The sequence below is a fragment of the Galbibacter marinus genome (assembly GCF_000300875.1).
Classification (GTDB): Bacteria; Bacteroidota; Bacteroidia; order Flavobacteriales; family Flavobacteriaceae; genus Galbibacter; species Galbibacter marinus.
The window spans coordinates 1-57,671 of record NZ_AMSG01000018.1 but is presented as its reverse complement, the minus strand read 5'-3'; the positions used below and the strand labels follow the sequence as shown (position 1 = coordinate 57,671).

Below are 57,671 nucleotides of genomic sequence, written 5' to 3'. Positions count from 1 at the left end.
ACAAACTAACCCCTGAACGCATGGACAAACCTTCTTGAGTTAGCCCTTTTTCTAGACGTAAATCTCTCATATTTTGAGCTATTTTTAGCCGTGCTTTTGTTGGTGTAATAAGTGATGTCATAATGATGATTATATGTAAATATAACGAATAATTACCATTATAGTGTTAATTATAATTAAAAATGTAATTGGATTTTCCAAGAATTAAGAATGAGTTTGTTTTGAGTAAAAAACATGATTTCAATCCATATGAGTGACCTACAATACAATCTAGAAAGCATCATGACTATCAACCATAAAAATACCGAGATCCCTATCCTTTTAATTACAAAAAGATGATCCCTTATTAGATGTAGGATTTCAGGTATTTTATAAAGTTACGTTAGTCATTGTAGAACGCCTGAAGTTGTTTTAATCAAAATACTAAGCTAAAAGTAGAGCCTGTTTCTAATGTGCTTTGAACTTGAATTTTCCCCTTGTGTAATAACATTATCTGCTTGCAAAGACTTAAACCAATTCCACTTCCATTTTTTTTAGTGCTGAAAAAGGGCACGAATATCGAGTCTACAATTTCTTCAGGAATCCCATTTCCATTGTCTTTGACTTTAATGATAGTATTACCGTTTAGGGTTTGAATTGCATAGATTTTAACCATTGGTTTTGATACATTTATACAGGCATCCACTGCATTTATGATCAGGTTAATTAAGACTTGTTCGATTAAATACGAATCCATTTCCAACGAAAGATCTGATGGCTCTATCTCAAATTCTATAGAAACTCCTTTTGCTTCTAAAGAAGGTGACATCAATCTGTTTAAATTTTGAAAAACAGTTTCAACTTTTGTTAGGTTAGAATTTAATTCAGTGATTTTGTTTAAACTACGGTAGGTTTTGGCGAATTTCATGAGTCCATCACTCCTCTTTCTAATACTTTCAATACCCTCATAAAGATCCTCAGTATTTAAAGGTTCTAATTCCGGGAAACCTAGAGAGCTTTGAATATTATCCTTTAAGGTTTCCGCCAATGAACTAATAGGAGCAATAGAATTCATGATTTCGTGGGTCATAACACTCAATAATTTTTTCCATGCTTCAGATTCATTTTTATTAAGGGTATCATCAATGTTTTGTAAAACTACTAATCGAAATGTATTGGGAGCAACTTGGAAGATCGAGCTGGAAACTAACATTTTGTTTTTTTGATTTCTTACCTTCAATGTGATGGTCTGCTCCTTAATTTGGCTCGCAATGAATAGATTGTCATACAAATCCTTTCTTCGGCTCTTTATAAAACTAATGTTTTTAATTGAAGGAATATCGAGCATCTCTTTTAAAGACTCATTTAACCATAGAACTTTTCCTGTTTCTATTTCAAAGGCAATAATACCAACCTGGACAATTTCAAGAATTTTTTGTAGGTATAGATACTGGGTTTCTTTTTCGCTATTAATATCTTTAACGGTTTTGTTTACTTCATTAAATCCTTGATGTAAACGGCGCATGTCGTCAGGGCCATTATTTTCAGAGTACCACCTAGAAAAATCGCGATATTTCACAGCATCAAAAAAATCATCTAATGTATGAAAACGTTTTGTGATGAATTTAAATAAACTATAGGAAGTGATACAACTGAGAACAACACCTATTACAATCAAATATGTGCTTGCCATTGCTATGCCATAGGCTAAGACCAATTGAAAAGTAAAAAGGATGAGAATCCTTAAGATAAATGTAATTTTAAAGCTTTTATAAACCATACTTATGGAGTCTTCTATACAATGCCGCCCTTGTAATCCCTAAATCCTTTGCTGATTGTGAGATATTACCATTGTTCTTCTCTATGACCTTTAAAATGGTATTTTTCTCTACGGACTCTAAAGTAACACCCGTTGTGGAATTGTCATTATGATATCTCTCAATAGGGGAAAACATGAGGTTTTCTGCACTTAATATTTGATTTTCAGCCATGATGACTGCTCTCTCCAAGGTATACTGTAATTCCCTTACATTGCCAGGGAATTTATAGTTTGTTAGTTTTTCAAAAAAACTTTTATCCAAATGGAAATCATCTTTGAAATACTTGTCGGTATATAGTTTTGTAAAATGACGAGCTAAAACCTTCACATCACTACCTCGTTCTCTGAGTGGAGGAATAGTGAGTTCGACGGTATTGATCCGGTAGATTAAATCTTTTCGGAATCTCGCTTGATCAGCCAGAACTTCTAATTCTAAATTAGTAGCACATATGAGTCTTATATCTATGTTTATAGGCTCATTTGAACCAAGGGGTGTAATTTGCCTATTTTGAAGTACGGTTAATAGCCTGGCTTGTTGTTGGAGTGAAATATTCCCGATTTCATCTAAAAAAAGTGTTCCTCCTGATGCAGTCTCAAATCTACCTTTTCGATCCTCCCTGGCATCTGTAAATGCTCCCTTTTTATAACCAAATAATTCACTTTCGAATAAGGATGTTGTCAACGCACCAACATCGACCTTTACAAATGGTTTGTCTTTACGCAATGAATTTTCGTGAATGGCTTTAGCGATGAGATCTTTGCCTGTTCCGTTTTCACCCAGTAATAAAACATTGGCATCAGTAGGTGCAATTTTTTCTAGCTTTAAAAAAACGTTTTTCATTACCCCGCTTTCACCAATAATTTTCCCTTGGTCAGTTTTAAATGATTTTGAGGAGTATTTCTTGCCTTGTTTATCGCTAAGTTCTTTTAAGGTTTGGATAATACGTTCATTTTCCCATGGTTTCATTAAAAAATCTGACGCTCCTTCTTTTAATGATCTAACGGCAAGGTCAATATCGCCATAAGCGGTAATTAAAATCACACAAGTATCAGGGCTGATTTGTTTTATTTTTGTTAGCCAGAAAATACCCTCGTTACCAGTATTTACCAGACTGTTAAAGTTCATATCGAGAATAACGATGTCAAAATTGTGCTTTTCAAAAAGCGACATGATGTTATTTGGGTTTTTCTCCGTTACAACCTCTTTAACTTTTGATTTTAATAACAAACGTAGTGCTATAAGAACGTCGTTATCGTCATCTAAGACTAATATTTTAGATTTATTTAATTGCATCACTACAATATTACAATATTATGTGGCTTGCTAAAAGTGGTACAGGAGTTTATTTCACAAGTGTAAAATCCGTATTGTTTTCGTACATACGTTGTACTGTTATCGAACACCTTCATTCTTTTTTAAATTGTTAATGCGCTGGAAATGACCTGTTTAATCTTTTGGCACACTTATGTCTTATTTGTTTGTGCATAATTGAATTAATGATATGGATATTCCATTAGAGAAGAAAAGATTTACCACATCAAGGATTTTTATTTTAACGACCATAGTCCTTTTTATTGCATTTGTAGTTTTCGTTATTGTTTCATCTTCTGGTCCTTCAAAGTTGAATGTTGAGAACGAACGACTTACAATAAGTGAGGCTGTCCAAGGAGTTTTTCAAGAAGATATTCCCGTAAATGGGATAGTTCTGCCTATTACAACAATTTATTTGGATGCAGTAGAAGGTGGACGAGTGGAAGAAAAGTTTGTTGAAGATGGAGCTATTATGAAAAAAGGTGAACCAATCCTTCGGCTTTCTAATACTGATTTGGAGCTAAGCCTAGTGAATCAAGAAACCGCTGTTTACAACCTGCTTACCCAGATGCAGATTCAGCAGAATTCAGCGAGACAAAATACAATTAACAGGTTAAATCAACTAACGGATGTTAAAAATAAACTTATCGAAGCAAAGCGCGTTTACAATTTGAATCAAAAACTTTATGATAAAGATGCGATCGGAAGACAGGACCTAATAGCTTCTGAAAATGAATACAATTATCAAAAACAACGGTTAGAATTAGCTCAACAGGTAGTAGCTCAAGATTCAATTGCTACAAATCAAGAATTTTCTCAAGCACAAGACTCATACCAACGAACTCGCACTGCACTTGAGTTGATGCGGAAAAAAGTAGGTGATTTGATAGTGAGAGCACCCGTAGATGGTCAATTAACCTCACTTGACGCTGAAATTGGTCAGTCTAAAACCAAAGGGGAGCGGCTTGGACAAATTGATGTTCTGAGTGGTTATAAGGTTCGAGTTGAGGTTGATGAACATTATATCGCTAGGATTTATGCAGGACAAATTGGGACCTTTAATTTTAGTGGAAAAACCTATACATTGGAAATTAAAAAAGTTTATACTCAGGTGATAAACGGTCGTTTTCTGGTGGATATGCATTTTCAAGCTGAGGTGCCTGCTGGAATTAGAAGAGGACAGACACTTCAAATTCGTGTAGCACTTAGTCAAGAAAAACAGGCTCTGTTAATCCCGAAAGGTGGGTTTTTCCAGCAAACAGGGGGGAATTGGATATTTAAACTAAATAAGGATCAAACAACTGCTTATAGACAATCCATCCAGTTAGGAAACCAGAATACTGAGTTTTATGAAGTTATAGATGGGTTAAATCCAGGAGATAAGGTTATTACTTCAGGATATGATAATTATGGAGAAATCCAAGAACTTATATTAAATTAACTGTATCAATTAGAATGTACACAATAATAGAATTATGATAAAAATTACCGATTTAGAAAAATACTATCGTACCGAAGAAGTGCAAACAATTGCCTTAAACAAACTTTCTTTTGAAGTAAAAGAAGGAGAGTTTGTAGCCGTAATGGGGCCTTCTGGTTGTGGTAAATCAACCTTGTTAAATATTCTGGGACTCTTGGATGACCCGGATAATGGTAGTTTTATATTTAATGGAATTGAAGTTTCAGGTTTTAATGAACGTAAGCGAGCGAACTTGAGGAAACATAATATTGGGTTTGTATTTCAAAGCTTTAATCTCATAGACGAATTAACTGTTTTTGAAAATGTTGAACTTCCTTTAATCTATACTGGTGTAAAACCTTCAGAAAGGAAAAAACGAGTTCATGAAGTTTTGGAAAAAATGCAAATTATGCATCGACGCAAGCATTTTCCTCAACAACTCTCAGGAGGACAACAGCAGCGTGTTGCAGTAGCTAGGGCTGTAGTGAACAATCCTAAGTTAATTCTAGCGGATGAGCCTACTGGTAATTTAGATAGTAGTAATGGTAATGAAGTGATGGATCTTTTAACAGCCTTGAACGAACAAGGAACCACAATCGTAATGGTTACTCACAGTGAACACGATGCTAAATTTAGTCATAGAATTATCAGAATGTTGGACGGTGAGAAAGTAACAGAAAATGTACTGGTATAGAGTTAAAGGTCTAAATTAAAAGGATAAATGATGATTGTAAATTATATAAAAGTAGCCTTCCGCCATTTGTTGAAAAACAAACTTCCTACTAGTTTAAATATTATAGGTCTTACCGTTGGTTTGGCTAGTATTATGACCTTAGGGTTTGGGGTGTATTCTTATTACGATGCTGACTCGTTCATAGAGAAAAAAGAAGAACTGTACACACTTAAAACAGTTTTGGCTAACGGGGATGAAATTGACCAAACTACTTACCCGCTTTTAGGTGAAATAATACATACTTCCCCTGATGTAGCTGCAGCAACACATATACAAGGATGGAATTGGCCTTGGCTGAAGGTTGAGAATAAGGAATTACAGAAAAACACCAAATATGTAGATACAAGTTTTTTTAAGGTTTTTACACTCCCCTTGAAATACGGAAATCCCAAAACGGCACTCCAAGGAAAATATGAAATTGTTATTTCTGACGAAGTTTCGAAGCAGTTGTTTGGAGATTTAAATCCAATTGGCCAAAATATAACATTAGATGATAGTCTTAATGTGACTATTCAAGGAGTTTTTAAATCATTAAATCCTTATTCTTCATTAAAATTTGAAGTGTTATTACCAACAGCCTTATTAGAGTCAACATCTGATTTTAAACAGGGAGCGAATTGGTATAATTCTTTTTCGTACAACTATATCAGGTTAAAGAAAGATACCGATATCAATAAGTTAGAAGGAGATATCTGGGAAATTGTAATGAGGAATTATGAGAGCACAAAAGGGCTGGAGAGAATAGCTCTAGCTTCTTTCCTAAACTATCGTGAGGATTACAATCCTACGGTTGATACGATCATTAAAGGATCTATTGCTACAATTGTATTTGTCCTTATTATTGTAATCATCAACCTTCTCAATCTAAACACTTCTGTCATATACAACCGCAAAAAGGAATTGGCGGTACGTAAGATTGTCGGAAGTGGAAAACGAAGTTTAATAGCACAGTTTTGCATCGAAAACGCAATGCTTGTGTTTACTTCTTTGATAATTGCTGGGATTCTGTTTATACAAGTCCTTTTACCTGCTATGAATACCATTTATGGATCAAGGTTTGGGAGTATCCATTTTGATTTAACTTCTGATTACCCCATCGTAATACTTTATGTTCTTTCGGGCATATTAATAACCGTTATTGTAGGAATAATACCGATACTGAATATTATCAGTATGCCAATTATTCTATCCCTTAAAGGGAAAAGTCAGAACACAAACAAAAGCTTTTTTGTGCGGAATACATTTATTACAATTCAGTTTGCACTGGCTATAGTTTTTATTTGTGTGGCACTGGTTTTAAAAAATCAAATTCAATATATGAATAATGTTCCGCTGGGGTATAATCCGGAGGGTGTGAGTATTGTTAAACTGAATTTAGATTATAAAGATAAAGAAGCGGCAAATTCAAGAATAGCCGTAGCATTGGAAGAATTAAAAAACAATCCATATGTTCAAAGTTTTTCAACTACCGAGGTAATTCCAACGTCCTATAGATACAATTATAATAATTTCTATGACCCTGTGTCAAAAGTAGAATTGGGCATACGAAAAGGCCATGCAGGGCAGGGTTATGCAGAAACATTCGGGATTTCACTCATTGAAGGACGAGATTTTGATGAGCTTCGAGACGCCTCTGAGAGCAAGTCGGTTATCATCAACAGAAAAGCAATGGAATCGTTTGGTTGGAGTAGTATTGCCAATAAGAAGGTAGTAGAAAAAGGAGGGAAAGAAGAAACCTATAATGTGATAGGACTATTAGAGGATTTTCATTACCAAGATATGCAAAATGATATTGAGCCTATTTTACATTATTATGGAGGTAAGAGAGGGTTAGGATATAACAATAGTTACTTAAGCATAAAAATTACTCCAGGTAAGGAAGATTTGGTTATAAATAATTTAAAAGGGGCATTTGATGATATAGCATCGCGACATGAGTTTAATTATGAACCGATGAACGCACGTGTGAGTTCACAGTACAAACTTTTAAATGGCATACTTAATACCGTAAACTATGTTGCTTTTATAACCATTATTATTACCTGTATGGGGATGTTTGGTCTTATTTCTTTGAATGCAAGGAAACGGGTTAAAGAAATAGGAATCCGAAAGGTTTTAGGTGCTGGGACAGGAACGATTACGTATTTACTTTCAAAACAATTCATAAAGCTAGTGTTATTGTCATGCGTCATTGCATTTCCAATTGCATGGTATGTGATGGATTCATGGTTACAAAATTTTGCTTACCGGATTGACATTAAATGGTGGATGTTTGCCGCCTCTGGGTTAATTGCACTTTCTATCACAGCTATAACTGTAGGATTTCGATCCATAAAGGCAGCGAGTGCTAATCCTATTAAAAGTTTAAGAAATGATTAAAGTATCAAAAAGTACATCAGTATGGTTAGAAATTATCTTAAAATAGCGTGGAGGAGTCTTTTGAAGGATAAAATATTCTCCGGAATTAACATCGTGAGCCTTTCGGTGGCTTTTGCAATTGCTTTGTTATTAAGTCTCTATGCGCTTTTCGAGCTTTCTTTTGACCGTTTTCACAAAAATGCGGCTAGCACTTATCAAATTTATGCCACAGTTCAGACTTCTGATGGTCCGAAATCCCATGATTCAAAACCAATTCCTTTTGCGAGTTCACTTCAGGAAGAAGTACCTGGGGTGGAAAAGATAAGTAGGTATAATGGATCAAAGGTACTTGTGATAAAAGGAGATAAGGAGCTGTCAATGGGGGCAGCCTATGTGGATCCCGATTTCTTTTCCATTTTCAGTTTTCCATTCAACCAAGGAGATAAAGCGCAGCTACTCACGGATAAATCAACTCTTGTTATTACCAAAAAAGCCGCATCTATTTTATTTGGAAATGAAAAAGCATTGGGTCAGACTGTATACCTAATGATTCAAGGTGAAAAAAGGCCGTTTACAATTTCTTCAATTCTTGAAAATATCCCTGAACAAAGTAGTATACAATTTGACCTTGCCATAAACTTCAAGCACCAATCTGATGCCATATATGCAAATAATGTGGGCAATTGGAGTAATTCAAATCATTCGGTTTATTTACAACTTTCAAATGGTATTGATCCATCCCAATTTGAAAAATCCACTAGGGCATTTACAGCATTGCATTTTAAAGGGTTTATAGAGGATTATAAAAAGAGTGGAGTCCAAGCAGACCAAAACGGTCAATATATACAACAAAAGTTATTATCCCTAAAGGATCTTCACTTTACTACTGAAGTAAACGGAAATGCGAAAGTAAGTCGTGTGTATCCATACCTAGTTTTGGGAATTGCTCTTCTAATACTTTTTATTGCAAGTGCGAATTTTATAAATATGAGTATAGCTAAATGCACGAAGAGATTACAGGAAATTGGTATGAGAAAAACATTGGGAGCAAGTAATACACATTTGTTTTTCCAATTTTGGGGTGAGAGTATATTGGTCTATAGTTGTGCTTTGATTTTGGGAGTATTACTGGCTAGCATGTTACTAGAACCATTTCAGACTACTTTTAGAACATCTGCCTCCTTTAGTAATACACTGAGCCCATTTGTGATAATTATTTATTTGATGCTATTGCTTATCATCACTTTTATTGCAGGGGGTTATCCATCCTTAGTCATGACTAAGCATAATACAATACAAAGTTTAAAAGGTAAACTAAAGCCAACAGATAAAAACTATATAAGTGATGGCCTGATGATACTTCAATTTGCAATAACAGTTTTGCTTATCAGTGGAACACTTGTGCTAAGGGATCAACTGGAATACATGCGTAGCAAAGATATTGGCTTTAATAAAGAACAAGTCATTGCATTTCCACTAAACGGGAAACGGGAAGATAGTCAGGCCATCCAATTATTGCGAAATGAACTGAGCGATACCCCTGGAATTATTAGTATTTCGGCGTCCAACAATATTTTAGGGTTAGGGAAAGATGGTTCATCTCATGAAAGCGAAATTGGTTTTGTTTATAAAGGACGGCGTGTAGATACTAATATCCTAAGTGTGGATTATGATTATATTCAGACATTAGATATAGAACTTTTAGAAGGCCGTTCTTTTAGCCGACAATTTAAAAGTGATAGTTTAGGGTTGATTATCAACCAAGCAATGGCACTTCAACTCGAGGAAAAGGATCCTCTACAGACTCAAATATTTCTCAGTGAAACTATTCGATATTCAGTAATAGGTGTGGTTAAAAACTTTAATTATCAGGGATTCAATTCAACTATAAAACCACTAACGATTTTTCTTCAGCCTAAAGGTGATATGAGTAATGTATATATTAAAGTTGCTTCAACACATCTTTTAAGTTCAATGGATGAGGTAAAAAAAGCTTGGAACAAAATAGAACCTAATGTTGAATTTCTAGGCTCCTATCTAGATGAGAATATTGACCGAACTCTAATTAATGAACGCCTTATGGCATCAATGATTGGAAGTGGATCCATACTGGCCATTATTTTAAGCTGTGTTGGATTGTTTGCCATGTCATTGCTAATGGTTGAACAAAGAAAAAAGGAAATTGGTATTAGAAAGGTAGTCGGGGCAAGTGTCTCTACTATAACATTTCTACTAGTCAAACAATTTATAGTATTGGTAATGTTAGCCTTTTTAATTAGCGCTCCTATAGCTTGGTGGGTCTGTTCCAATTGGTTACAAACCTATGTTTTTCGAATCGAATTAAGCATATGGACATTTCTCTTTGCAGGGGTGCTTGTATTGCTTATTTCCATTGCAACTATTGGGGGAAGAACCATCAGGTCGGCACTCCAAAATCCTATTAAAAGCCTACAAACCGAATAAAACAAATGGCAATGATCAGAAATTATCTTAAAATAGCTTGGAGAAATTTACGACGCAATAAGGTTTATTCCCTTATTAATATACTGGGATTAAGTTTAGGGCTTAGCTGTGCAATGCTCATCCTTTTATATGTTAAGGACGAGGTTAGCTTTGATATGTTTCATGAAAATGTGAATAACATCTATAGGGTAACACAGGAGAAAACGATTAATGGAAAGCTACATAAAAACGGAAATTCTGGATACCTTCAGGGCCCTAGATTTAAGCAAAATGTAGCAGGTATTGAATCTTTTGTACGAATCCAAGGAGGAGCAGAAGATATAAAGAAAGATGGTGCTATTTATTCGCAAAAAGTATTAAGAGTTGACTCGACCTTTTTCTCCATTTTCAGTTTTCCTCTTTTGGAGGGCAATCCAAAAACCTGTTTAAAAAATCCTAATTCAATAATAGTTTCGGAAGATTTTGCAGAGAAGCAATTTGGACGCTTGAATGTTTATGGGGAAACGGTTATGATCCGTCAAGACAGTATATTTACCCCTTTTAAAGTGACTGCAATAGCAAAAAATAGTCCTCAGAATTCTTCTATTCAATTTGATGTGCTACTACCCTTTAAGGTCTCTGTAGAAGATGCTAACAATGATCTTAACTGGTATAGCTATTTTTTAAACACCTTTGTGGTATTAAATCCATATTCGGATAAAACCGATATAGAAGAACAAATGCAAGCATTTTATGAAAAGGATGCTTCGGGAGCGTTTAAATCAATGATAGAGCGGTATGGAGGAGGTCAAGATGCCACCATGGGTTCCTATTTGTTGCAGCCCTATTCCACGTTACACCTTGATACAGAACGTCCAGCGCAAAATGGATTGAGTAATGCAGGGAATCCAATGTATTCTTATATACTTTCAGGAATTGCACTTTTTGTGCTCATAATAGCTTGTATTAATTTTATAAACCTAACAATAGCCAGATCAATTAAACGCGCTAAAGAAATTGGAATCCGTAAGGTAGTTGGAGGTGATCGAAAACAACTTATTATACAGTTTTTAGGGGAATCTTTTTTACTTTGCTTTATGGCTTTTGCAATGGCTATTATTGTTGTTCTACTAGTATTACCTGTGTTTAACGAACTCTCAAATAAGGCGCTCTCATTTTCGTATTTACTCGATTTTAGATTGATCCTGGCATATCTAGGTTTATTTCTATTTACCGCTTTATCAGCTGGCTTTTATCCTGCTTTAGTACTTTCAAAATACAATCCAGTTGAGATTTTGTATAGTCGTTTTAACATTGGAGGGAAAAACTACCTTCAAAGATTCTTGGTCGTTTTACAGTTTTCACTTGCTTCATTCTTAATTATAGCAACATTCACTATATATAGGCAATTCAACTATTTGACAAACGCTGACTTAGGCTATGATGATAGTAATATAATTAGTATATCAAAAGGTTATATCAGTAAAGACAAAGCAAAACTTTTCAAAAATGAGCTGCTTACAGATGTTAATATTGTTTCAGTAGCACCTAACAATGTGGGCCATTTATGGACCATGGCTAAACTTGCAAATGAGGAGGAAATTAACTTTAGTTACGCAGTGATCGATGAATCTTACTTTCCAGAGCTAAAAATTCCAATTGTCAAAGGAAGAAATTTTTCTCCAGATCACCCTATGGATGCTTCAAAGAATATCATGGTAAACCAGGCATTTGTGGAAAAAGCCAATTGGGAAAATCCTATAGGACAAACTGTTAATTTCTTTTATAACCAGAATGAAATTTACCAGGTAATTGGTGTGATTAAAGATTATCATTTCTTGTCATTGAATCAGAAAATTGAACCACAGTTATTTACTATGATAAGCAACATTTCTTTTGACAATTTTGACATAAAAATCAAACCCAATTCTGCTACTCAGAGTTTAAAACACATAGAAGAATCTTTTAAGAAAATATTTCCACTTAGTCCTTATTCCTACGTATTTAAGGACGATGTGAATAAGGAAGCCTATCAAGCAGAAGCTAAATGGAGAAAAATACTACTATTTGGCGCCCTGCTTACCATTTTTATTTCTTGTATTGGGTTGTTTGGATTAACAGTCTTGTCATCCGAAAAACGGACTAAAGAGATTGGGATACGTAAGGTGTTAGGGGCTTCAGTGAGTGATGTCATGAACATACTTTCATTGGATTTTTTAAAATTAGTGGCAATTGCGCTTGCAATTGCTATTCCTATTGCTTGGATGGCGTCAAATACCTGGTTGGAAAATTATCCGTATCGCATTGATATAGGCTGGAAAATGTTTGTTATAACGGCAACATTAGTGGTAATTATCGCATTGATAACTGTAGCTTTCCAAGCTATCAAAACAGCATTAGCAAATCCAATTAATAGCCTAAGAAACGAATAATTAAAATCAAACAAATCATGTTGTTAGAACTTAAAAATATATTTAAATGGGTGAATTCAGGCGGGAATAGATTTTACATGCTCAAGGATGTAAACCTAAAGGTAGAAAAGGGCGCTTTTATATCCGTTATGGGACCTTCTGGCTCTGGGAAGTCTACCTTGCTTAATGTTTTAGGTATGATAGATACTTTTGATGAAGGGGAATATTATTTTAACGGGGAACCTATACACCAATTAAAGGGAAAAATGAGATCGCACTTATTTAAGGAAAACATCGGTTTTGTTTTTCAAGCCTATCACCTCATTGATGAACTCACTGTATATGAGAATATTGAAACTCCACTGCTCTACAAAAAATTTAAATCCTCAGAGCGGAAAGCACTTGTTTCGGATATGTTGGATCGTTTTAATATTGTAGGTAAAAAAGATTTGTTTCCAGCTCAACTAAGTGGTGGACAACAGCAATTAGTTGGAGTTGCTCGTGCTCTAATAGGTAACCCAAAATTACTTCTAGCGGATGAGCCTACTGGAAATCTGAATTCTAAGCAGGGAGAAGAAATTATGGAAATTTTTAAACAACTAAACCAAGAAGGCGTCACTATTGTTCAGGTAACACATTCTGAAAAAAATGCTGACTACGGCACTCAAATTATTGAGCTTTTAGACGGGAGAATAATTAATAGAAAATAGCAGCCTAAAATTAGATTAAACCTTTTGATTACTTGTGCTATAATAGCAGCAGAAGAGTACTCTTTTTTACTTTTTTAAACAATCAAATTCAATTATGATTAAGATAATAACTGTACTTATATATCTTTTAGCTAGCGTATTATGTTTTGCTCAGCAGAACACAGAATTAACTCTAACATTAGAGCAATGCCTTGAAATGGCTTTGGATAATAATCTTGATTTAAAGAGATCAAGGTTGTCAAAAGACGCTTCATCTGTAAGTTTTAAACAATCTAAATCCCAAATGCTCCCTACACTAAATGGTAATTATAATTTAGGTGTTAGTAACGGACGTAGCATCGATCCGTATACTAACGATTACGTAGATCAAAAGTTGACATTCTCTAACGCTGGACTGAATCTTAATCTCACCATTTTCAACGGTTTTAAACTTTTAAATACTATTCGTAGTCAAAAATATGAATTGAATGCTGCTAAAATGGAAGTGGAAGAGCAAAAGCAAAATTTAATTTTAGAGGTGACGTTAAATTACCTTCAAATACTCAGTAGTAAAGATTTATTACAATTGGCTAATTCACGATTAGAAACAACAAAAAATCAATTAAAGAGATTAAAGTCACTTTATGAAGAAGAGGTAGGAAATCCAGCCGATTATATGGACATGAAAGGACAGTTAGCCTCAGATATGACCAATGTTATAAATGCAAATAATAACCTTGAGGAAGCTAAACTGAATTTATTTCTTTTATTAAATATGGAACCCCATATTGAAGCAGAATTTGTAAACATGCATATTAAGGATGATATCAGGCACTATCAGTACACCTCTGAAGAGGTTTACAAAGAAGCCTTAGCGAATCTAGCTACATTCAAAGCGAAGGCGTCTAGGTTGAATGCTGCAAAAATGGAGGTGAAAGTAGCACAATCTGGCTATGTTCCCGAGGTATCTTTATTTGGTCAATTAAATACCAACTATTCAAGTGCTGCACAGTTATTTTCTGAAAAGGGTACTTCTCTTGTTGAAACTGGAGGGTTTATAACTATTGATGATGTTAATTATCCAGTAATGGAAAATGAAACTTTATTTTATGGAGAGGAAATTGATTATATGGATCAACTCAAAAATAACGTTTACACCTCCTTTGGTATTGCTGTGACGATCCCTTTGCTCAATGGGTTTGAGTCCAAAAATAATGTAGCCTTGGGGAAAATAAAGCTCGAAGAGACAAAATTGGATTTACTAAATACGAAGCGCGAGTTTAAGAATGCAATTGAACATGCATATTTACAGATGGAATCAGCTTTGAAGCGATATTATATTTATCAAGAGCAATCAGAGGCGTTTGATGAGTCTTTTAGAATTAATGAAATTAGGTTTAACAATGGAGTTTCAAATATTGTGGAATACCTGACCAGTAAAAATAACATGGACAATGCAATGATTAATCTAGCAAATTCTAAATATGAATATTTATTAAGGGTGCGAGTTTTAGAATATTACAGAGGGGTCTGATCCCCGTTATCATATAGGTGATAGAAGTAAATCAGATTATATTCACTTTACTTGATAAATTAAATTTCTTTTAGTTACCTTTTATGTTAAAATTAAGCTGCTTCTAAATCCTGCTAAATGAGCATTAAGATATTATTATGGATTTAAAAAAAACATATACTGAATTCAAGGCCATTGACACAGTTCTCTCACTAGAAGAAGAGAGAGCACTTATGTACCGATATGTATATGCACCAATAAATTAGAAGGTAATAAGCTAACACTTTCTCAAACAACCCAGCTGTTATCTTCCAATACAATTACTGGGAACAACAACATCAGAACCTCAGATATTCTCGAACAAAAAGGTATGTATAAAGCATTGACCCGCATACTTAAAGCAGTAAGATGTGATGAGCATTTAAGCATTTCTCTGATCCTTGAATTAAATTGGTTAGTGATTGGCTCATTATGGAAAGATGACGATTCTTATTTTGATGCAAAAAACAAAGGTCAAGAGGAAGGGGAGATTAAAAGGAGCCAAAACCTTATTAGAATAAGTCAAGGAAATAAAGAATTACTTCGTCAAGAGCCATTGAGCAATCCAGACAATGTGAGTCAAAATATGAGTAATCTCATTGAATCTATCCGTCGCACTGAAAAAGATGTATTTGAGAGATCAGCTTTTTTGGCACAGGAACTATGGCTGCACCAACCTTTTGTGGAGGGTAACAAAAGAACAGGTCGACTATTGACTAATTTTTTAACAATGAAAGAGGGTTATCTTTTGTTTGTGTATGAAGATAAGAACAAGAATTATAATTCCCTCCTTATCGAACAGTATCTTGAAAGCCAACCCTACTTAATTTTGAATTATATAAAGAAGAAGCTAAATGAAACTATGCTTAATCAAATAAGGATCAATAAATTGAATGATAAAGGTAAAGGATTCAGGATGATCTTGTAATTTGAATACATCTAACAGTGACTCTGGGCTTGATTGCAATATTTATTTTGAAAGTTTCCGATTCTTCATAATTATGTTTTAATATTTTCTTTGCTCCAATGGGAGAGCCAGAGCCTCCTCTAATGTTAATAGGAAAGCCTCTAAATCTTAATGTTTAATGTACTATTAGTGTTTAAAGCTGTATCATATTTTTCATTATTCGTAATATGGATTTCGCCGCAAATACGATCAACTTGTTGTATTGTTACTTAGATTCCTCCTTAGATTGTCTCAATCTCAAAGTAGGATAAAATTTTTCTCCTTTCCAATGTTCTGAATCGATAATCATTATTATATTTGTGAACCATTTTGTGTACACAAATAAAATAATTGAATTATGAAAGTCATAGAAATTACAAGTCGTGAGTTTAGAGAAAAACAAAGAGCTTATTTCGAACTTGCGGACAAGGGAGAAAAGGTTATAATTAAACGAGGAAAGAAACAAGCTTATATTCTTACACCTATCCATTCTAATGATTTACAGATTTCTCCAGAGATGGAAAAGAAAATACAAATGGCGGTTCAGGAAGCTAAAGTTGAATATGGCACCAAAAAATCAAAACTAAAGAAGAATTGAGGGAATTACCTGATTCTCTGTGAACAGTAACGTATTGTTAATCATAGGTAACAAATTAAATTTTACCAGTCCAAGTGAACCTAAGGAAAATCTTTGTTCGTTTTATTTCGTCAAGTTGATTTTAAAAGATCTGTAATCTGATATTCACATTTTTAACGCAATTATTCAAACAATCAATCAATGAAAGTTATCTGATATGGCATTACCAATAAATATTGAAGAATTAGTTCATGGTAAAACCATTGAATGGGAACGACTAGAATTTAAAAAAGGTTGGAATCCTGAAGTGGTTATCCGTTCTATGTGTGCTTTTGCCAACGATTTGCACAATTGGGGTGGTGGTTACATTGTTATTGGTGTCGAAGAAAATGAAGGACAGCCGATATTTCCTGCTAAAGGATTGAATCAAAATAAATTAGATCCAATTCAAAAGGAAATTATACGGTTAGGGCATAAATTTTCCCCTAATTATTTCCCTATTACTCAACCATTTCTTTTAGATGGTCGGTATATTTTAGTGATTTGGTGTCCAGCAGGAGATCATAGGCCTTATTACGTACCTGAAAGCTTAGGGAAAGGGGCAAGTCGTTTTTCTTATGTTAGGATTGCTTCCAGTAGTGTCAAAGCCCAGGGAGAAAATTTGAGAAGACTCCAAGAGTTAGCAGCTCGTATCCCTTTTGATGACCGATTAAACAACCAAGCTTCTATTAATGATCTTGATCTAGGGTTGATTCAAGCGCATTTGCAGGAAGTGAAAAGCAGTTTGTTTTCAGAAAGCACTAAAATGAGTTTCCCTGATCTTTGCCGCACCATGCTAATAGCTAAAGGGCCTAATGAAGATATTAGACCAGTAAATGTGGGACTTTTAATGTTCTGTAAAAAACCGGAGCACTTTTTTACCAGAACTAGGATTGAGCTTGTGTTACATAAAGATTTAACAGGAAAACAGTTTGAAGAAATTAATTTTGAAGGACCTATTCAACTTCAATTGCGGGATGCTCTTGCCTATATAAAAGTGAATGTCATAAAAGAGAGTGTGATTAAGCGTAAAGAAAAAGCAGAATCCGATCGTTTCTACAACTACCCTTTTGAAGCTATAGAGGAAACTTTATCGAATGCGGTATATCACAAAAGTTATGAATTGGGATCACCGATAGAGGTTCAAGTGTTTCCAAATGAAATAACCGTATTAAGTCATCCAGGGCCAATTCCTCCAGTGAATGCTAAAATTCTTTCAACACAAAAACAAATCATTGCCAGGGAATACAGAAACAGAAGAATTGGCGATTTTTTAAAAGAACTACACCTTACAGAAGGGCGTGGAACAGGTGTTCCTACTATATACAATGCCATGGCTAATAACGGTTCTCCTAATCCAATTTTTGAAACAGATGAAAGAACTTATGTGTTGGTTAGGCTACCCATACACCCTGAAGTACATATGGAAGATTGGGAAAGCGAACAAGTCACCCCCCAAGTCACCCCCCAAGTCACCCCCCAAGTAAAAAGTCTGTTAAAGGTTATTACAGGAGAGCATAATAGACTGGAATTACAAGAATTACTCAGCTTATCGGATAGGAAAAATTTCCGGGAAAATTATTTACAACCTGCCCTTGAGACGGAATTAATTGAAATGACTATCCCTGATAAACCCAAAAGCAGTAAGCAAAAGTATAGGTTGACAAAAAGGGGAGGGGAAATTAAATAAACTCCAATATTCGCTCACTCTCTAACCTAAAATCCCAGTCTAGCTCTGCTCAATTAAATGAAATACAAGAACCAAAACCTTAAACAGTTTGTGTCTATAACATATTATTGCTAAAGAAGCTACTATATTTTAAGAGTTAGCAATAGAGTCATAGGCGCCCTAGTTAAAAAATTTAAAACTACCCAGCATTAGGTTAAAGTGATTTTTTTGGAAAGAGAGGAATTCTGTAAGGCTATTGGAAAGCTATAAAATAAGATTTTTGAAATCAATCAAAAATCTACCACCTTTTTGTTATCTGAAAATCAAAAACCCCTGTAAAAACAATGTTCTACAGGGGTTTTCTGTACTCGAGGCGGGACTTGAACCCGCACGGACATTACTGCCCACTGGATTTTAAGTCCAGCGTGTCTACCAATTCCACCACTCGAGCAAAATATATTATATTGGTATGCCTGAGCGAAAAACGGGATTCGAACCCGCGACCTCAACCTTGGCAAGGTTGCGCTCTACCAACTGAGCTATTTTCGCGATTTTTATGAACGTTGTCAATATAAGTTTGTAGGCTTATATTTTCTTCAATGCGGATGCAAATTTAATACAATTCTTCAAAAAGCAAAGCATTTATTTGAAAAAGAATGGATTTCATTTTTTTCAGAGTTTAACTAACTCTTTCCCAGCATTCTTTTAATCTCATTTAATTTCATCAGCGCCTCAACAGGGGTTAGGGTGTCGATATCTGTTCCTAATATTTCTTCTTTAATCTCTTCCAATAAAGGATCATCGAGATTAAAGAAACTCAATTGCATGTCTTGTTGGGTCGTTTTAAGTTTATCTGTCAACTCATCACTACTATGAGATTTCTCCAACTGTTTTAAGATCTTATTCGCCTGGTGAATCACCTGTTGCGGCATACCAGCCATCTTAGCTACATGAATACCAAAACTATGGTGGCTACCTCCTGGCTCTAATTTTCTTAAAAACAATACATTGTCTTTGAGTTCTTTTACAGATACATTGTAATTTTTTATTCTGTCAAATGTAGAACTCATCTCATTAAGTTCGTGATAGTGGGTTGCAAATAATGTCTTAGCCCTATGCGGATGCTCATGGATGTACTGCGCAATGGCCCACGCAATAGAAATACCATCATAGGTGCTAGTTCCTCTTCCAATTTCATCTAATAGAATTAAACTTCGTTGCGAACTATTATTTAATATAGAGGCAGTTTCGTTCATCTCCACCATAAATGTGGATTCCCCAAGAGAAATGTTATCACTTGCTCCAACACGTGTAAAGATTTTGTCAATAATACCGATGCGCGCTTTTTCAGCAGGAACAAAACTTCCCATTTGCGCCAACAAAACGATAAGCGCTGTTTGCCTTAATATCGCAGATTTACCACTCATGTTAGGTCCAGTAATCATAATAATCTGCTGATCCTTTCTATCTAAAAAAGTACTATTTGCAATATAAGACTCCCCAGGATTCAATTGTTTTTCAATAACTGGGTGCCTCCCGTTTACAATATCTATATCAAAACTTTCATCCAATTCAGGATGATTATAATTGTTTTCCTGTGCAAGTTGAGCAAAGCCACATAAGCAATCCAATTGAGCTATGATAGAGGCGTTTTTTTGCACCTGTTGTATGTAAGAATGCATCCAAAGAACTAATTGGTTAAATAATTGAAGTTCCAAGCTTGCAATTTTTTCTTCTGCACCTAAAATCTTAGCCTCATACTCTTTTAATTCCTCGGTGATGTAGCGCTCGGCATTTACTAAAGTTTGTTTTCGTATCCAATGTTCTGGGACCTTATCCTTGTGAGAATTCCTTACCTCAATATAATATCCAAACACATTATTACTGCCGATTTTAAGTGAGCTAATCCCTGTGTTTTGAGTCTCCCTCTTAAGCATATTATCAAGGTAGTCCTTGCCAGAATAGGCTAACCCACGTAATTCATCGAGCTCCTCAGAGAACCCTTTTGCAATAGTACTTCCCTTTGAAATGTTGGTAGGGGCCTCTGGATGTATTGTTTGCTTAATACGATCACGAAGTGCTTTACATACATTTATTTGAGCTCCAAGTGCAATTAGATTCTCGTTTTCACTTTGATCAATAGCATTTTTTATTGGCTCTATAGCATCTAAAGAATTTTTTAAATAAACCACTTCTCTCGGGCTTATTTTTCCAGTGGCAATTTTAGATATCAAGCGCTCTAAATCACTGATTTGTTTAATTTGCTCCCGAAACCAGTTCCTTAGATTTTGATCATTTTTAAAGAAACTTACAATTTGATGCCTTTGTTTAATATCATGGATATTTTTAAGAGGGAGTGCTAGCCATCTTTTGAGCAGTCTACCACCCATTGGCGAAATTGTTTTATCAATTACATCCAATAAACTAACCGCATTAGCGTGTCCAGTGTTGTAAAGTTCTAGGTTTCTGATTGTAAAACGATCCATCCACACATACTGCTCCTGGGCAATAGGTGAAATAGAAGTGATATGGTCTAATTTTTTATTTTGTGTCTCAGAGAGATAATATAGGATCGCGCCCGAAGCGATAATCCCATATTTTAGCTGATCAACCCCAAAGCCTTTGAGTGATTTAGTTTGAAAGTGCTCATTTAAGGTCTCGTTGGCATAATCTTCTTGGAACACCCAGTCCTCTACAAAAAATGCATGTAATTCTTTTGTGAAGTCCGCTCTGAATTGTGTTTTGAATTTCTTAGAAACCAACACCTCACTTGGAGAAAAGTTTTGAAGTAATTTAGAGATATAATCCTTAGAACCTTCAGTTGCGAGGTATTCTCCCGTAGAGATATCTAAAAAAGAAATTCCTAATTGCTTTTTATCATAGTGAATAGCACAAAGGAAATTATTGGATTTAGCAGCAAGAATATCATCATTAAGTGCCACCCCAGGGGTGACGAGTTCAGTAACCCCTCTTTTTACAATTTTTTTAGTGAGCTTTGGATCTTCTAATTGATCACAAATAGCCACCCGTTTACCAGCCTTTACCAATTTAGGTAAATACGTATTTAACGAATGGTGGGGGAAACCTGCTAGCTCGGTTCTGTCACCTCCATTATTCCGATGCGTTTGAACAATTCCTAATATTTTGGCGGACACAACGGCATCTTCGCCGAAGGTTTCATAAAAATCACCAACTCTAAACAATAGTAAGGCGTCAGGATACTTTGCCTTAATGCTATTGTATTGATTCATTAAAGGAGTTACTTTTTTAGTTTTAGAAGCTGCCAAAATATGTTTTTTATGTTCTTTGACGAAAGTATTATTTTTTATGCTGAAATTCCATTTCTAAGGGAAGTTTTAAGTACAATCTTTAAAAATATCACTTTCAAATAATCCCATATAATTTAAGGTGATCATTTTAATTCCCTTTTTAGAAGACCATTTGCCTTTCCGGGTGATATTTGGTTATTTTTGCCCTAAAATTGAGATTAATGCGAAAGTTAAAAAACAGCGAGTTAAATAGACTAGAAGTAGAAGCTTTTAAAAAAGCTCCAAAAACCCCTATTACAATAGTACTAGATAATATCAGGAGTTTAAATAATATCGGTTCTGTCTTCCGTACAGCAGACGCATTTTTAATTGAAAAAATTTACCTGTGTGGGATTACCGCAACACCACCTCATAAAGACATACATAAAACTGCACTCGGTGCAACGCAGAGTGTGGATTGGGAATATGTGGAGAATACAGCTCAAGTCATAGATGCTTTAAAAGAAAAAGGAGTAATTACCGTATCTATAGAACAAGCAGAAAATGCGACCATGTTAGATCAATTTGAAGTGGAGCCTACTAACAGGTACGCCGTTGTATTTGGGAATGAAGTCAAAGGAGTACAGCAAGAAATTGTAAGTAAGACTGATCACGTTGTTGAAATACCTCAATTTGGAACAAAACATTCTTTAAATATCTCTGTAAGTGCTGGAGTTGTTATCTGGGATCTGTTTGCAAAATTATCGCGCTAAAAAAAGGGACCCGTTAAACGAATCCCAAGAAATATATTAAGTAAAGTTAGCTAGTTTCCTACTATAAAATTGCCCCACGAATTAAGTGAAGAATAAGCAATAAACCAAAATATTTCTTAAAAAATTCTAAAAATGTCCAAGAGGTCTTAACCGTTTTGGTGGATTTTATCGATGATAAACTGATAGTCTCTCTGGTGTTCCACAAAATCTAACTCCGTGACATCTATGATGATAGGGTTTATTTCTGGATGAGATTTTATAAACTGTAAGTAGGCAGAGTTTATACTTTTTAAATAACTAGGATCTATTTGTTGTTCATACTCACGACCACGCTTTTTAATATTTTCTAAAAGGCGCTCATGACTTTGAAATAAATACACGTAGATATCTGGCTTAACTACTTCTTTATACATGATGTTAAAGAGCTTACGGTATAAGTCAAACTCTTCCTTTTGCAAGGTGACATTAGCAAAAATCAAGGATTTAAAGATGTCGTAGTCACTAATCATGAAATTGTTGAACAAGTTCGGCTTAGAGGTATCGCTTGTAAATTGCTGGTAACGATCCGCTAAAAAAGACATCTCCAAAGTAAAAGCATAACGATTTTGATCCTCATAGAATTTGGGAAGGAAAGGGTTATCCGCAAAACGTTCTAAAATAAGCTGTCCGTTAAAATCCTCGGCAATTTTTGTAGCCAAGGTAGTTTTGCCGGCACCAATGTTACCTTCAATGGCAATAAATCTAAATTTTGAGAAATTGTTTTTTTGGAATTGGAGTTGAAGGTCCGTTTTTTCAATCCCACTTTGATCTTCGCACTGCTCCAATAATTCACTTACAGTTTTATTTAAAACAGGATGTATTTTACCTGGTATAATCTGAGCTAAGGGTTCCAATACAAATCGCCTAAGCTGCATTGAAGGGTGAGGAACTATTAATTGTTCATCTTCAATGATGTAATCGTGATAGAATAGGATGTCTAAATCTATGGTTCGTGCTGCATAATGTTCAGCATTGGGATCACGTGTTCTACCCAGAGTGGCTTCAATACTCAGCATACAATCCAGTAATTCTTTGGGAGTGAAGGGCGTATCTATACCTAAACAGATATTATAGAAATCATCACTTTTAAAACCCCAAGCAGGAGTTTGGTAAACAGAAGAGCAGCAGACAATATTTCCTGCTTTTTCATTTAGAAGTTCGATGGCTGTTTGCAAATTTGCTTGGCGATCTCCTAAATTACTTCCTACTGACAGATATGCGCGTTTGATTAAATGTTCCACCATGCAAAGAAACAAAAGAAGGGTCATTAAAAATGGTGCTTTGAAAAAAAATTATAAACAATCGCTTAATTCTATAACCATTTAATGTGATAGAATTGTTTGTTTTTTGGGTGTAGGCAATTATCTTTGACTATCATTGAGAAAAAAAATATGAAGTTTTTAAGAAATTTATTAGCAGCAATTTTAGGGACCCTAATTGCTTTTGGAATTGCATTTATGTTTTTCCTTATAATCGCTACCATAGCTGGAAGTGCTGAACAACCAATTATTGTAAAAGACAATTCCATACTAGAGATTGCCTTCGATCAGCCACTAAAGGACTACGGAGGTAAATACAAGTTTACGGATTTGGACTATCAGTTTGAGGAGTACAATGGGGTGAATAATGTTTTATTTGCCATAAAAAATGCAGCTGAAGATCATAAAATAAAAGGAATTAGTATTCACAGTTCTTTTCTAACCACGGGTGCAGCTACCACAAAATCGATCAGAGATGCTATATTAGAGTTTAAAGAATCTGGGAAGTTTGTTTATGCCTATGGTGATATGTACATGCAAAAAGATTATTATTTAGCCTCTGTTGCAGATTCTGTATTTTTAAACCCTACTGGAACATTAGATTTTCGTGGACTTTCCTCTGAAGTATTGTTTTTTAAAGAACTTCAAGAAAATTCAGGAATAAAAATGGAGGTGATAAGACACGGGAAATACAAAAGCGCTGTTGAGCCCTTTCTGTCCAACACCATGAGTCCTGAAAACAGACAACAAATTTCAGAATTGCTACTCTCTGTATGGGATACATACTTAGAGGACATCGGAGAAAGTAGATCTATGACAAAACAAGAGCTCAATACCTATGCGGATAATTTGGCCACTAGAACCCCAGAGCTTGCACTTGAAAATAATTTTGTCGATGGTCTTGCCTATATGGATCAATATATAAGTTCAATTAAGCAGCAATTAGGGCTTTCTTCAGACCAAGATTTAGACCATATTAATATTTTGGATTACGCAGAGTATGCCTCCAAAATATTAAAAAAGAAGGAGAATGATAGAATCGCCATAATCTATGCTCAAGGGGAGATAGGCTATGGAAAAGGAAATGACAATTACATCGGACAAGACATCATGTTTAAGTCCCTTAAAAAAGCTAGAGAAGATGAGCGCATTAAAGCCATCGTACTCCGAATTAATTCACCTGGTGGAATGGCCATCACCTCAGATATTATTTGGAGAGAAATCCAAGTGACAAAAGAAATAAAACCAGTGATCATATCAATGGGAGATTTGGCAGCATCTGGAGGATATTATATGGCTGTTGCTGGTGATAAAATATTTGCTGAACCAAGTACTATAACGGGATCAATAGGGGTCTTTGCTACCATACCAAATGTGAGTAATTTGGCGGAAAATTGGGGAATTAATGCCGAACAAGTCAATACCAATAAAAACTCTACTGCTTATAGCGTTTTTGAGCCAGCATCGGAAGACTTCAAAGACTATATGAAAACGGGTATTGAGGACTTTTATCAAACATTCTTAAAAAAAGTAGCTCAAGGTAGATCTATGTCTATCTCAGAGGTGGATGCAGTAGCTCAAGGCCGAGTTTGGACAGGTGAACAAGCTTTAGAGAAAGGTTTGGTAGACGAGATAGGCGGTCTTGACGATGCGATTCAGTACGCCGTTAGTTCCACTGGTATTAGCACCTATAGCATTGAAAACTACCCGGTATATGAGACCTCAATTGAGGAACTCCTCAGAGGGTTGTCTGGTTTTGGCTTTGCACAAACCAAGGAAGAACTGTTAAAAGAAGAACTGGGAGAAGAATTTTATAAGGTAATGCAGCAATTAAAAGCAGTTGGTACCAAAAAAGGCGTACAAGCAAGATTGCCTTTTGAGATCACCATACATTAATGAGGTAACCCAATTTATTTTCGATCTAAAAATTTAGTTTCTAATCACAATAGGAATCTTAGAGCTTTCTAAGGCCATAAGGTCTATGGAAGCTCTATTTGATTTGATATTTCCCAAGGTAGGAACGCCACTTTTAAAATTTTGCAAGTAATACACTCCCTTATACAGTTTTTGATTTAAAAATTCACTCATCGTTATGATATCAGCTGAGGTGAGAAGACTCTGGTGTACAGTAGTTCGAACCTCGAATGGTATATCATTTAAGAGCAAAAGCTCTAAAGTAGCAGAGAATTCCTTAAAAAACCTTCCACCAGTTATAGCGATTTCTTTATCAGGCATGGCCTTAAAATCCAAGGCCACATAATCTATTAATTTATCGCTAAGCAAAGAATCAAGCACTTCTGTCTTACTGCCATTGGTATCCACTTTAACTAAAAAGCCCAACTTTCTTACCGAAGTAACAAATTCTATAAAATGAGTGTGTAAGGTGCATTCACCACCACTCATCACCACCCCATTTAACAAATCAATTCGAGTTTTTAGAAATCCCAGGGCATCTTTATACCTAAGGGTACCTTTGCCTAAAACGATATCAGGGTTATAACAATATGAACACCTCATGTTACAACCGCTAAACCAAAAAATGCAGGCTGGATGCCCTGGGAAATCAAGTAGGGTAAAGGGGGTAATTGAGTAAATGCTTTTAGCAGTTCTCTCTAAAATGTTTACGTTGCTTGTGTTCACCTTTTTTTCCGATATTAAAACTTTCAACAGGTCTGTGGTATCCCATTACTCTGGTATATACCAAACACTTGGTTCGTAATTCATTTAAGGAGCTTAAATCTTTTTGTAGGACTGTTTTCATTATTTTAAAATTTAAGGTCTGATTCCTCTCAGACAGTTAGTATATCTAGTTTTCGAAATTCCATAGAAGATGCCTTATCTCTTATTTTGTCAATACTTCCAATTCCGACTCCATTTTATCCAAAAGTACCTGATCACACTGCGGACAATATTCATGTTCTCCATTTAGATACCCATGTACTGGACATATACTAAAAACAGGGGTGAGAGTGATGTAAGGGAGTTTAAATTTTGTCAGAACAGTTTTTACAAACTCACGGCAAGACTCCAGAGAACTGATTTTTTCATTCATGTACAAATGAAGCACCGTTCCCCCTGTATACTTACATTGTAATTCATCCTGCATTAGTAAAGCTTCAAAAGGATCCTCGGTATAATCTACAGGCAATTGTGAGCTATTGGTGTAATACGGATTTTCGGGTGTCCCCGCCTGTATAATATTTGGATATCGTTTTAAATCTTCCTTTGCAAATCTATAGGTTGTACCTTCAGCCGGGGTGGCTTCAAGATTGTACAAATTCCCAGTCTCTTTTTGAAATGTTTGTAAACGCTTACGTATATGATCGAGGATCTCTAGGGCCATTTCATGTCCAAAGTGATCGGTTAAATCGTGACGATCCTTTGTGAAGTTTCTCACCATTTCATTCATCCCATTGACGCCAATGGTGGAAAAATGATTTCTAAAATGAGTCAAATAACGACGCGTATAAGGATATAAGCCCCGATCAAACATCTGTTGGACAAATACCCGTTTTTTCTCCAGTGTTGACTTGGCTAAATCCAATAAATGATCCATGGCCTGAAATAATGCTTGTTTCTTACCAGGGTATAAAAAACCTAACCTAGCCATATTAAGAGTTACTACACCAAGACTACCTGTCATTTCGGCGCTTCCAAAAAGACCATTTCCGCGCTTTAAAAGTTCACGAAGGTCCAGTTGAAGTCTACAACACATGCTTCTTACGGCATTAGGAGCATAGGCGTTTGGATTAGGAACACGCTCTCCTTTATCGTTTAACACATACTGACTTCCTATAAAATTTTGAAAGTAAGACGAGCCTATTTTTGCGGTATTTTCAAACAAAATATCTGTGTTAGGACCATGCCAATCAAAGTCTTCTGTAATATTCACTGTTGGAATAGGGAAGGTAAATGGCTGCCCAGAGGCATCTCCCTCAGTCATGACTTGGTAATAGGCTCTATTTATCAATTGCATTTCGTGGCTAAAATGTTCATACCTTAACTCAGAAAGATCCTCTGCGCCTCTTTCCTTAGCTAGTTCCAATAATATTTGATTATCTACCCCTTCAAACAAGTGTTTGCCTTGGCGGGTAGGAATTTGCGTTTTTAAATCCTCAGGAACCACCCAATCCAAAGTAATGTTAGTAAAGGGTGATTGACCCCAACGTGCCGGAACGTTGAGGTTGTAGACAAAGCTACGCACCGCCTTTAATATTTCTTCGAAGCAAAGTTGATCTTTAAAAACATAGGGAGCTAAATAAGTGTCAAAGGAACTAAATGCCTGAGCTCCTGCCCATTCACTTTGTAGAATTCCTAGAAAGTTAGCCATTTGCCCCAGCGCCTCCCTAAGGTGATTTGGAGGACGACTTTCCACGCGACCCCGTACACCATTAAAACCCTCATCAAGCAGTACCCTTAAGCTCCATCCAGCACAATAACCTGTCAAACAATCCAGATCATGTATATGTAAATCTCCACAACGGTGTGCCTGGCCTTCTATTTTGGAATAAACTTGGTCCAGCCAATAATTGGCGATTAATTTCCCCGCAGCATTGTTGACAAGTCCTGCGTTGGAGTAGGAGGTGTTTGCATTGGCGTTAATTCTCCAATCGGTTTGTTCGATATATTCAGCTACTGACTGAGTGCTGTCCACATAGGTGGTGAAGGGATTAAAACCAGCACTGTTTTCTCGTTGCATTTTACGAGTGTAACGGTACAGGGTAAAAGAACGCAAAACTTCAAAATATCCAGCATCAAAAAGTTCTCTTTCAATGGAATCCTGAATATCTTCCACCGATAGTACGGTTTTTTGCTCTATTTTACGCATAAGTCGATTATAGACCTTCGTATCGGTGGTCTGTTGAACGCTACTAAAGGCTTTATCCAAAGCGATGAGTATTTTATAACCTTCCAAAGGCACATAGGCACCTGACCTTTTAACAACTACGTTTTTCATTGGACTTTTAACTATTGATTTGCCATTATTATTTATTGGTGTTTCACAAATTTATAAATAATAAGATAAAATTGTCCTTTTTAATAAATTACTAATTAACAATCCAGTAGCCTCTTTGGTTAATAACGATATTAACAGTTAAAACCCCTTATTGTTCATAAGCTCGTATCCTACGATAAATCATATTAATAGCAAGGGTATCTTAAGGAGAAACAGGGCAAAATATTGTGTGATATCCTTAGCTGTTATTTACTGGAAGTTGGTAGGAGAGAGGTTAGATTGAATTTGTAAACTCAGGGTTATGGATTATTCCAGTTACAAGCTAATCTATAGCCGTATTCTATTCGTATATAAGACGAAACATTAAATTTTTATTAAATTCTAAGGCATTGTAGGGGAAATGCTGCAAATTTGTGTAAACTGAAACGAATCCCCAAAAAAGTTACAAATGAAAAAGATTCTAAAAATATCCACTATAACAATCGCTGTGATTGTTGTTTTATTACTGATCGCCCCATTTTTATTTCAGGGGAAGATCATTAAAATAGTGAAACAAACGGTAAATGAGAATATTAATGCAAAATTTGAATTTGCGGAGGCCAACATTAGTTTTCTTAGAAACTTCCCAAATGTTTCAGTAGGGATTGAGGAGTTGAGTATCATTAACAATGCCCCTTTTGAAGGAGATACCTTGGTATATGCCGATAAAGCGCATTTAAGCGTTCCTTTTATGCAAATCTTCAATAAAGCTGGTGAGCCATATAGTATCAATAGTTTTGAAATTGACGGGGCGGTGGTAAACATTCTAACTGATGAAAATGGAAATGTAAACTACGATATAGCCAAAGAATCAGATGCGAAAGGCCCATCTAAACCGCAAGATCAGCAAGACGAAACAGCTCCGCAAAGCGATCAGGCCGTTTCATTTTCTGTGGAGCGTTATCAGATTACAGATTCTAAGATAACGTATTACGACCAGCCAGGAAAGATGTATTTTGAACTCGATGAGTTTAATCATTCAGGTAAGGGAGATTTATCCACTAGCATATCAGAGTTAGACACCCAGACCTCCACCCTTATATCCTTTGAAATGGACAGTGTGAACTATTTGGATAAAAATCCACTGAAGCTTGATGCGGTGATCGGAGTGGATTTAGATCAAAATAAATACACCTTTTTAGATAACAAAGCTATTATTAATCAACTTGAATTGGTGTTTGACGGCTTTGTACAAGTGAATGAGGATAACCAGCAAGTGGATATTAATTTTAAAACACCTTCTACAGATTTTAAAAATTTCCTAGCCGTTATTCCAAAGGAATACTCAAAGGATATATCTAATGTAGAAACCACAGGTGATTTTAGTATTGTTGGAGAATTAAGTGGTGTCATTGACCAAGATCATATTCCAAGTTTTGATATTTCAATAGCTTCAGACAATGCTTCTTTTAAGTATCCAGACCTGCCTGAGGCGGTTAAAAATATCAATATAGATGCCAGAATAGCCAATGAGACAGGGATTGTAGAAAATACCTATGTTGCTATTAATAAATTGGATTTTCAGATAGCTCAGGATGTTTTTAGCGCACAGGCACAAATAAAAAACATCATGGATAATCCACTAGTTGATGCAGGCTTAAAGGGGCGAATTAATCTAGCGAATCTTTCCCAGGCTTATCCATTTGATTTGGATGCACCTCTAAAAGGAATTTTAGATGCCAATATAAACACCAATTTTGATATGAATTCTATCGAAAAGGGTCAATATCAGAATACTAAAAATAATGGAACTTTATCCTTAAAAGGATTTGAGTACAGCTCCGAGGAACTCAAAAATCCTGTAGCCATTGACAACGCCGCGTTGGCATTTTCTGCTGGGGACGTGAAACTGAATAGTTTTGTAGCAAAGACTGGACAAACCGACCTTTCTGCTACAGGAGCCATCGAAAATTTGTTGGGATATATGTTTAATAAGGAAACTTTGAAAGGGAACTTTGATTTACATTCCAACACCTTTGCTATTAATGATTTTATGATGGCCTCTAGCGAAGAAGAAACTTCCTCAGAGTCTAGCTCAGAGACGCAAAGCCCTCCTAAAACAGAGCAACCCGCAGGACAAAGCTCTGAAGAGGAGATCAAAATCCCATCTTTTCTAGATGCAACTATAAATGCCAAGGCTAACAATGTTATTTACGATAACCTGACATTAAAGGATGTTTCCGGAACATTGGTTATAAGAGATCAGACTGTATCTTTAAAAAATGTAACCTCTAGTATATTTGGTGGTTTGCTGGCTTTAAATGGGTCTGTTTCAACCAAAGAAGCAGTGCCTGCTTTTAATCTGGATCTTGGGATGAATAACTTTAGTATTGCGCAATCCTTCCAAGGCTTGGAGATATTACAAGCAGTAGCGCCTATTGCCGATGCCCTAACAGGGACTTTAAATTCTTCCTTTGATATAAAAGGAAATTTGAATTCGGATTTTACGCCAAACTTATTGTCGATCTCAGGTAATGCCCTTGCCGAGGCTCTAATTAGTGGAGTGGATCCTGAAAAGGGGAAACTCTTAAGTGTCTTGAGTCAAAAGGTTGATTTTTTAAAGGCTACTGAGGAAAATACCAGAGATGTAAAGGCGTCCCTTACATTTGATAATGGGAAAGTCAATGTAAAACCATTCTCCTTTAAAGTGAAAGACATCGATGTGGAAGTAGCAGGATCTCATGGATTTGATAAATCCATGGCCTATAATGTGAGCTTTGATGTTCCTGCAAAGTATTTAGGAGAGGATGTCTCTAAGGTCTTAGCACAACTAAATGATCCCAATGCAGAAAATATGGCCGTGCCAGTAACTGCAACTATCGGAGGATCCTATACCAATCCTACCATCTCAACGGATCTTGGGTCGATGGCGAGTGAACTTACCAAACAACTTATCGAGCAACAAAAACAAAAACTGATCGGTAAAGGAAGTGATAAATTAAAAGAAGCCTTAGGTGGTATTCTAGGGGGAAGTAAAACCGCTGATAGTACCTCCACGGCCACAAGTGATACGGTACAAACTTCTAAAAACGATCAAATTAAAAACACTGCAGGAAAGCTACTTCAAGGGCTTCTAGGTAAAAAAGATAAGGATACGGTGAACTAAAAAAAAATGGTAATGTGCTGAACATCTTCATTTTGTAGGTGTTTGGATGCTCATGGCCGTTGATGGTCTAAATAATTTAGTTATTTGGATTATTATAAGAATATTTAAAGGACAGTAATTGTTGAATTTGTTTTCAATTACTGTCCTTTTAACATTCACAACATACCATTTTAGCCAATGCACCAACACTCCCTTTTTGTCCTAATTGCTTTATTAGCATGCTTTTCTCTTGAGATTAGTGCACAATCCATTACCCCTAAAACCTACACAGCCTATACGGTGAGCGACTCTATTACCATTGACGGCCTTGCTAAGGAGAAGTCGTGGGAGCTTGCCCCTTGGTCAAGTGAATTTGTAGATATTAAAGGGCATGAAAGGCCTCTCTACAATACCCAATTAAAAATGCTTTGGGATACAAATTACCTCTATGTGTATGTGCAAATGGAGGAGCCTCACATTTGGGGAACTTTAAAAAAACGCGATACGGTTATCTTTTACAATAATGATTTTGAAATCTTTATTGATCCCGATGGAGATACTCATAATTATATGGAGCTTGAAATTAATGCCTTAAATACCCTGTGGGATTTGTTTTTAACCAAACCCTACAGAGAAGGTGGTAAAGTGCTAGATCACTGGGATATTAAAGGCCTTATCTCTGCGGTATCCTATCAAGGAACCTTAAATGATGCAACCGATGTTGATACCTCATGGAGTCTAGAGTTGGCCATTCCATGGGAGGCCCTAAGAGAAGGAGGGGGTCCGATTCCAGAGGATAACTTTTGGCGAATAAATTTCTCCAGAGTGCAATGGCAATTTGAGCTAGAGCAAAACCGCTATACTCGTAAAAGAGATTCTGCAGGAAAGTACCTAGATGAATTCAATTGGGTTTGGTCACCACAAGGCGTAGTCAATATGCACGAGCCCGAACATTGGGGATACGTGTATTTTTCATCTAACTCAATATCTAAAACGGGACACAAGGATTTTCAGATCCCAAAGGATGAGAAAATAAAATGGGAAATGTACAAGCTCTATAGGGCACAAAATGCTTATTATCATAATCACCAGCACTGGGCATCTAGTATATCAGACTTGGAATTAGAAACCCTAAGAGTAGAAGGAGCACTTTTGCAACCAGAATTACAATTGCACGATACGGGATATAATATAACTGTTAAAAGTCCCTTTACTTCGAATCTTCTGATCATTCGCGAAGATGGATATTTTACAACTAAAACTAAACGCTAAAATTTTTAAAAATCATGAAAACTAACCACGCATTGTATCTATTAACGGCCTTGATTTTACTCGGCTGTCAAGAAAAGCAGTCTAAAACTATAGAAGCTGATCTTACCCAAAAGACAGAGCGTATCGATCAAAAAGAATTTAAATATTGGACTTGGATTACCGCGGACCAAAAGAGAAGTGATTCCTCTTATGTAGCAGAATTTACAAAATATAAATCTCACGGCATTGATGCTGTCCTGATTAATACCCACACAGATCCACAGTTATTACAAAGGCTAACTCCGATAGCCAAAGACCAAGGATTGGAGGTTCATGCTTGGATTATGGCCATGAATCGCCCTGGAGATTCGATCGCCTTACAACATCCCGAGTGGTATGCGGTGAGTGGTGATGGAAACTCCTGTTTCGACACAAGACCTTATGTGGATTACTACCAGTGGCTATGTCCCACTAGAAAACCAGCTCGGGAGCATGTGCTAAATTTAGTAGAACAGCTGGCTAAAGTAGACGGGATAGCCACAGTACATTTGGATTACATCCGGTACTCTGATATTTTCCTGCCTGTGGGTCTATTGCCAAAGTATGATTTAACCCAGGATACGGAACTCCCAGAATTTGATTTTTGCTATTGTGATGTATGTGTTGAGAAGTTTGAGAAAATCCATCATAAAAACCCACGTGATTTTTCAAACCCAGCCATTGATATGGAGTGGAAGCAATTTCGATTAAATCAAATTAAAGCAGTTGTGAATGATGCTTATGAGATTGTTCACAAACATGGAAAGAAATTAAGCGCTGCGGTGTTTCCGTATCCAGAAATGGCCGATCATATGGTACGTCAGCGCTGGGATAAATGGAATATCGATATCGTTCTTCCTATGATCTATCACAATTTCTATAACGAAGAGATTGATTGGATAGGATATGCCACTGGGCAAGGAGTTGCAGATCTTAAAGGAAGACCTACAGAATTACATACCGGAATTTTTGTTCCTCCAATGACTGCTCAAGAGTTAGAACAAGCCATTGAGCTAGCTAAGGAAAATGGCGCCAAGGGAATTTCATTTTTTGACGGGGGAGCCTTAACAAAAGAACAGCTTTCTGCCATTAAGGTGTCCCAATAATTAAAACATTACACACTTAGGAGAATTAAATCGCAATGCCATTTTAACTGGATACAAATATTAAATGTAAAATTTACTTTAAATCACCTCAAAATCAGTTAAAAATAAAACTTTTAAAGTCCCGAATTTAGTATTACTAAAACCATTTATGTGATTTTTAAATGGCTTTGTATGGCATTTGTTGTCGTTTGTTTTCAAAGCCCTGTTGTTGGTCGAAATAATTTAGAAACCATTAAGTATTTTTTAACATTTATGTAGACTATATTATCCTTATTTATATAAGGCTAGCAACAATTAAATATAAAAACTAACTTAAACTTCAATTTTATGCGTAAGAGACTTTTATTTTTTACGATGTTTTCCTGGCTGTTATTCAGTATTCAGCTCAATGCTCAAGAAAAAAGCATTTCTGGTACGGTAACAAGTCAAGAGGATGGTCTTCCCTTACCTGGTGCTACAGTAGCAATTAAAGGAACAAATTTAGGGACCTCGACAGATTTTGACGGTAATTTTACCTTAGATCAAGTTTCAGAACAAGCCGTTCTAGAAATCTCTATGATCGGGTTTAGCACACAGGAGGTTTCTGTGGCGGGAAGAAACTCTTTCTCAATTTCCCTTAGCGCAGACACCCAACAACTCGATGAGGTGGTGGTCACCTCCTTAGGACTTACAAGAAAACGTAAATCTTTAGGATATTCGGTTACTGAGGTTGATGGAGAAAGCGTTTCTTTAGTAAAGGAATCTAACGTTGCCAGTTCTCTAGCTGGTAAGGTGGCTGGGGTGGTAGTTTCCAAATCAACCTCTGGAGTCGGAGGTGGAACTCGGGTAGTAATTCGAGGGAACAATTCCATTACAGGGAATAACCAACCGCTTTATGTGGTCGATGGGGTTCCTATCGACAATACCGCATTACAGTCTTCTAATGGTTCTGAATATTCTATTCCTGATATGGGGAATGGGATTTCTGATATTAATCCAGATGATATCGCGAGCATGTCCATTTTAAAAGGACCAAATGCAGCTGCCCTTTATGGATCTAGAGCAAGTAATGGGGTGATTATCATCACCACCAAAAGTGGACGTCAAACCAAAGGTTTGGGGATTTCTTATACATCAAGTGTGACCTTCGATACTCCATTAGTTTTGCCGAATTACCAAAACCAATACGGTCGTGGAACTGATGGTAACTTCCCACAAATTGACCAATCGGCTGATTTAAATTCACGCGTTAGTACAGTAAAGAGTCACAGCTCATGGGGACCGCGTTTTGACGGTTCAATGCGACTGGCATACAATGGTGAGATGCGACCCTATTCTGCACAACCTAATAATGTTAAAGATTTTTTTGAAACAGGTTCTAGTTACATCAATACGATCGCTTTAAATGCTGGTTCAGACAAAGCTACCGTGTACTTCTCATACACAAATTCGGACTTGGAATCCATATTGCCTAATTCCGGTGTTAAACGAAACAACTTTAACCTAAGAGGAACAGCGAATCTTTCTGATAAATTATCACTAGATGCCAAGGTAACTTATTTTAAGCAAGAAGCCAACAACAGGCCAGCTCAAGGTACTGAAGGAGTAGTGGCTTATGTTTGGCCTCTGGTAAGAAATGTGAACATCAATGATTTAAAGACCTATCAAGATCTAACCAATCCTTTAGATCCAACTAGACCTTATTCTGTTATTGCACCAACATCTAATGGAGGAAACCCATACTGGATGTTGCAAAATGACCACAATGCCGATTTTAGAACCAGAATTACAGGATTTGCGAAATTAAACTATCAATTCAACGACTGGTTGTCTGCTTTTGCAAGGGTAGGTACTGATGCGATTTCTGTAGAGACAGAAGGTTATGAGGCTACGGGTCATCACTTTTTTTACGATGGTAGAATCCGTTTTAGCCAAAATGACAATACTGAGACCAACTATGATTTCTTATTGATGTTCAACAAAGACATCGGTTCTAAATTTAATATTGCCGCTAATGCTGGTGGTAATATGAGGCACTCCACTTATAAATCAAGTGGAACCAACGGATTTGATTTTAAAATACCTGGTCGTTATTTTCTAGATAATACAGATGGAACCCAATTAACAGCCTATCAAACCGATAAAGTTGAAAAGCGAGTGAATTCCCTATATGGTTCAGCATCCTTTTCATATAATGATATGGTTTATTTAGATTTAACGGCAAGAAATGATTGGTCTTCTACGCTTCCAAAAGAAAATCAATCCTATTTCTATTCTTCGGCAAGTGTAAGTGTGCTGCTCAATGAGATTTTTAATTTAGAAGATGCCAATATCGATCTTTTAAAACTAAAGGCAAGTACCGCAAGCGTAGGTAATGATACAGATTCTCAGCAAATCGTCAATGTTTTTAAAGTAGCTGCAAATGGCTACCTAGGAAATACTCAGATAACACGTGAGAATATTAAATTCAGCGAAAGCCTTAGACCTGAAGACGTTACCTCGCAGGAAGTAGGGTTGGAATTACAAGCTTTTAGAAATCGACTTTATGCTGATTTCGCGTATTACCAAATCAGTAGTAAGGATTTAATTTTTGATGTCCCAGTAGATCCAGGAACAGGATATGGGTTCTTTAGAGAGAACGTAGGGGAGATTACCAACAAAGGATTTGAATTATTAGTTGGTGGAACGCCAGTTGATAACGAGAACTTCACATGGAATACTTCCTTTAATATAGCAAAAAATGAAAATGAATTAGTAAGTCTTATTGATGGCCAGGACAACTTTACCTTTAGTTCAAGTAATAGTGGTATAGTAGATGTAAGGGCTGAAGTCGGTGATGGTTATGGTGATATTTACACTACAGATTGGCTTCGAAATGAAGCAGGTGAACTTATATTGACAGCTGAAGGACGTCCTCAAGCAACCGCTGAGCGTATTAAAATGGGTAATTATCAGCCTGATTTAACTGGTGGATTTACAAATACCTTTCGATACAAGGATTTTACCTTGAATGCTTTAGTGGACTTTAGAATCGGTGGTGAAGTATTCTCTGCAACCGATGCAGGTTTAGATGCTAGTGGTGTATCAGAGCGCTCTTTACTATACCGAGAGGACGGTGTGGTTGTTCCAGGGGTTATTGATGATGGTGAGGGTAATTTCTCTGCTAATTCAATTAGAATTTCTGCTCAGGATTATTGGGGATCTGTCAGTGGAGTTGGTTCCGAGTATGTGTACTCGCAAACCAATGTTCGTTTGAGAGAACTTAGTTTAACCTATAATTTACCAGCTAGGTTTTTAGATAAAAGCTTCTTTACAGACCTTTCTTTAAGTGCAGTGGGTCGTAACCTATTCTTCTTCTATAAGGAGACTGATAACTTTGATCCAGAATCTTCTTATTCTACCTCGAACTTAGGACAGGGAGTATTGTATTATGCACTACCTACTACCAAAAGTATCGGACTTAGTTTAAATGTAAAATTCTAAAAATGTACACGATGAAAAAATTATCATATATAACAGGCCTTTTATGCCTCATTATTGCAGTGGGTTGTACAAAGGATTTTGAGGAAATTAATAGAGACTCTCAGGGTTTTGATTCTGATGAGGTTAGTGCAAAATACTTTTTAACCAATTCTCAGGTAGGGTTATATGCTCCAAGCAGGTTTGAGTATTGGAGAGCACATTTGATCAATTCTGATCGTTATGCTGGACATGTTGACTTTGGTTTTAATCAAGGCTGGTGGGCTGGTGAATTAGGCTATAAGTACGATGTGGCCTATACCGATGCAGCCTATGGATGGTTAGCTGGTTATTTTGGAAATATTAAAGCCTTCGCAGACTTTACCAAAGAAGGTGGTGAATTTGAAAACCAGTATATGTTTGCCATGTCTTTGATAATGAAGAGCTTGTACTTCCAGATGTACACCGATACCTTTGGGATGGTCCCATTTTCTGAGGCTGGTGTCGATGGAATCCTAACGCCCAAATACGACGCACAGATCGATATTTATAAAGGAATTATAGCGGATTTAGATCAGGCTATGACTATCATTGGAGACGCGGAGCGTACAGGTTTAGGGATTGATGATGTTGGAGAAAACGATGTGTACTGTGGTGGTGATCTTCAACTTTGGAAAACACTGGCCAATAGTTTAAAACTGCGCTTAGGAATGAGAGCCTTGGGTGCTCCTGGAGCTGACTTTGCCCAGACAACGATTAACCAAGCCTTAAACCAACCACTATTGGATGCGACCACAGGTAGTGTAACTATGAGTAAGGATTATGTGATCAGCGAGTGGACTTCTTCTTCCTATGGAGATGTTTGGCATGATTTCGCAGGTTTAGGGTCGAAGTGGACCATGGGTGAGCCGTTTATAAACTTGTTGGACGATAACAATGATCCTCGTCTTCCGGTATATGCCAATCCTGCGCCTGGTGGATCCTTTGTGTTTACCAATATCAAAGAAGGTGGTTCATATACAGATCCTAACTACCAAGAGCGTGTAGATTTTATCGAATCTACTTTAATTACCGCCCAAGCGGATTACACCTTGACTGTAGATGGAGATGATATTATTATTGACCTTCCAGCAGGACAGTATATCGGTCAACCAATACGTTTGAATGCTGATATTATGCCCTATGTACGCTTTGAAATGTTCAGTACCCCAGGAGACGCCATCCTACAACCACGAGGTGATAAAGCCACTGGATATCCTGAGATTATCCTTAGCAGTGCTGAGTCCTACTTTTTACAAGCAGAAGCAGTTGTTCGTGGGATTACCTCAGGAGATGCACAAGAACTTATGGCAAAAGGAATAATTGAGGCTATGAAATTATGGGAAATCTCTGAAGGGGATGCCAATAATTATATTTCAAATAGTGCCATTGCGGATATTTCTACAGGTACAACAGAAGAAAAATTAGAAAAAATCGCCTTACAACGCTGGTTGGCAAGCTATACAGATGGCTTTGAAGCTTGGGCTATTGTTCGCGATACTGGATATCCTTCTAGTTTAGCAGCAGGAGTTTCAAACCCTGTTATTTTTGGACTTGGGACCCTTAATGGTGATTATCCGCAAAGACTTCGTTATGGATCTGGGGCACAAGCAAATCCGAATTACGCTCAGGCCGTAAGTCAACAAGGCCCAGATAATCAAGCTACCAAATTGTGGTGGGCAAAATAATGTTAATGTTTGAATTTTAGATTGCTAAAGGGACTGCTCTAAGGGGCAGTCCTTTTTGTTTGATTACCTGATAATTATCATCTTTTAGCACTGTCGGATTTGATAATTTTGTACTATTAAATGCTAGGGAAATGAGTGCAAGTCTAATTCAAAAGTATAACGTTCCAGGGCCTCGATACACGAGTTATCCGACGGTTCCGTTCTGGGATTCAACAAGCTTCGATTCGCAAAAGTGGAAAACATGCCTAAAGAGTTCTTTTACCGAGAATCAAAAAGAATTAAGCCTATATATCCATTTGCCATTTTGTGAAAGCCTCTGCACTTTTTGTGGTTGTCATAAGCGCATCACCAAAAGGCATCAGGTGGAAACCCCCTATATAGAATCCCTACTTAAAGAATGGCAATTGTATGTGAATCTTTTTGCAGATACCCCTATTGTTAAAGAAATCCACTTAGGTGGTGGAACTCCCACATTCTTTTCCCCTGAAAATTTAAAGGAGCTCATTGACGGAATTTTTAAAATTGCCAAGCAAGGCAATGATGTTGAATTCAGTTTTGAAGGGCATCCTAACAATACTAAAAGAGAACATCTACAGCTGCTATATGACCTTGGATTTCGACGCGTGAGTTATGGGGTTCAAGATTACAATCCGCGCGTTCAAAAAGCTATTAATAGAATACAACCTTTTGAAAACGTACAGCGAGTTACTGAACAATCCAGAGAAATAGGATATAGCTCAGTGAGTCACGATCTTATTTTTGGACTTCCTTTTCAAAAAAAAGAACATATTTTAGATAACATTGTAAAGACCGCTAAACTTCTTCCCGATAGAATTGCTTTTTATAGCTATGCACATGTTCCTTGGATTAAAGGAAATGGACAAAGAGGTTTTGATGAGAAAGATATTCCAAATGGAGATGAGAAACGAGAGCTCTATGAATTTGGAAAAAAACTGTTGTCCGATGCTGGATACCAGGAAATCGGAATGGATCACTTCGCTCTTAAAACAGACCCCATGTATATTGCGATGAAGCAAGGGGAGCTACATAGGAACTTTATGGGTTACACTATGCAAAATACCAATCTTTTGATCGGTTTAGGGGTTTCTAGTATTAGTGATAGCTGGTCGGCTTTTGCTCAAAATGAAAAGGACATCAATACTTATAAAGAATTGGTTGATCAAGGGGAGATACCAGTGATTAAAGGGCACGTATTATCCACTTATGACTTGACCCTGCGTCGTCATATACTTAATCTGATGTGTCAATTTCAAACAAGCTGGAAGGATGATGCCATGAAATTCGATGAATTAGATATGGTTATTGACTCTTTGCAGGAATTAAAAAATGATGGCCTACTTACCTTTAGCGATCATGGGATACAGGTGAGCGATCTTGGAAAAGCATTTATCCGTAACATTTGTATGGCCTTTGATGTGTACTTGAGAAAAAGTAAACCTGAAACCCAACTGTTTTCCTTGACAGTATAATTGGGGTGCTAAAGAATGTTTTTAATTAAGGTACAATACAACTTGGATCTGCTTTGATAAAAAGCTGTAGATTCGAGGGTGATAAATAGGGTATTCCAAGTCCCATGCCTCGTAGAATAAACATTAGCCCGATGACCACAACGGCCACCGGAATGGCTTTACTTATTTTTTGTCGCATGGAAACCGATAAGAAATTTCCCAAATAAACAGCGGTAGTCATAAGAGGCAATGTACCCAATCCAAAAAAAATCATATACAGGCCACTTTGAATAGGACTAGCAAAAGCTAAAGCTCCAAAGAGTCCCATATATACCATACCACAGGGTAGAAGCCCATTTAAAATACCAATGGAAAATAGGGCTGAGGTTCTATTTTTCTTTAGCTGTTTTCCAAGGGCTGTTTTAGCTTTAGACATCCAAGAAAAACTCCATTGGGATATTTTGCTTGCTCGAAGAAACCTCATTGGAATAAGGGCCGCTAGTATCATTATTAGACCAATTACAATAGATAAACGCTGCTGCATATCAGCTACAAACAATCCTTTTCCCAACCATCCAAATAATACCCCGAGCGACCCATAGGTTAATAGGCGCCCAAAGTGATATAGGAAAATCTGCCCTAATTTTTTAGCTGGATTTTTATGATCCAATGGAAGTAAAAATGCAATTGGTCCACACATACCTACGCAGTGCAGACTTCCTAATAATCCCAATATGAAACCTGAAAAAATCACTGTAACATTAATTTAGTTTTGAAATAATACGGTATCTGGTTCACCTCCCAGTTAATCTCTATATCCCAACGTCCTTCTAAAAGGTGCTTTGAGGGTATAAGCATTTTTGATCCTTCAAGTTTTATTGCTGTTGTAAAATCCAGTTTTTTATTAGAAGGATTGTACATGTAAACAGAACCTTTGATTTGATCATCTCGTAAATTTTCTGGAAACCCAATCAATAAGCCTTCTACTCGTTGTTTGACCTTAATGCTATAATCCATAGTAGCCGCTGCAGCTGCATTGTCGATTTTCTGCTGCAAATCCAATTCCTTTTTATAATAATCTTCTGTCACCAAATCATGTTGGTAAATTTCATTGGTATTCATTTTAATAACCAAGTACCCTATAAAGCTTATAAACATAGCAAAGGCCATAACGATTCCTGTCCCCCAGTTGAATTTCATATTGTTATTTTTTTAATTACTAAAACTTCTAGGACCTAAAAATGTGGTCGTGGTTGTTTCAATTAAACCATCACCACTATAGACTCCTATTTTTACCTTATTCTTATCATTGTCCAACAATGCCTTATCAATTTCAATAAAGAGGGTGCCTTCAGCAAGTCCTTCTTTATCAATTTTAAAGCTGTTATTTCCAACAGTGGATATCTTTCCTTTTGGCTCTAGTAGCTCAAAGCGAACACTGTCAATAGCGTTAACGGTTTTGTTGATCACCTTATAGGTATACACATTACTGATAGTAAACGCTCCTTTTTCTTGGTACAACTGACCTGGAAGTCTTAAAACAGAAGCTTCCACATCATTTCTTAAGAATAACATGCCGATTAATAAACCAGTTAGAATGACCAGAACAGCTGAGTACCCTTTAAGTCTTGGTGTGAATTTAAAAGGCAATTTTTTCTCAATGTTTTCTTCACTAGCATATCGAATCAGACCCCTGGGATAATTTACCTTATCCATAATATCATCGCAGGCGTCAATACAAGCAGTACAGTTCACACATTCCAACTGTGTTCCGTTACGAATATCAATTCCTGTAGGGCATACATTCACGCATTGCATACAATCAATACAGTCCCCATATCCTAAAGCACTGCGATCCTCATTTTTTTTGAATTTTTTTCGTCCTTTTTCACTCTCACCTCTCTTGTGGTCATAGGCCACAACTATTGATTTGGTATCGAGTAAAACTCCCTGTAATCGTCCATAAGGACACGCAATGATACATACCTGTTCACGAAACCAGGCGAAAATAAAATAGAACACCGCTGTGAAAATCAGAAGAGAAATAAAGGTGGATAATTGATCTAAAGGATTACTCTGTATATAAGCTAAGAGTTTGTCACTTGAAATTAAATAAGCCAAAAACACATTGGCAATCAGAAAGGATATTATAAAGAACACGATCCATTTAAGGACTCTTTTACGAATCTTTTCTGCGTCCCATTTTTGTTTATTTAGCCTTATTTGTGCCCCTCGGTCCCCTTCAATCCAATACTCAATTCTCCTAAAGACCATTTCCATAAAGATGGTTTGTGGACAAATCCACCCACAAAAAATCCTTCCAAATGCGGCAGTGAAAAACCCGATGAACACCACCCCAATAACCATAGATAATACAAATAGATAAAAGTCTTGAGGCCAAAATGGAAAGCCAAAAATATTAAATCGTCGCTCCACGATATTAAAAAGCAAAAACTGATTCCCGTTGATCTTTACAAAAGGAGCGCTGATTAAGAAAAGTAACAGTACGTAACTTACATATTTTCGGTAGGTATAGAATTTTCCTGAAGGTTTTTTGGGAAATACCCATGCTCTTTTCCCTTCTTCATTGATGGTTCCGATGGTGTCCCTAAAACTTTCTTTTTCTGTACTCATCATTTTATTGAATTATTCTAATGCTGCACTATCATTATTCCAAATATCTCCTTCTGGTGCTTTACCATCCGCAGGATTGTTAGCTGAAAGACTCATTACATAACTTGCTACTTGTTGAATTTCTGAGGGCTTTAAGGATTGCTTCCAAGAGACCATTCCTTTTCCACTTCGGCCGCCTTCAGAGATAGTATTAAAGATGTTTTTAATACCACCTCCGAGAATCCAATACTCATCGGTTAGGTTAGGGCCTATACCACCTCCACCATCCATTCGGTGGCAAGCAACACAAAGAGTGTTATAAATACCTTCTCCAGCTTTTAAATCGGATGCCTCTGTTAATAAAACCACATTCTCAGCATCGATAAGATCTTTAGCGGTTTTCCTATACTGTTCAATAGCTATAGTAGCCGCCGCAACTTCTTTTTCGAGTTCTACGTATTGATTATCCGCTCCTAATATTTCAAAGCGAACCATGTAAATGATCGCAAATACTATGGTGGCATAAAAGCCGTATTTCCACCACGGAGGTAAGGTGTTATCTAACTCCTGTATCCCATCGTAATTGTGGTCCATAATGATTTCAGCCTCCTTTTCTAGTGGAGCTGAATCCATGAGTTTGTCCACTATCTTTTTAAACCAAGTAAATTCATTCTCCTTCTGATGTTCTAAATCCACTTGGGGAGAAATAGCTCTGGTGACTGAATTCATCGCAGCTATCATAACCTCCAAGCCTATAAGTAACACTGCAAATAGACCTAAGAATAGGGAGACTTGCGGATATTTTATAAACGCTGGAATATCTCCAGAATCAATAAAGTATTCTGCCAGTATAAAAACAATCGTTAGAATAAAGAGTACTCTAAGATAGGATGTGAATGTTCTCATTTTGCGTCGGTTTTATCGTTTATATCCAAGGGTAAATGGCTCATTTTTTGTAAATAATCTTTTTTAGCCGTGGCTACCCACCAAAAAAGAAGGACAAAGAATATAAAGAAAATAAGCAGTGAGATGATCGGATATATGGCAACTCCATCAATGGATTCCATATAATTCTTGACAAACTTCATCATAATGTTTCGTTTTTAGACTGTTGATTATCTTGATCAAAATCGATGCTTATATCTGTTCCCAAACGCTGTAGATAGGCAATAAGAGCGACGATTTCACGGTTTTTCATTTCAACAAAATCCTCCCCTTTAACTGCGGCAGCTCTTTTATCTGCCTCATAGGATTCTTTAAAACTAGGATCTTGATATAAATTCTCTTCTATTTTCGAAGCCTGAGCATCCATATGCTCAAAAGCATTGGCGATCTCTTGCTCGGAGTAAGGCACCCCAAGTTTTACCATGACTTTCATTTTGGTCTCTGTATGGGAGCGATCGAGCTCATCGGTAATTAACCATTGGTATGCTGGCATGATACTTCCAGGTGAGGTGCTTTGTGGGTCGTACATATGGTTGAAATGCCATGAGTCACTGTACTTCCCGCCGATACGATGTAAATCAGGTCCAGTTCTCTTACTTCCCCACAAAAATGGGTGATCATAGACATATTCTCCAGCTTTAGAGTACTCTCCATAACGCTCCACTTCACTTCTAAAAGGGCGGATCATTTGAGAGTGACAAGAAACACAACCTTCCCGGATGTAAATATCTCGTCCTTCAAGTTCAAGCGGCGTGTATGGGTTTACACTTGCAATGGTAGGAATGTTTGATTTTACCATAAGGGTAGGCACAATTTGAACAATTCCACCAATTAAAATTGCAATAGTAGCTAAAATGGTTAACTGAACAGGTTTTCTCTCTAACCAACCGTGGAAAGTCTCTCCAGAGAGTTTTCTTTTCGAAACACGAACCAGTGGTGGAGCCGTGGCTAATTCGTCTTCTAATTTTACACCCTTACGGATGGTGATAATAGCGTTGTAGATTCCGATAATCGCTCCAAGAAGATAAAGAGATCCTCCAGCTGCTCTCATGGCATACATAGGGATGATCTGTGTAACTGTCTCTAGGAAGTTTCCGTAAACCAGCGTTCCGTCAGGATTGAATTGATTCCACATAGAAGCCTGGGTAAAACCAGCCACATAAAGCGGGATCGCATATAGGATAATACCAAGGGTTCCTAACCAGAAATGTGTATTAGCTAGCTTTGTAGAATACAGTTTAGTTTTAAATAATCTAGGAACTAGGTAATAAATCATACCAAAGGTTAAAAACCCGTTCCAAGCCAAGGCTCCAACGTGAACGTGTGCGATAATCCAATCGGTGTAGTGCCCAATAGCGTTTACAGTTTTTAACGATAAGAGTGGACCTTCAAAAGTCGCCATTCCGTAACCTGTAATTGCAACTACAAAGAATTTTAGAACAGGGTCAACCCTTACCTTATCCCAAGCACCTCTAAGGGTTAATAATCCGTTGATCATTCCTCCCCATGATGGTGCAAGAAGCATCACTGAAAACGCCACCCCAAGGTTTTGGGCCCATTCGGGTAAAGCGGTATATAGTAAGTGGTGAGGACCAGCCCAGATATAAATAAATATAAGTGACCAGAAGTGAACAATGGATAAACGATAGGAGTACACAGGTCTATTAGCCGCCTTAGGAACATAATAATACATCAGACCTAAGAAGGGTGTGGTTAAAAAGAAGGCCACAGCATTATGCCCATACCACCATTGAACCAGTGCATCTTGAACCCCAGCATATACTGAATAGCTCTTCATAAAACTTACAGGAAGTTCTATGTTGTTAAAGATGTGTAGTACGGTAACGGTTACAAATGTTCCCAAGTAAAACCAAATCGCTACATAGAGGTGACGCGTTCTTCTCTTTAAGATCGTGGCGATCATATTAGCTCCAAAAGCAAGCCAAACCAAGGCTAGAAGAATGTCAATTGGCCATTCCAACTCGGCGTACTCTTTGGAAGAAGTAAACCCAAGTGGTAAGGTGATCGCAGCAGCTAGAATAACGAGTTGCCAACCCCAGAAATTGAAGTTACTCAAAAAGTCGCTAGCCATACGAGCCTTTAATAAACGCTGTAAGGAATGATAAACCCCGGCAAAAATGGCATTTCCAACAAAAGCAAAAACCACTGCATTAGTATGCAATGGACGAAGCCTTCCAAAACTCAGCCATGAAATACCATCTGTTAGTTGTGGGAAAATAAATAGAAAGGCCAGAAGTAGCCCAACACCCATTCCAATAAGACCCCAAAACATGGTCGCATAAAGGAATTTTTTGACAATTTTATTGTCATAGTAAAACTGTTCTATTTCCATAGTTCAACACTGTTATTTATTCTTTGATTTATTGTATTTATTTGTTTGCTTTTGCTTGGATTCGCTATCAAATAAAATTCGAATAGCAGGAGTATGACTATCGTCAAACTGTCCATTTTTCACCGCAATTATAAATGCAGTGAAAAAGACAACCGCAATTACGATACTCAAGGATATTAGGATGTAAATAACACTCATAGCAATAGCTTTCTTTACGTTGCAAAATTAGGATGACATAAGCACTTAAATTATGATAAATGTCATGTTAGCTTACGGCTTACATAATAGGTGCTAAGGGTGGTAAATGCTACAATACTAATGGAACTTAAAGGCATTAAAATTGCCGCAACTACAGGGGATAAATTTCCTGTAACTGCAAAGGATAATCCAATTACATTATATAAAAAGGAAATCACGAAGCTAAGGTGAATAATATGCACACCCATTTTGCTCAAACGAAGGTATTTGTCGAGATCTTTGAGTTTGGATGCATCTAAAATGGCATCACAAGCAGGAGAAAACACATTCACATTTTCAGAAACTGCAATACCGACATGACTTTCTTTGAGCGCGCCAGCATCATTTAAACCATCGCCAATCATGAGCATTTTTGAACCTTCTTTTTGATGGTCTTTGATGTAGTTGTATTTATCTTCAGGCTTTTGATTGAAAAACATTTTGGTTCCACTTGGAGAGCGCTTGGTTAAATTCTCTTCCTCCTGTGCATTATCTCCAGATAATATGGCTATTTCATAGTGTTTACTCAGGTTTTTGAAAAGTTCAAATACACCCTCTCTATACATGTTTTGCAATACAAACTTTCCTTTGTAGTTGTTGTTAGTGCTGATGTGGACACTGGTGTTTTCTACCTTGGTGGCCGCTTTGTGATTTAAAAACGAGGCGGATCCAACTTTTATGGTGTCCTTTTCAAAGGTGGCCTCTATTCCCTTTCCTGCAGTTTCCTTAAAATCATCCATGGTAAGGATGTTTTGAGATCGAAGCATATTGTATAGTTGCCTACTCAAAGGGTGATTTGATCCCCGTAAGGTACTTTTTAAAAGCGCCTGTTCATGAGTATTGAGTTCCATTCCGTGATAATGGATTTTACTTTGATCATTGGCCGTTATGGTTCCTGTTTTATCAAAGATTATGCTGCTGATCTCTGCCATACGATTTATAACCTGTCCATTTTTTAGATAAAATCCTCTCTTTCCGTAAATACGAAGAAGGTTTCCAAGGGTAAAAGGCTCAGCTAGGGCAAGGGCACAGGGACAAGCAATAATTAAAACCGCAGAAAAGACATAGGCAGCATATCCAGGGTCCCACCATAACCAGAAGCCTAGAGTAGAGAAGGCCACTATTAGGATCACAAGTGTAAAATACTTACTGATTTTATTAGTCAGTGCAAAATCTTGAGATTTCTCCTGATTCTTCATGGAGTCTTTACTCCAAAGCTGGGTGAGATAACTTTGAGAAACACTTCGTATTGCCTGGATTTCAATTGGCTGATCTTTTTGTTTTCCGCCAGCATATATTTTATCACCGAGGGCTTTGTGAATGGGGTTGGATTCACCGGTGACAAAACTGTAATCAATCTCTGCATTGCCTTTCATAAGAATGCTATCCACAGGAATTATCTCTTCATTTCTAATGAGAATGCGATCTCCTTTTTTTACATCTTTGACCTGAATGTTTTCTTCCATTCCATCTTTTATGACCGTGACTCCAATGGGGAAATAACTTTTATAGCTACGCTCGAAAGATAAAAAGGCATACGTTTTTTGCTGAAAATACCTGCCCACTAACAAAAAGAAAAGCAAACCTGTTAAACTGTCAAAGAAACCTTGACCAGTATGAGCAATAATTTCATAGGTACTTCTTGTAAACAACACAAAAACACCAAGAGCAATAGGGAGATCAATATTTAATATCCCCTTTTTTAAACTTTTATAGGCTGAAATAAAATAATCCGATGCCGCATAAAATACCACAGGAAGAGAAAAGGCAAACATAAGCCATCGAAACACAGGTTTGTATTGATCTAGCCAAAACTCACTTACCTCAAAGTATTCAGGGAAGGAAAGCAGCATGACATTTCCGAAAGAAAACCCAGCTACTCCTATTTTATAGAGCAAACTACGATCGGTTACTTGCTTTTCGGTATTCTTGTTTTCGAGATTAATTTTAGGGGGGTAACCAATTGAGGCTAATAGTACCACGAGCTCTTTTAAGGATAGTGAACTGGAATTATACACCAAGCGAACCGTTTTCTTAGGAAAGGTGACCTGGGCATCTTTAATATGGAGGTTGAGCTTATTGGCTTGTTCTAAAACCCATATACATGAACTACAATGGATGTTTGGGATAAATAAATTGACGATCTGAATACCATTTTCATCGAATTCCAACAACTGATCCGAAATGTCTTTGTTGTCTAAATAATCAAATTTACCAACAAATTGCAAGGGAGAAATTCCTGGATTTTTTTCAATATCGTAATAGGAATGTAGCTCGTGCTCACTTAGGATTTCATAGACCGTTTTACATCCAATACAACAAAAATCCTTTTGGTCAACCACAAAAGATTCATTCTCGAACTCAATACCACAGTGAAAACAAGATTTACCCATAATTCCCCTTAAAAGATGTGCAAATTTCAGCAAAGATGTGTGGAAAATTTATGATATTTGTCATAAAATTGGTGCCTTATGCAGGAGTTGGATATGAGTAAATGTAGTCAGTGTATTGTGCGGAAATTTAGCGCTTTAAAAACCCTTGATAAGTCCGAGTTAATTTATATGTCCGCGTGTAAAACGGGACAGACAATTAAGAAAGGATCTTATATTTTCAATGAGGGTGATCACCTAAAGGGAGTATACTGTATAAAGTCTGGAGTTTGTAAATTAGTCAAGCTTTCTTCCAATGGCAGAAATCAAATCGTACGATTCATAAAAAGAGGTGATCTTTTAGGTCAGCGCAGTATTGTTAGCGATGATGCGGTTAGTTTAAGTGCTATCGCCGTAGAAGATATGCAGGTTTGTTTTATCCCCAAAGCAGATATTCTAGCCGTGTTCAAACAAAATTCCAATTTCTCTAGTGAAATTATAAACGATATTTGTTACGATCTTAAATTAGCCAATCACCAAATCGTTCGAATGGCTCATAAAACCGTACGTTCTAGGTTTGCGACCATTTTATTGGAATTACAAGAGGAGTTCGGAGTGGATAAAGATAAAAATCTCAGTTTGAAGCTCTCCAGAGAAGAGTACGCGAATCTGATCGGGACCGCTACAGAATCAATGATTCGAATGTTTGCTAACTTCTCAAAGGAAGGACTCATTGAGTTAAAAGGGAAAAATGTTGGAATTCTTGAAAAAGAAAGACTTAAGCAAATAGCAGAAGAGTGAACCAATTATTTGAAAGCAGTTTAATTGTGCTTTTCTAAAATGTTTACAACATCGGTTATTTTTTGCATTCTAGCATGGTCTAAGGCTGTTAGTCCATTAGCATCTTTTAAAGAGGGGTCCGCATTATGTGAAAGTAGTAATTCCACAATATCAGCTTTTCCAAAGGTCGCTGCATAAATCAAGGCCGTACCTTTATTTCCATTGGCTAAATTAACCTCAGCCCCATGGTCGATCAATAATTTTGCAATCTCTGTATAGCCCTTAAAGCACACACCCATTAGAGCGGTATTGCCAGAGGCATCTTTGATGTTGACATCTGGATCAAAACTTAAGATGGCTTGGGCAACGTCCTTGTGTCCATAATAGGTGGCTAGTAGTAAAGGTGTTGATCCTCTAGAGTCTTTAAGGTTAGTTAGTGTTGGGATTTCTTTTAAAAATGCAGTAACCTTAGCGGTGTCACCAGTTCGAATGGCTTCAAAAAATTCTTCTGTTTTCATAATCGATTGCAATGTTGTTTTATAATTCTTTTCTTTCATTTCAAAAATACAACTTTTGCTTAAATCTTATATGGTTTTTATTGCCTGATAGTGTAATCTTTACATCATTAGGAGTGTCTTTGGGTCTACCAAAGCAGTAGATATGAGTTGTGTGCTTCTTTGGCTTTAAAATAATCGGAAAATAAATAGTTAGATTTAAAATAAAGACGTTTCTTTGCAGCAGTGTTATGAAGCCTAATAAAATTTGGTGTTATTTATCCATCCGATATTTTTCAGTTCATCTTTTTTGACTTTATTCCATAGATACCTAAGACAACTTCAGTTTGATCGTTGTTTAATAGGTGTCGAGTTTTATACATTTTTTTAAATATTTTAATATGAAAGAAGGAACAGTTAAGTTCTTCAACAGAACAAAAGGGTTTGGATTTATCACAACAGAAGACACTAAAGAAGATATCTTCGTACACGAAAGTGGTTTGATAGATAACATCAACGAAAACGACCGCGTTAAATTTGATACCGAAAGAGGTAGAAAAGGAATGAACGCTGTTAACGTTGAAGTAATAGACTAAGACAAAAACAAATGAGAACCATCTATAAACTAGATGGTTTTTTTAATTTCAAATATATAATATGCTGATAATACCAATTAAAGAAGGCGAAAATATCGATCGTGCCTTAAAACGTTACAAACAAAAATATCGTAAAACGCAACAACTTAGAAATCTACGTGATAATCAACACTTCACTAAGAAGTCACAAGAGCGTAGAGTGCAGGTTGCTAAAGCAATTTACAAGCAAGAATACCAAAGAAAGTTAGAGGAATAATCACTCTAGCTTTTTTTTATTCCACCTACCCTTAGTCTTAATTTACAATCACTTCGATTGCAACAACCAAGCCTTCATTTGATCTGATGTTAAATACGGTTTGGTCCTCAAAAATTAAATATTGCCCTTTTATCCCCTTTAAGACACCTTGATATTCTGGTGTTTTAAGAAGGTTTAAGCTTTTAGGTTTCTCTGGGTAGGCCTCTACCGGAAATTCGATATTGGTCTCTGAATTATCTTCTATAAAATAAGGTTTTACTTCCTCTGGTAAATAGTTCTTTAATTCTGCGCCATAGGCCTTTAGGTCCTCATCCTTTATGTCGTTCTGAAGCATTTTTCGCCAGTTGGTTTTATCCGAGACATGGTCCTTAAGTGCTACCTCTGCGATACCTGCAAGATATCTATTGGGTGTTTCAAGAATCTCCAATGCCTCATGAGCACCTTGATCAATCCATCGGGTAGGAACTTGATTTTTTCGAGTTACGCCGACTTTAATGCTACTAGAATTTGCCAAGTATACAATATGTGGCTGTAACTGCATTTCTTTTTCATAGACTAAATCTCGATCCTCTACATCTAAATGAGCTTGGCTTAATTCAGGTCGAATAATCCAATCTGCAGCTTGAGGGGCTTCAAAAAAGCAACTTCTACAAAACCCTTGTCTGTATATTGGTTTGTCCAAATGACAGTTTAAGCATTCAAATCTCAAAAATTTTATGCCAATTGTTTTATTGAGCAGTTGATTGAAATTAATATAGTTGGTGTCCAAAACCAAGTAATAATTAACAGGTTTGGAATTTTCTGTACGCATTTTGGTCAGTACACCTTCGAACATCATAAAAGTTTTTGCTATTTTTAGCAAATATAAATCAAAATATGTCATTTCCACTAATTAACTCCATTGCTTCCTGGTTTCTAAAGAAGCGGTTCCATCAGATGGAATTGTTCTTGAAATATCCTGCTGAGGTACAGACTGAAGTGCTTAACCATTTACTGAGTCGCTCCAGTGCAACTGAGCTAGGAAAACAATATGGATTCTCGGAAATCACTTCGTATAAAATCTTTGCCGATCGTGTGCCCATAGTGCGTTACGAAGATATTGAGCCGATGATTGAGCGTTCTAGAAAAGGGGAGTCGAACATCTTTTGGCCCACACCTATCAAATGGTTTGCTAAAAGTAGTGGTACAACCAACGCTAAGAGCAAATTTATCCCAGTGAGTACGGAGTCCCTTGAGGATTGCCATTTCAAGGCAGGTAAGGACATGCTATCGCTTTATTTTAATAATAACGAAGAATCCAGACTCTTTGATGGGAAGAGCTTGCGTTTAGGAGGGAGTAAAGAATTGTATCAAAGCAATCAAACGTTTTTTGGTGATTTGTCCGCTATAATCATTGACAATATGCCATTTTGGGCGGAAATGAGTAGTACCCCAAGTAACAAAGTTTCTCTGATGAGCGAGTGGGAAAATAAACTCTCCGCCATAGTTAAAGAAACAGTGAGTGAAAATGTAACTAGTTTGGCTGGTGTTCCTTCGTGGATGCTCGTGCTTTTAAATAAAATTTTAGAGGACACAGGGAAATCTAACCTGTTTGAAATCTGGGAAAACCTCGAAGTTTATTTTCACGGAGGGGTGAGCTTTCACCCTTATAAGGAACAATACCAGCGAATACTACCGCGTCAAAGTTTCCGCTATTACGAAATATATAATGCCTCAGAGGGCTTCTTTGCTATTCAGGATAGAAATGATTCTGATGAGCTTCTGCTGATGCTAGATTACGGGATTTTCTATGAGTTTATTCCTATGGATACCTATGGTACTCCAAATGAAAAAGTACTGCCCATTTGGGAGGTAGCTTTGGATACGAATTATGCTATAGTAATTACCACCAACGCTGGGTTGTGGCGTTATCTTATAGGAGATACAGTACGATTTACCTCTAAGGATCCTTACAGGATTAAAGTCACTGGACGAACCAAACATCATATCAATGTTTTCGGAGAAGAATTAATTATTGAAAATGCCGAAGAAGCCTTAGAAAGAGCTTGTAAAATCACTGGTGCTGAAATCATTGATTATACTGCTGGACCAGTTTTTATGCAAGGCAGGGACAAAGGGGGTCATGAGTGGATCATTGAATTTAGAAAAATGCCAGAGTCCTTGGATGTCTTCTCTAAGGAATTGGATTTGGCTTTGCAGTCGGTGAATTCTGATTATGAGGCAAAGCGTTATAATAATATGACGTTAAATCCGCCAATTCTACACCTTGGAAGAAAGGATTTATTTTACGACTGGTTAAAGAAATACGATAAGCTAGGAGGGCAACATAAAATTCCTAGGCTCTCTAGTAATAGACATTATTTAGAGGAGCTATTAAAAATGAACACCCAAAATTAATAGGGTATTTAATTAACTCGTTTTTTTATCTTAAATCAGGATTGATTCCTAGGACATTCTCTTGGATATAGCTATTGATGAAATCAGTTGTCATATGCTTACGGCCAAGCAGATCTTCGGATTTGATAATATGGGCAATATCGAGTTTTCGATAAGCATCGAGCATAGGTTTGGAAATAGGTTTATAGCTATAATGCCATGGCTCATAATAAAAACCTTTTCTATCAGGGTTGTCCGTGTAAACAAGGTAAAACCCATACTTTTGGGAGTTTTCATCCATCCATTCTTTGAGCTTACAAAAAGGGCCATCTCCTTGATATTTTTCAGGAACCAATACATTGCCACTATAGGTAGCTGCAGCATCTATAATATCTATGTCTGTTCCCCAATGGTGTCTAGAGGTTCCAGGATAAGTGGAATACTCAATGATTTTGTCCATAGCCTGGATTGGACTCATTCCTTGATCTGTATAAGCTTTATATTTGCGATTCCATATTGATTTTTGCCTTGAAAAGTCGCGATGTCCCGAGGCCACTTGAATTTCAATTCCTTGTTTTTTAGCATCTGCCTTCATTTTTAAAAACGCATCATAGGCTTGTTTTTGTAAACCAATTCCATCTCCATATAGCGCTAGAGATGTTTTACCTGTTAGAACTTCTATGGAGTAGTTGTCTTGCGCTATGCAGTTCATTTGGCTTATAATTAAGCAACTAACAAAAAAGAGAAAATAGGTTTTCAAAATAAAAGGATGTTGATTTGGATAAAGATACGATTTCTAAGAAAAGAGCCTTTGCCATTGAGCCACAAATCAAGGTAAATACATTATCTATCTGTAAACATTACTTTCGTTTTTTAAGACTATAATTTCCTTGATATTTGAATCCTCACCTAGCTCTTAGGTTGGAATTATCTGTAAGCTTAAAAAGAAAACTAATCTTTTTGTGATAAATTTGTGAAGGTCATTATCGTCCTATCCCTGTACTTGAATGTCAGTACAGGGTTCTTTGTTAGACCATGCCTATGGCATGTACAAATAAGTAATGGTTCACCATTAGAATTAAAACCAATTAGAGAATATGGAATTTAAAAATACGAGGGAATTTGCGCAGTTACTGGATTCTAAGGATACTTTACAATCCTATAAGCAGGAGTTTATATTTCCACAGTTCAACAATAAAAACGTACTGTATTTTACGGGAAATTCCTTGGGGCTTCAGCCAAAGAGAACCCGGGGTTTTCTCGATGAAATATTAAACGATTGGGGCAATTTGGCTGTAGAAGGACATTTTTATGCAGACAAACCATGGTGGGATTATCATCAGCGTTTGGCAGCGCCATTGGCTAAGGTGGTCGGTGCCCAAACAAGTGAAATTACCGTGATGAACACCCTAACTGTCAACCTTCATCTGCTGATGGTTAGTTTTTATCAACCTACCAAAAAGCGTTATAAAATCATATGTGAAGAAAAGGCATTTCCATCGGATCAGTATATGTTTTTAAGTCAGCTTCGAAACCACGGATTAACTCCACAGGATGCTCTTATTGTATTAAAAAAACGCCCTGGTGAGAACCATTGGAGGACATCGGATATTTTAGAAAAGATCGAATTACACAGAGATGAACTCGCCCTAGTGCTTATCGGAGGGGTAAATTATTACAACGGTCAAGTATTTGATATTAAAACAATTACTAAGGCGGCAAAACAAACAGGTGCTATGGTCGGTTGGGATCTCGCCCATGCCGCTGGAAACATTCCTTTGGAGTTGCATAATTGGGAGGTGGATTTTGCTGCGTGGTGTAGTTATAAATACATGAATAGTGGTCCTGGAAATGCCTCAGGAGTATTTATTAATCAAAAGTATCACAATCGTAAAGATATAGCGCGTTTCGAAGGGTGGTGGGGTACAAAAAAAGAAACTCGTTTTCAGATGAAACCTGAATTTGAGCCCATGGAAAATGCGGATGCCTGGCAGATTAGTAACCCTGCAGTGATGACCATGGCTCCTTATCTGGCATCCTTGGAAATGTTCGAAGAAGTAGGGATGCAGGCATTGAATGCTAAGAGCAAGACGCTGACTGGTTATTTGGAATTTATATTAGATGACATAAACTCCGAGAATAAAAATCAAAAGACTTTAGAAATTATCACGCCAAAAGATCGCGGGTGTCAGCTCTCTTTGTTTGTACATGGTAAAGGCAGAGAATTATTCGACTATTTAATGAATAATGGTGTCATTGTCGATTGGCGTGAACCCAATGTTATTCGCCTAGCGCCAGTTCCATTTTATAATTCCTTTGAAGATTTATATGAATTTGGCCAAATTTTAAAAGCTGGAATTTAGAAATTTACGATTAAAATATAAAGGTTGTACTGTCATTGCAACTCTTTTATAAAAGGAGCTCCTAGACACTACAACCCTTACCACTATTAACGAAAAATTAAAAAGTCATCGGTACTTCCATAATCAAAACCTTTGTATCGCTGTCTGCTTTGATATCAATTGTTTCTATTTCATGAATACCTAGACCATCACGCCTGTTGAGCTTTTGGTCATTTACACTTGCATCTCCTTCAATTACAAAAGCATAAACTCCATTTGTTTTGTCATTTAGCTTATATTCGATGCTGTTACCCTTATCAAGTTCTGTGATATTAAACCACGCATTTTGATTGATTGTAACCCCTGCATCATCTTGATTAGGAGAAACGATTTGCTGAAGCTTGTTTTTTCTATCCTCTAACTTCATACTGATCTGACTGTAGGTTGGATCAATATTTCTTTTTTTCGGAAGTATCCAAATTTGAAGTAAGTGTACTTCCTTATCCTCGTTTTTATTATACTCACTATGAAATACACCAGTCCCTGCACTCATGGCTTGAATATCACCCTCTTTGATGACCTCTTTGTTACCCATGCTGTCTTCATGTTCTAGATCTCCAAATAGTGGTATAGAAATGATTTCCATGTTTTCATGTGGGTGTTTTCCAAAACCTCTTCCGCCTGCAATTACATCATCATTAAGAACTCTTAAAACCCCAAAATTCATGCGCTTTGGGTCATAATAATTAGCAAAGCTGAAAGTGTGATGAGAATCTAACCATCCATGGTTCGCGTGGCCTCTTGAGTCTGCCTTATGTAATATTGTTGTCATGATATTTTCATTTAACTCTATTAGACGTAGAATCCATACTTTTCTTACAGACTACAAACCTACGCAAACCAAAATCAATTGTATTAAATTTCACTCCAAGACACTGAGTTTAATACCAGTAAAATACAATTTAAAAATACCATTTTCATTTTGGTGCATAGTGGCTATTTTTAAACCTTGGTAGTCTTTATAACTTTCCCAAGTTGTAATCATACACATGGAAGTTGAATTTTCTTCTCTATAAACCCACTCTTTAACCATGTTGTTATTGTCGATATAGAAGTCATATGCATCTCCTGGAGTATCAACGTCTAAACTATCATAGACGATGGTTAATTTCTGTAAACTATCCTGACTAATAGGAGCAAGATCCATTATCGGTTCACTGAAGGTTTTATGCTCATCCCATACGAGTTTATATGGAGCAAGTAACCAGTAGACATCATTAACAAAGTTCTTTTCTGCAGCTAATTCTGCATCGCTTAAAATTCGATCACGATTAAAATCGAGCCTCTTGCCATCTTTAATTAGGGTTACCTCGTTTTTCTTTGGACGCCATTCCCAACTGCGTTCAAAGTGCGTAGTATCTCGATCCACATTAAATGTGAATTTGATTTCATCAACCTTGTCCCAATGCTCAAATCCATGAGCATATGCGACTCTTTCTAATGAATTAAGGGGTTTATTATCTTCTTCTTTACAGCTAATTACTAGCAGAATACATAATAGTAGGCTAAATACTTTCATGATAAATTATTGATCAATTAGACAAGGGCATGTTTTGTTTAATCCGACCTAGTAATTCATATCTCTAGTGGTTTGGTTCCATTATCAAATACGCTTTACCAGGTGTTATACCCGACAACATAATGGCTGAAGGGAGGTGTTTTAAATACAATAATACAAAAAAATCAATTAGAGTGTACCAGGTGTACCTTTATTAAAGGGCTAAAGAGGATACCTGCAGTGAATCGCAAAAAGCAGAAAGTGGGGAACTAATGTGATTGTAAATAAAAGAAAGTTATAGATAAGTTTATAAACCAGAGCGTAAAACCCATTGATC

The 57,671-nt window shown here is 36.6% G+C and carries 44 protein-coding genes and 2 tRNA genes (1 of these 46 running past the window's edge); 23 read left to right on the top strand and 23 right to left on the bottom strand.

The window, feature by feature from the left end; all coding sequences use genetic code 11:
• The 3 genes from I215_RS11705 to I215_RS11695 form a co-directional block, all read right to left on the bottom strand.
• A protein-coding gene (locus tag I215_RS11705) for a helix-turn-helix domain-containing protein (protein WP_008992180.1) crosses the window boundary here: on the bottom strand, positions 1 to 121 show its beginning. The gene continues 188 nt to the left of window position 1, outside the view; the window shows 121 of its 309 coding nt (coding positions 1–121); it begins with the start codon at positions 119 to 121; the stop codon falls past the left edge of the window.
• A gap of 294 nt (positions 122 to 415) precedes the next feature.
• Positions 416 to 1,672 carry a sensor histidine kinase gene (locus I215_RS11700; protein WP_316928339.1) on the bottom strand — a complete coding sequence of 419 codons (1,257 nt, stop codon included), beginning with the start codon at positions 1,670 to 1,672 and terminating at the stop codon, positions 416 to 418.
• Between the two features lie 76 nt (positions 1,673 to 1,748).
• Positions 1,749 to 3,092, bottom strand: a complete 1,344-nt coding sequence (locus I215_RS11695) for a sigma-54-dependent transcriptional regulator (RefSeq protein WP_008992178.1) — start codon at positions 3,090 to 3,092, stop codon at positions 1,749 to 1,751.
• Between the two features lie 208 nt (positions 3,093 to 3,300).
• Between I215_RS11695 and I215_RS11690 the strand changes: the two genes are divergently transcribed.
• The 10 genes from I215_RS11690 (at position 3,301) to I215_RS11645 (ending at position 18,006) form a co-directional block, all read left to right on the top strand.
• Positions 3,301 to 4,551 carry an efflux RND transporter periplasmic adaptor subunit gene (locus tag I215_RS11690; protein ID WP_008992177.1) on the top strand — a complete coding sequence of 417 codons (1,251 nt, stop codon included), beginning with the start codon at positions 3,301 to 3,303 and terminating at the stop codon, positions 4,549 to 4,551.
• Between the two features lie 34 nt (positions 4,552 to 4,585).
• A complete protein-coding gene (locus I215_RS11685; protein WP_008992176.1) occupies positions 4,586 to 5,263 on the top strand; it encodes an ABC transporter ATP-binding protein in 678 nt (225 codons plus the stop codon).
• A 27-nt stretch (positions 5,264 to 5,290) separates the two neighbouring features.
• A complete protein-coding gene (locus tag I215_RS11680) occupies positions 5,291 to 7,681 on the top strand; it encodes an ABC transporter permease (RefSeq protein WP_156800265.1) in 2,391 nt (796 codons plus the stop codon).
• 21 nt (positions 7,682 to 7,702) lie between these two features.
• Positions 7,703 to 10,123: an FtsX-like permease family protein gene (locus tag I215_RS11675; RefSeq protein WP_008992174.1), complete on the top strand. Its 2,421-nt coding sequence runs from the start codon at positions 7,703 to 7,705 to the stop codon at positions 10,121 to 10,123.
• An 11-nt stretch (positions 10,124 to 10,134) separates the two neighbouring features.
• Positions 10,135 to 12,534: an ABC transporter permease gene (locus I215_RS11670; RefSeq protein ID WP_040460325.1), complete on the top strand. Its 2,400-nt coding sequence runs from the start codon at positions 10,135 to 10,137 to the stop codon at positions 12,532 to 12,534.
• A 17-nt stretch (positions 12,535 to 12,551) separates the two neighbouring features.
• Positions 12,552 to 13,223: an ABC transporter ATP-binding protein gene (locus tag I215_RS11665; RefSeq protein WP_040460321.1), complete on the top strand. Its 672-nt coding sequence runs from the start codon at positions 12,552 to 12,554 to the stop codon at positions 13,221 to 13,223.
• 94 nt (positions 13,224 to 13,317) lie between these two features.
• The gene (locus I215_RS11660; protein ID WP_008992171.1) at positions 13,318 to 14,736 is read left to right on the top strand and encodes a TolC family protein; all 1,419 of its coding nucleotides are present in this window, start codon (positions 13,318 to 13,320) and stop codon (positions 14,734 to 14,736) included.
• Between the two features lie 349 nt (positions 14,737 to 15,085).
• Entirely contained in the window at positions 15,086 to 15,682 is a 597-nt protein-coding gene (locus tag I215_RS11655; RefSeq protein WP_008992170.1) for a Fic family protein, read from the top strand.
• 376 nt (positions 15,683 to 16,058) lie between these two features.
• Positions 16,059 to 16,298 (top strand): hypothetical protein, encoded by a 240-nt coding sequence (locus I215_RS11650; RefSeq protein WP_008992169.1) that lies wholly within the window; start codon positions 16,059 to 16,061, stop codon positions 16,296 to 16,298.
• A gap of 196 nt (positions 16,299 to 16,494) precedes the next feature.
• A complete protein-coding gene (locus I215_RS11645; RefSeq protein ID WP_008992168.1) occupies positions 16,495 to 18,006 on the top strand; it encodes a Fic family protein in 1,512 nt (503 codons plus the stop codon).
• 344 nt (positions 18,007 to 18,350) lie between these two features.
• Here the strand turns inward: I215_RS11645 and I215_RS11640 are convergent.
• The 3 genes from I215_RS11640 to mutS form a co-directional block, all read right to left on the bottom strand.
• A tRNA-Leu gene (locus tag I215_RS11640) sits at positions 18,351 to 18,436 on the bottom strand.
• 25 nt (positions 18,437 to 18,461) lie between these two features.
• Positions 18,462 to 18,534: transfer RNA gene (locus I215_RS11635), tRNA-Gly, on the bottom strand.
• 134 nt (positions 18,535 to 18,668) lie between these two features.
• Positions 18,669 to 21,236 (bottom strand): DNA mismatch repair protein MutS, encoded by a 2,568-nt coding sequence (mutS, locus tag I215_RS11630; RefSeq protein ID WP_008992167.1) that lies wholly within the window; start codon positions 21,234 to 21,236, stop codon positions 18,669 to 18,671.
• 239 nt (positions 21,237 to 21,475) lie between these two features.
• Here mutS and I215_RS11625 point away from each other — a divergent pair, with 239 nt between their 5' ends.
• Positions 21,476 to 22,006, top strand: a complete 531-nt coding sequence (locus I215_RS11625) for an RNA methyltransferase (protein WP_008992166.1) — start codon at positions 21,476 to 21,478, stop codon at positions 22,004 to 22,006.
• Between the two features lie 146 nt (positions 22,007 to 22,152).
• On the opposite strand, the gene folK is transcribed toward I215_RS11625, so the two are convergent.
• Complete coding sequence (gene folK, locus I215_RS11620; RefSeq protein ID WP_008992165.1) at positions 22,153 to 23,313, bottom strand: 2-amino-4-hydroxy-6-hydroxymethyldihydropteridine diphosphokinase; 1,161 nt, start codon at positions 23,311 to 23,313, stop codon at positions 22,153 to 22,155.
• Positions 23,314 to 23,436: 123 nt separating this feature from the next.
• Between folK and sppA the strand changes: the two genes are divergently transcribed.
• On the top strand, positions 23,437 to 25,200 hold the full coding sequence (sppA, locus tag I215_RS11615; RefSeq protein WP_008992164.1) for a signal peptide peptidase SppA: 1,764 nt from the start codon (positions 23,437 to 23,439) through the stop codon (positions 25,198 to 25,200).
• A 33-nt stretch (positions 25,201 to 25,233) separates the two neighbouring features.
• Here the strand turns inward: sppA and I215_RS11610 are convergent, their stop codons facing one another.
• From I215_RS11610 to I215_RS11605, 3 genes are all read right to left on the bottom strand, one after another.
• Positions 25,234 to 25,944, bottom strand: a complete 711-nt coding sequence (locus I215_RS11610) for an anaerobic ribonucleoside-triphosphate reductase activating protein (protein ID WP_051009185.1) — start codon at positions 25,942 to 25,944, stop codon at positions 25,234 to 25,236.
• Positions 25,904 to 26,065 (bottom strand): anaerobic ribonucleoside-triphosphate reductase, encoded by a 162-nt coding sequence (gene nrdD / locus I215_RS16190; RefSeq protein WP_008992162.1) that lies wholly within the window; start codon positions 26,063 to 26,065, stop codon positions 25,904 to 25,906. The genes I215_RS11610 and nrdD overlap by 41 nt, the downstream gene beginning before the upstream one ends.
• Positions 26,066 to 26,146: 81 nt before the next feature.
• Positions 26,147 to 28,261 carry a ribonucleoside triphosphate reductase gene (locus tag I215_RS11605; RefSeq protein ID WP_008992161.1) on the bottom strand — a complete coding sequence of 705 codons (2,115 nt, stop codon included), beginning with the start codon at positions 28,259 to 28,261 and terminating at the stop codon, positions 26,147 to 26,149.
• 448 nt (positions 28,262 to 28,709) lie between these two features.
• Between I215_RS11605 and I215_RS11600 the strand changes: the two genes are divergently transcribed.
• From I215_RS11600 to hemN, 6 genes are all read left to right on the top strand, one after another.
• On the top strand, positions 28,710 to 31,406 hold the full coding sequence (locus tag I215_RS11600; RefSeq protein ID WP_008992160.1) for an AsmA-like C-terminal region-containing protein: 2,697 nt from the start codon (positions 28,710 to 28,712) through the stop codon (positions 31,404 to 31,406).
• A gap of 177 nt (positions 31,407 to 31,583) precedes the next feature.
• A complete protein-coding gene (locus I215_RS11595) occupies positions 31,584 to 32,657 on the top strand; it encodes a carbohydrate-binding family 9-like protein (RefSeq protein ID WP_008992159.1) in 1,074 nt (357 codons plus the stop codon).
• A 14-nt stretch (positions 32,658 to 32,671) separates the two neighbouring features.
• Positions 32,672 to 33,781 carry a putative glycoside hydrolase gene (locus tag I215_RS11590; RefSeq protein ID WP_008992158.1) on the top strand — a complete coding sequence of 370 codons (1,110 nt, stop codon included), beginning with the start codon at positions 32,672 to 32,674 and terminating at the stop codon, positions 33,779 to 33,781.
• Positions 33,782 to 34,108: 327 nt separating this feature from the next.
• Positions 34,109 to 37,243, top strand: coding sequence for a SusC/RagA family TonB-linked outer membrane protein (locus tag I215_RS11585; protein ID WP_040460318.1), 3,135 nt, complete (start codon positions 34,109 to 34,111; stop codon positions 37,241 to 37,243).
• An 11-nt stretch (positions 37,244 to 37,254) separates the two neighbouring features.
• Complete coding sequence (locus tag I215_RS11580; protein ID WP_040460324.1) at positions 37,255 to 38,946, top strand: SusD/RagB family nutrient-binding outer membrane lipoprotein; 1,692 nt, start codon at positions 37,255 to 37,257, stop codon at positions 38,944 to 38,946.
• A 131-nt stretch (positions 38,947 to 39,077) separates the two neighbouring features.
• On the top strand, positions 39,078 to 40,436 hold the full coding sequence (gene hemN / locus I215_RS11575) for an oxygen-independent coproporphyrinogen III oxidase (protein ID WP_008992155.1): 1,359 nt from the start codon (positions 39,078 to 39,080) through the stop codon (positions 40,434 to 40,436).
• 25 nt (positions 40,437 to 40,461) lie between these two features.
• Here the strand turns inward: hemN and I215_RS11570 are convergent, their stop codons facing one another.
• From I215_RS11570 to I215_RS11535, 8 genes are all read right to left on the bottom strand, one after another.
• Positions 40,462 to 41,169 carry a sulfite exporter TauE/SafE family protein gene (locus I215_RS11570; protein ID WP_040460317.1) on the bottom strand — a complete coding sequence of 236 codons (708 nt, stop codon included), beginning with the start codon at positions 41,167 to 41,169 and terminating at the stop codon, positions 40,462 to 40,464.
• The gene (locus tag I215_RS11565; protein ID WP_008992153.1) at positions 41,166 to 41,615 is read right to left on the bottom strand and encodes a FixH family protein; all 450 of its coding nucleotides are present in this window, start codon (positions 41,613 to 41,615) and stop codon (positions 41,166 to 41,168) included. Before I215_RS11565 ends, I215_RS11570 begins: the two co-directional genes overlap by 4 nt.
• Before the next feature lie 12 nt (positions 41,616 to 41,627).
• A complete protein-coding gene (gene ccoG / locus I215_RS11560) occupies positions 41,628 to 43,052 on the bottom strand; it encodes a cytochrome c oxidase accessory protein CcoG (protein ID WP_008992152.1) in 1,425 nt (474 codons plus the stop codon).
• Positions 43,053 to 43,061: 9 nt separating this feature from the next.
• Positions 43,062 to 43,934 (bottom strand): cbb3-type cytochrome c oxidase N-terminal domain-containing protein, encoded by an 873-nt coding sequence (locus I215_RS11555; protein WP_008992151.1) that lies wholly within the window; start codon positions 43,932 to 43,934, stop codon positions 43,062 to 43,064.
• Positions 43,931 to 44,119 (bottom strand): hypothetical protein, encoded by a 189-nt coding sequence (locus tag I215_RS11550; RefSeq protein ID WP_008992150.1) that lies wholly within the window; start codon positions 44,117 to 44,119, stop codon positions 43,931 to 43,933. The genes I215_RS11555 and I215_RS11550 overlap by 4 nt, the downstream gene beginning before the upstream one ends.
• The gene (gene ccoN / locus I215_RS11545) at positions 44,116 to 46,326 is read right to left on the bottom strand and encodes a cytochrome-c oxidase, cbb3-type subunit I (protein WP_008992149.1); all 2,211 of its coding nucleotides are present in this window, start codon (positions 46,324 to 46,326) and stop codon (positions 44,116 to 44,118) included. Before ccoN ends, I215_RS11550 begins: the two co-directional genes overlap by 4 nt.
• Before the next feature lie 12 nt (positions 46,327 to 46,338).
• The gene (ccoS, locus tag I215_RS11540; RefSeq protein WP_008992148.1) at positions 46,339 to 46,524 is read right to left on the bottom strand and encodes a cbb3-type cytochrome oxidase assembly protein CcoS; all 186 of its coding nucleotides are present in this window, start codon (positions 46,522 to 46,524) and stop codon (positions 46,339 to 46,341) included.
• Positions 46,525 to 46,586: 62 nt separating this feature from the next.
• Complete coding sequence (locus tag I215_RS11535) at positions 46,587 to 48,956, bottom strand: heavy metal translocating P-type ATPase (protein WP_008992147.1); 2,370 nt, start codon at positions 48,954 to 48,956, stop codon at positions 46,587 to 46,589.
• Between the two features lie 78 nt (positions 48,957 to 49,034).
• Here I215_RS11535 and I215_RS11530 point away from each other — a divergent pair, with 78 nt between their 5' ends.
• The gene (locus I215_RS11530) at positions 49,035 to 49,733 is read left to right on the top strand and encodes a Crp/Fnr family transcriptional regulator (RefSeq protein WP_008992146.1); all 699 of its coding nucleotides are present in this window, start codon (positions 49,035 to 49,037) and stop codon (positions 49,731 to 49,733) included.
• A 20-nt stretch (positions 49,734 to 49,753) separates the two neighbouring features.
• On the opposite strand, the gene I215_RS11525 is transcribed toward I215_RS11530, so the two are convergent.
• Entirely contained in the window at positions 49,754 to 50,230 is a 477-nt protein-coding gene (locus I215_RS11525) for an ankyrin repeat domain-containing protein (RefSeq protein ID WP_040460322.1), read from the bottom strand.
• Between the two features lie 377 nt (positions 50,231 to 50,607).
• Here I215_RS11525 and I215_RS11520 point away from each other — a divergent pair, with 377 nt between their 5' ends.
• Together I215_RS11520 and rpsU are read left to right on the top strand one after the other, a co-directional pair.
• Positions 50,608 to 50,802: a cold-shock protein gene (locus I215_RS11520; RefSeq protein WP_008992144.1), complete on the top strand. Its 195-nt coding sequence runs from the start codon at positions 50,608 to 50,610 to the stop codon at positions 50,800 to 50,802.
• A 61-nt stretch (positions 50,803 to 50,863) separates the two neighbouring features.
• Positions 50,864 to 51,058 carry a 30S ribosomal protein S21 gene (gene rpsU / locus I215_RS11515; RefSeq protein ID WP_008992143.1) on the top strand — a complete coding sequence of 65 codons (195 nt, stop codon included), beginning with the start codon at positions 50,864 to 50,866 and terminating at the stop codon, positions 51,056 to 51,058.
• A gap of 37 nt (positions 51,059 to 51,095) precedes the next feature.
• Here rpsU and I215_RS11510 read toward each other — a convergent pair whose 3' ends face one another.
• Entirely contained in the window at positions 51,096 to 51,896 is an 801-nt protein-coding gene (locus tag I215_RS11510) for a DUF2797 domain-containing protein (protein ID WP_008992142.1), read from the bottom strand.
• A 38-nt stretch (positions 51,897 to 51,934) separates the two neighbouring features.
• Here I215_RS11510 and I215_RS11505 point away from each other — a divergent pair, with 38 nt between their 5' ends.
• The gene (locus tag I215_RS11505) at positions 51,935 to 53,455 is read left to right on the top strand and encodes a GH3 auxin-responsive promoter family protein (RefSeq protein WP_008992141.1); all 1,521 of its coding nucleotides are present in this window, start codon (positions 51,935 to 51,937) and stop codon (positions 53,453 to 53,455) included.
• A gap of 25 nt (positions 53,456 to 53,480) precedes the next feature.
• Here the strand turns inward: I215_RS11505 and I215_RS11500 are convergent, their stop codons facing one another.
• Positions 53,481 to 54,146: a M15 family metallopeptidase gene (locus tag I215_RS11500; protein WP_008992140.1), complete on the bottom strand. Its 666-nt coding sequence runs from the start codon at positions 54,144 to 54,146 to the stop codon at positions 53,481 to 53,483.
• A gap of 385 nt (positions 54,147 to 54,531) precedes the next feature.
• Here I215_RS11500 and kynU point away from each other — a divergent pair, with 385 nt between their 5' ends.
• Positions 54,532 to 55,797, top strand: coding sequence for a kynureninase (gene kynU, locus I215_RS11495; protein ID WP_008992139.1), 1,266 nt, complete (start codon positions 54,532 to 54,534; stop codon positions 55,795 to 55,797).
• 97 nt (positions 55,798 to 55,894) lie between these two features.
• On the opposite strand, the gene I215_RS11490 is transcribed toward kynU, so the two are convergent.
• Positions 55,895 to 56,608: a pirin family protein gene (locus I215_RS11490; protein WP_008992138.1), complete on the bottom strand. Its 714-nt coding sequence runs from the start codon at positions 56,606 to 56,608 to the stop codon at positions 55,895 to 55,897.
• Between the two features lie 90 nt (positions 56,609 to 56,698).
• Positions 56,699 to 57,355, bottom strand: coding sequence for a hypothetical protein (locus I215_RS11485; protein ID WP_008992137.1), 657 nt, complete (start codon positions 57,353 to 57,355; stop codon positions 56,699 to 56,701).
• Positions 57,356 to 57,671 lie beyond the last annotated feature (316 nt).

Bases quoted from the DNA above. Each gene is read 5' to 3' on its own strand.
- I215_RS11485 (WP_008992137.1), bottom strand. From the start codon at position 57,355: ATGAAAGTATTTAGCCTACTATTATGTATTCTGCTAGTAATTAGCTGT.
- I215_RS11555 (WP_008992151.1), bottom strand. From the start codon at position 43,934: ATGAGAACATTCACATCCTATCTTAGAGTACTCTTTATTCTAACGATT.
- I215_RS11645 (WP_008992168.1), top strand. From the start codon at position 16,495: ATGGCATTACCAATAAATATTGAAGAATTAGTTCATGGTAAAACCATT.
- I215_RS11675 (WP_008992174.1), top strand. From the start codon at position 7,703: ATGGTTAGAAATTATCTTAAAATAGCGTGGAGGAGTCTTTTGAAGGAT.
- I215_RS11490 (WP_008992138.1), bottom strand. From the start codon at position 56,608: ATGACAACAATATTACATAAGGCAGACTCAAGAGGCCACGCGAACCAT.
- I215_RS11500 (WP_008992140.1), bottom strand. From the start codon at position 54,146: ATGAACTGCATAGCGCAAGACAACTACTCCATAGAAGTTCTAACAGGT.
- I215_RS11695 (WP_008992178.1), bottom strand. From the start codon at position 3,092: ATGCAATTAAATAAATCTAAAATATTAGTCTTAGATGACGATAACGAC.
- I215_RS11680 (WP_156800265.1), top strand. From the start codon at position 5,291: ATGATGATTGTAAATTATATAAAAGTAGCCTTCCGCCATTTGTTGAAA.
- I215_RS11520 (WP_008992144.1), top strand. From the start codon at position 50,608: ATGAAAGAAGGAACAGTTAAGTTCTTCAACAGAACAAAAGGGTTTGGA.
- ccoG (WP_008992152.1), bottom strand. From the start codon at position 43,052: ATGATGAGTACAGAAAAAGAAAGTTTTAGGGACACCATCGGAACCATC.
- I215_RS11580 (WP_040460324.1), top strand. From the start codon at position 37,255: ATGAAAAAATTATCATATATAACAGGCCTTTTATGCCTCATTATTGCA.
- I215_RS11605 (WP_008992161.1), bottom strand. From the start codon at position 28,261: ATGAAAAACGTAGTTGTTAAAAGGTCAGGTGCCTATGTGCCTTTGGAA.
- nrdD (WP_008992162.1), bottom strand. From the start codon at position 26,065: ATGAAAACAGTCCTACAAAAAGATTTAAGCTCCTTAAATGAATTACGA.
- I215_RS11685 (WP_008992176.1), top strand. From the start codon at position 4,586: ATGATAAAAATTACCGATTTAGAAAAATACTATCGTACCGAAGAAGTG.
- I215_RS11530 (WP_008992146.1), top strand. From the start codon at position 49,035: ATGCAGGAGTTGGATATGAGTAAATGTAGTCAGTGTATTGTGCGGAAA.
- rpsU (WP_008992143.1), top strand. From the start codon at position 50,864: ATGCTGATAATACCAATTAAAGAAGGCGAAAATATCGATCGTGCCTTA.
- I215_RS11535 (WP_008992147.1), bottom strand. From the start codon at position 48,956: ATGGGTAAATCTTGTTTTCACTGTGGTATTGAGTTCGAGAATGAATCT.
- I215_RS11595 (WP_008992159.1), top strand. From the start codon at position 31,584: ATGCACCAACACTCCCTTTTTGTCCTAATTGCTTTATTAGCATGCTTT.
- I215_RS11600 (WP_008992160.1), top strand. From the start codon at position 28,710: ATGAAAAAGATTCTAAAAATATCCACTATAACAATCGCTGTGATTGTT.
- I215_RS11565 (WP_008992153.1), bottom strand. From the start codon at position 41,615: ATGAAATTCAACTGGGGGACAGGAATCGTTATGGCCTTTGCTATGTTT.
- I215_RS11670 (WP_040460325.1), top strand. From the start codon at position 10,135: ATGATCAGAAATTATCTTAAAATAGCTTGGAGAAATTTACGACGCAAT.
- I215_RS11690 (WP_008992177.1), top strand. From the start codon at position 3,301: ATGGATATTCCATTAGAGAAGAAAAGATTTACCACATCAAGGATTTTT.
- sppA (WP_008992164.1), top strand. From the start codon at position 23,437: ATGAAGTTTTTAAGAAATTTATTAGCAGCAATTTTAGGGACCCTAATT.
- I215_RS11590 (WP_008992158.1), top strand. From the start codon at position 32,672: ATGAAAACTAACCACGCATTGTATCTATTAACGGCCTTGATTTTACTC.
- folK (WP_008992165.1), bottom strand. From the start codon at position 23,313: ATGACCCTTCTTTTGTTTCTTTGCATGGTGGAACATTTAATCAAACGC.
- I215_RS11665 (WP_040460321.1), top strand. From the start codon at position 12,552: ATGTTGTTAGAACTTAAAAATATATTTAAATGGGTGAATTCAGGCGGG.
- I215_RS11510 (WP_008992142.1), bottom strand. From the start codon at position 51,896: ATGATGTTCGAAGGTGTACTGACCAAAATGCGTACAGAAAATTCCAAA.
- ccoN (WP_008992149.1), bottom strand. From the start codon at position 46,326: ATGGAAATAGAACAGTTTTACTATGACAATAAAATTGTCAAAAAATTC.
- mutS (WP_008992167.1), bottom strand. From the start codon at position 21,236: ATGAATCAATACAATAGCATTAAGGCAAAGTATCCTGACGCCTTACTA.
- kynU (WP_008992139.1), top strand. From the start codon at position 54,532: ATGGAATTTAAAAATACGAGGGAATTTGCGCAGTTACTGGATTCTAAG.
- I215_RS11660 (WP_008992171.1), top strand. From the start codon at position 13,318: ATGATTAAGATAATAACTGTACTTATATATCTTTTAGCTAGCGTATTA.
- I215_RS11625 (WP_008992166.1), top strand. From the start codon at position 21,476: ATGCGAAAGTTAAAAAACAGCGAGTTAAATAGACTAGAAGTAGAAGCT.
- I215_RS11550 (WP_008992150.1), bottom strand. From the start codon at position 44,119: ATGATGAAGTTTGTCAAGAATTATATGGAATCCATTGATGGAGTTGCC.
- I215_RS11525 (WP_040460322.1), bottom strand. From the start codon at position 50,230: ATGAAAACAGAAGAATTTTTTGAAGCCATTCGAACTGGTGACACCGCT.
- I215_RS11700 (WP_316928339.1), bottom strand. From the start codon at position 1,672: ATGGCAAGCACATATTTGATTGTAATAGGTGTTGTTCTCAGTTGTATC.
- I215_RS11650 (WP_008992169.1), top strand. From the start codon at position 16,059: ATGAAAGTCATAGAAATTACAAGTCGTGAGTTTAGAGAAAAACAAAGA.
- I215_RS11505 (WP_008992141.1), top strand. From the start codon at position 51,935: ATGTCATTTCCACTAATTAACTCCATTGCTTCCTGGTTTCTAAAGAAG.
- I215_RS11655 (WP_008992170.1), top strand. From the start codon at position 15,086: ATGTATAAAGCATTGACCCGCATACTTAAAGCAGTAAGATGTGATGAG.
- ccoS (WP_008992148.1), bottom strand. From the start codon at position 46,524: ATGAGTGTTATTTACATCCTAATATCCTTGAGTATCGTAATTGCGGTT.
- hemN (WP_008992155.1), top strand. From the start codon at position 39,078: ATGAGTGCAAGTCTAATTCAAAAGTATAACGTTCCAGGGCCTCGATAC.
- I215_RS11585 (WP_040460318.1), top strand. From the start codon at position 34,109: ATGCGTAAGAGACTTTTATTTTTTACGATGTTTTCCTGGCTGTTATTC.